This is a genomic window from Pseudomonas sp. FW306-02-D09B, from assembly GCF_058782685.1.
Genome location: NZ_JBYSXY010000002.1, coordinates 493,996 through 537,086, shown reverse-complemented (window position 1 = coordinate 537,086; position 43,091 = coordinate 493,996). Strand labels below are relative to the sequence as shown.

The following is a 43,091-nucleotide window of genomic DNA, read 5'->3' as shown; positions in this document are numbered from 1 at the left end:
TTTGTTTACCAAGGAGTTTTCCGTTTCGACTGCGCCGGAAGTGGGGCGAATTATAGACTTCCAGAATCTGCCGTCAAGGGTTAATTACGCTTTTGTTGCAGAAGGTGCATTTCTGGTCATCAAACGAGGGATTCGGCGCATTACAGAGGGTGCTCGCAGCATTAATAGCAGTGCGCCTATAGATGCATAGATCGCCCACTCCTTTAGATCCGCCCGAACTATCCAAAGCATATGCAGTAATCCAAGGCCAAGAATCACATAGACCAAGCGATGCAACTTTTTCCAACGGCCACCCAATCGTCGCTGACTATAACGATTGGATGTAACCGCCAGCGCCAGAAGACCAAGAAATCCCAGACTGCCGAAAATAATGTACGGCCGCTTGCTCAGCTCCACCCCCAACTGAGACCAATCTAGACCGAGAATGAAAACCAGATAGCCACTCAAATGCAGAACAACATAAGCGAAGCACCACAGCCCGAGCTGCCGCCGAATGGCAATCCACCCTGCCCATCCTGTCAGCTTTTGTACAGGCGTCATGCTCAAGGTGACCAATAGCAGGACCAGAGCCCCCAACCCCAGTCGATCCACCAGCACTTTTCCGGGATCCGGTCCCAAGGCAAAACTCCAGGCTTCATACAGCCAGAGCAATGGCCACACCGCCGCAACTATAAAGACGCTAATGCGCCACACTGGAAAACGCATCAGTAATTCTTCCGCAAATCGAGGCCTGTATAGAGAGAAGCGACTTCATCTGCATAGCCATTGAACATCTGCGTCTCACGCACATTAGGCTTGAACAACCCGCTCGGTAGGCGCCGCTCCCTGGCCTGAGTCCAACGCGGGTGATCAACCGTAGGGTTCACGTTCGCGTAAAAGCCATACTCATCGGATGCAATGCTCTGCCAAGTGGTTTTCGGTTGCTCGCTGACCAGACTGATACGTACGATGGATTTGACGCTCTTGAACCCGTACTTCCACGGCACCACCAAGCGTAAAGGCGCGCCATTCTGATTGGGCAGCTCGCGGCCGTACATGCCGACGGCAAGAATCGCCAACGGATTCATCGCCTCGTCCAGACGTAGCCCTTCTACATAAGGCCAGTCGATCAAGGCGAAACCAGAACGCTGCCCAGGCATGGTCTTGGGGTCCTGCAAGGTTTCAAAACGAATGTACTTTGCTTTGGATGTCGGCTCGACCTGGCGAAGTAACGCCGAGATGGGAAAACCGATCCAGGGAATCACCATCGACCAGGCTTCTACACAGCGCAGACGATAGATGCGCTCCTCCAACTGATACGGCTTCATGAAGTCCTCCAGCGCATAACGCCCTGGCTTACCCACCTCGCCATCGACAACCACAGACCACGGCTCGGTTTTCAGTGCGCCAGCATTTTGCGCTGGATCGCCCTTGTCGGTACCGAACTCATAGAAGTTGTTGTAGTGAGTCGCGTCCTTGAACGGCGTGATCGCCTCATCCTTGACGGTCACCGCCTCCCATTTGGTTGCAGGGAGCTTTTCGGAAAACCAGGAAGGCGCCTTGCCCGACTCGACATCCGCGTACCGAGCCGCGCTGTCAGCGCTGGCCCATCGTGGCAGGCCGCTGACCGCCATACCGGCGATCGCCCCACCAAGCACACTGCGACGAGAGAGATAGAGAGACTCAGGCGTGACGTCCGACTCATGAGAGTCGGACGACTTGGGAAACTTGAATAACATGGCAACTCCGCAGAATTGGAGGACAGATGCACCAATAGACTGCGGAGTATGGGGGAAATTACATCACTCGGCGTTTTTGTGCCGACGAAGATGCAACAGGTACTGCACCGGGCCAGAAGCTGCATAGGCGAGAAAAACCAGCAGCAGAATGCGTGGCGGATCGCTGAAGACCACTGCAAACACCAGCACCACCGCCAGGATCGCCACGAAAGGTACGCGACCTTTCAGGTCCAGTTCCTTGAAGCTGTTGTACTTGATGTTGCTCACCATCAACATCCCGGCGGCTGCAACCATCAGCGCAACCAGGAAGGACATCTTGGAGCCCTGAATCCCATAATCGCTGAATGCCCAGACAATACCTGCAACCACACCTGCCGCAGCCGGACTGGCCAGACCGATGAAGTAGCGCTTGTCTGCAGTGCCGACCTGGGTATTGAAGCGCGCCAGACGCAATGCCGCGCCTGCGACATAGATGAAGGCAACCATCCAGCCAACCTTGCCCATATCCCCCAGTGCCCAGCCGAATGCCAGCAACGCCGGCGCAACACCGAAGGCAACCATGTCCGACAGCGAGTCGTACTCGGCACCGAAGGCGCTTTGGGTATTGGTCATGCGGGCAACGCGGCCATCGAGGCCGTCGAGGACCATGGCGACAAAAATCGCGATCGCCGCAAAAGCAAAGTACTTGCTCGCGCTTGCAGCATCACCGGCACTCAAGGCGCTCTGGGCACTCATCGAGTTGATGATGGAATAGAACCCTGCGAACAGGTTCGCAGTGGTGAACAGATTCGGCAGAAGATAGATACCACGATGCCGGACTTTACGGCCTTCAGCGTCATGCCCTTCTTCGACATGCTCATCGATGGGTAGCAGGCTTTCGGCGTCAGAGGCCTGGTTTGGCTCTTCGGGACGTTCGCTCATGGACATTACCTTGCAACGGTGTGGAAAGTTTCGACAGGTGTCTGCGACAACGGTTCGGCCGCAAACGATGCAGCTTTATACCAGAACCGACCACTCAAACGAAAAAACGCGGCCTAAGCCGCGTTTTCTGTACAAGCTCGTGACTTAGTTTTTGGCTTTGTCGACGATTTTGTTGGCGCCGATCCACGGCATCATCGAGCGCAGTTGCTCGCCGATGATCTCGATGCCGTGTGCAGCGTTGTTACGACGCTTGGCGGTCATCGAAGGATAGCCGGTAGCACCTTCGCTGATGAACATCTTGGCGTATTCGCCGTCCTGAATACGTTTCAGGGCATTACGCATAGCCTGACGGGATTCAGCGTTGATGACTTCAGGGCCGGTAACGTACTCGCCGTACTCGGCGTTGTTGGAGATCGAGTAGTTCATGTTGGCGATACCGCCTTCGTACATGAGGTCAACGATCAGCTTCAGTTCGTGCAGGCATTCGAAGTAGGCCATTTCTGGCGCGTAGCCAGCTTCAACCAGGGTTTCGAAACCGGCTTTGACCAGTTCAACGGTACCGCCGCACAGAACGGCTTGCTCGCCGAACAGGTCGGTTTCGGTCTCGTCCTTGAAGGTGGTTTCGATGATGCCGGTACGGCCACCGCCAACGCCGGCAGCGTAGGACAGTGCTACGTTTTTGGCGTTGCCGGAAGCATCCTGATAGATAGCGATCAGGTCAGGGATACCGCCGCCTTTTACGAACTCGGAACGCACGGTGTGGCCCGGAGCCTTCGGCGCGATCATGATCACGTCGAGGTCAGCGCGCGGCACAACCTGGTTGTAGTGGATCGCGAAGCCGTGGGAGAAGGCCAGGGTGGCGCCTTTCTTGATGTTCGGCTCGATTTCGTTCTTGTACAGGGCAGACTGGAACTCGTCCGGGGTCAGGATCATGACCAGGTCGGCAGCGGCAACAGCAGAAGCAACGTCAGTCACTTTCAGGCCGTGAGCTTCGGCTTTGGCAACAGTGGCCGAACCTTTACGCAGACCGACAGTAACGTCAACGCCGGAGTCTTTCAGGTTGCACGCTTGAGCGTGGCCCTGGGAACCGTAACCGATGATGGCAACTTTCTTGCCCTGGATGATCGACAGGTCACAGTCTTTATCGTAGAAAACTTTCATGAATTTCCCCTATATATCCAGGCCGTTCAGGCCATTCGCTAATTTGGTTTAGATGCTGAGTACTTTGTCGCCACGGGCAATCCCGGTGACGCCACTGCGTACGGTTTCCAGAATCGAGGCAGTGCCGATCGACTGAATGAAACTGTCGAGCTTATCGCTGGTACCGGTCAATTGAACGGTATACACGCTGGCACTGACATCGACGATCTGTCCACGATAAATATCGGTAGTGCGTTTGATCTCGGCGCGCTGGGCGCCGGTGGCCTTGACCTTGACCAGCATCAGTTCGCGCTCGATGTGAGCGCTTTCCGACAGGTCGACCAGCTTGACCACTTCGATCAGCTTGTTCAGGTTCTTGGTGATCTGCTCGATGATTTCATCGTGGCCAACAGTGGTCAGCGTCAGACGCGACAGGGTCGGGTCTTCGGTAGGTGCCACAGTCAGGCTCTCGATGTTGTAGTTGCGCTGCGAGAACAGGCCGACTACACGAGACAGAGCGCCCGGTTCGTTTTCCAGAAGCAAGGAAATAATATGCCGCATGATTACGTACGCTCCGTCTTGCTCAGCCACATATCGCGCATGGAGCCGTCTTTGATCTGCATCGGATAGACGTGCTCGCTGGTGTCGACCGAAATATCGAGCACCACCAAGCGATCTTTCATGGCGAACGCTTCCTCCATCTTCGACTTCAAATCCTTCGAGTCGGTGATGCGCACGCCGACGTGACCATAGGCCTCTGCCAGCTTGACGAAGTCAGGCAGCGATTCCATGTAGGAGTGCGAGTGACGGCTGCCGTAACTCATGTCCTGCCACTGGCGAACCATACCCAGAACACCGTTGTTCAGGATGACGATTTTTACCGGCAAACCGTATTGCAGGCAGGTGGAAAGTTCCTGAATGTTCATCTGGATACTACCCTCGCCCGTCACGCAGGCGACGTCGGCATCCGGGAAGCTCAACTTGATGCCCATCGCCGCAGGGAAACCGAAGCCCATGGTGCCCAGGCCACCGGAGTTGATCCAGCGGTTCGGCTTATTGAACTTGTAGTACTGCGCCGCGAACATTTGGTGCTGACCCACGTCGGAGGTCACAAAGGCATCGCCCTTGGTCACTTCGCAGAGGGTTTCGATCACGGTTTGCGGCTTGATAACGCTACCGTCGCCCTTTTCATACGGGAACAGACCACGATCACCGCGCCACTCGTCAACTTGCTTCCACCAGCTGGCAACAGACTCCTTGTTCGGGGTCTCGCCGATTTCCTTGAGGATCGCGACCATTTCGGTCAGGACGCTCTCAACCGGGCCAACGATAGGCACGTCTGCCTTGATGGTCTTGGAAATCGAAGCCGGATCGATGTCGATGTGAATGATCTTGGCGTTCGGACAGAACTTGGCCGGGCCGTTGATCACGCGGTCATCGAAACGCGCGCCGACAGCGAGAATCACGTCAGCATGGTGCATGGCCAGGTTGGCGGTGTAGCTACCGTGCATGCCGAGCATGCCGATGAACTGACGGTCGGTGCCAGGGTAGCCACCCAGGCCCATCAGGGTATTGGTCACTGGCAAGTTGAGCATTTGCGCCAGTTCGGTCAGCGGCGCGGAGCCACCGCCGAGGATCACGCCGCCGCCCGAGTACAGCACGGGACGCTTGGCCGCCAGAAGCATTTCTGCTGCCTTGCGGATTTGCCCGGAGTGACCACGAACCGCCGGGCTGTAGGAACGCAGCTTGGCTTTTTTCGGGAAGACGTATTCGAATTTTTCGGCCGGGTTGGTCATGTCTTTCGGGATATCGACAACGACAGGACCGGGACGACCGGATTGCGCCAGGTAGAACGCTTTCTTCATGACTTCCGGGATTTCCGACGCGTGCTTGATCATGAAGCTATGTTTCACGATCGGCCGGGAGATACCGATCATGTCGGTTTCCTGGAACGCATCGGTGCCTACCATGGTGCTAGGCACCTGGCCGGAAATGATCACCATCGGAATGGAGTCCATGTAGGCCGTGGCAATACCGGTGATGGCGTTGGTTGCGCCCGGCCCGGAGGTCACCAGTACTACGCCGGCTTTACCGGTAGCACGGGCATAGCCGTCAGCCATATGGGTCGCAGCCTGTTCGTGACGAACCAGGATGTGGGTCACTTCCGGTTCTTTGAACAGGGCATCGTATACATGAAGGAGAGCACCACCCGGGTACCCGTAGATATATTTGACGCCTTCGTCACGCAAAAAGCGGACGAGCATCTCACCGCCAGATAAAAGCTCCACGTTGTTCACCTCTAAAACGCCAGAATACCGCCCACATAAGGGGACGGGTCTTAATAGGTTTACTTCTCGGCAGAGCATGAGCGACGGTGGTCGCCGACTACGTCAGCACTGACTGAGCAAGTATTGGGATCGTCCCAAGTGTTGCGGGGCTTTCCCACCCAGCGCGAGGTAACGCGTTGCGGGTGTAACAGGTCGGCGCGGATGTGCGCCTCATGATCTGCCGAGCGGGCCTGCTTCTGGCAGTCCCTCTACAGCGGACTTTGGATTCTTCTGTTTCGCCCTCTGCAAGTCAAGCCGTCAATGTGCTTTATTCGAACTAAGCGCATGAGAACGCAAGAAAAAACCTATAAACAGCAGGTGTGTTAGCTTCAATTGCGCAACCCACGACAAGGAAACGGCATGCGAACGTTGATCTTCACGGCCAGTCTGCTGATTGGCCTGAGCCCTTTGTGCATGGCCAGTCCGATCTACACATGGATTGATGGCCAGGGCGTTACCCATTTCGATGCACAGCCGCCTCAAGGGCAGGAAGCCACCACCGTAGTGAAACCCGCCCTGCCCGCTGGCAAACCGACCACCCCGCCGCGCAACAGCGCGACAGGCGATCAACAGGCCATCGATAGCACAGTGAAAAAGCAGGTCGCAGAGCAGCAAGCCCAGCTCAAGACGTTCTGCGAACAGGCACGAACGAACCTGGCTCAACTGCAGAACAATCCGAGGTTACGTGAGGAAGTCGACGGTGAGATGCGTCGCCTGACAGACCAACAGCGTCAGGAACGCACCACCGAAACACAAAAACAGATCAAGGATAACTGCCAGTAGTCAGGCACTGGCAGTTTCCGGCTTAGCGGGAGGCCGTGATGAGCTGATCGAACTCTTTGAGCAAGGCTTGCAACCGCCGATCCTTGCCCTGGACATTACGCGCAGCAAAGACCATCTCGGCCATTTCCTGAATGCCCGAGGCGTTCGGCAGCGGCAGGTTGTTCTCAAGGATGATCTTCATGCGCGGCAGGAAGATCCATTGCAGCCACTGCTCGAAATCCAGCATATCGACGGAAAATGGCTCGACGCTGGCCAGCGCTTCAGCGCTTGGCGGAACCTCGTCCCACCAGCCCTGAAGACGCAACTCACGCTCGATCAGCAGCAGCTGTTCGGCGATCTTCGGAAAACGGACATCCATCAGAGCGAAACCTTGGCCTTTTGACGAGCCTGCGCCGCGCCTGCGGAGTCGCCCTGTTTCTCACGCGCCTGGGCGATCAGTTCCCACAGGCTCGCCTGCAGATCCGGACGCCCATTGGCAAACGTCAAACCGCGGCGAGCGAACTGCTCGGCTTGCGCTGCATCACCTTGGGCCAAGCGCACCTGCGCCAGACGATAAAGCACTTGCGGCTCACGCGGAGCAACCCGTTGAGCACGCTCGAGGCTGGAAGACGCACCATTGAGATCGCCGCTCGCCTGTTGCTGCTGTGCGGTGGTCAGCAAGGCCAGTACCGGACCGTCAAGCTGCTCGTCGGCAGACAATCCGCCGCCGCTGCTCGCAGGAGGAATCCCGCTCGGCGTCGATGGCATGCTGTAGTTACCCTGATTGATTGGTGCCGACTGCATCGGTCCGCTGTCATACGTCCCCGGAGTAATCGGACCGGAACTGGTCGGGCCAGGACTGATCGGCTGCGTGCTGATTGGCGTCGACGTCGTCGCGCCACCGCCCGGGATCATTACCACCACGCCAGTGTCACCCTGCGGGATCGCCTGAGTCTGGGCTTGTGCCGGCCGTTTCACGGTGCTTTTACGGAAACCGCCATTGGCAGAAATCCGCTCACTGTTGGACACGGCCGTACCGGAGTCGACCACTGGAATCGAGCCGTGCTGCACATTGGAGCAACCGCTGAGCAAAGCCAGGGCTGTCACCGTAACCGCTGGAATAAACCACTTGTTCACTTGAATCCCTCTTTGCTTAATTCATCCAGCCCTTGACCCAATCCATCACCGATTCGCCTGACGCGGGGCCTGAACCACCGCACGCAGCGCCAGGAGGCGGTTCGCTGCCGCGAATATACGGCATCTGCACCGCGCCTGGGCAGCTGGCTTCAGAACCCTGCCCGGTGCGCGAATCGACCCAGGCTTGAACGATATTATCCGGCTGCGGCATATCCAGCGGCAACGGGTCGGCCTTGCGCATGAAACTGGTCCAGACTTGCAGCGCGCCCGTGGCACCGGTGAACGGCGTCTTGCCGTTGTCATCGCGCCCCAGCCAGACCACTGCCAGCAGATCCTGGCTGAAACCGGCGAACCAGCTGTCTCGCGAGTCGTTACTGGTACCGGTTTTACCCGCCAGCGTCAGCGTCTTGGGCAGCACGTTGTAAACCGAGCTACCGGTACCTTCACGCATCACGCGCTGCATGGCGCTCTGGATCAGGTAGATAGAAGCCGGATCGAAACGCTGCTGAATCTGGAACGGATAACGCTTGAGCGGCTGACCTTCGGCGGTCAGTACGCTGCGAATCCCGCGCATCGGCGTGTTGAAACCACCGTTGGCCAGCGTCTGGTACATGGTTGCCACTTCAATCGGCGTCATGCCACCCGCTCCCAGCAACATCGACGGGAAGGCCGGAAACTCGCGAGTGATGCCCAGACGCCCAAGGGTTTTCAGGACGTTCGGCACACCGACTTCCAAGCCCAGACGCGCAGTCGACAGGTTGTAGGAGTGTGCCAGCCCCTGGTACAGGAAAACCGTACCGTGGGAGCGACGATCATAGTTCTGCGGTTTCCAGACCTGACCATCTGCGCCTTTGACCGAGAAGGACTCATCAGACAGCCAACTGGTCAAGGTGTACTGGCTCGGCTTTTCAAGCGCGGTCAGGTATACCGCCGGCTTGATCAGGGAACCGATTGGCCGCACGGCATCCAGCGCCCGGTTGAAGCCGGCGAAGCTGGCCTGGCGACTACCGATCATCGCCTGGACTTCACCGGTTTCAGGATTGGTCACGACCATCGCCGCTTCAACGTCATCCGAACCTTTGCGACCGGCAAGGCGCTTGAAGGTATCGTTGACCGAGGCTTCGGCCTTCATCTGCAGGATCGGATCGAAACTGGTGAAGATCCGCAGACCTTCTTCGGTCAAGTCTTCGTCGCGGTAGTCTTCGCGCAGCTGACGCTTGACCAGATCGAGGAAGCCCGGGAACGAACTGTCGGCCAGACTGCCGCGCTTGGTCACACCCAGCGGCATTTTCTTCGCCGCAGCGACTTGCTCGGCAGTAGCGACACCTTGCTGTTCCAGCAGATCGAGTACCAGATTGCGTCGCTCAAGCGCGCGCTCCGGATAGCGACGCGGGTTGTAATAGGACGGCCCTTTGACCATACCTACCAGCAACGCGACTTGATGCAACTTGAGTTCGGACAGCGGCTGGCTGAAGAAGAACTGACTGGCCAGACCAAAACCGTGCACGGCGCGCTGACCGTCCTGACCGATGAACACTTCATTGAGGTAAGCCTCAAGAATGTCCGGCTTTTTGTAGTGCAACTCAAGCAGCATCGCCATCATCGCTTCGGTCAGCTTACGGCTCAGGCTGCGCTCGTTGGTCAGGTAGAAGTTCTTGACCAGTTGCTGCGTCAACGTACTACCGCCCTGACGCATTTGCCCGGCCGACGTGTTGACCCAAACAGCCCGCATGATCGATTTTGGCGACACACCGAAGTGGTGATAGAAGTCACGGTCTTCCACCGCCACCAGCGTATCGAGCAGATACGGTGGCACTTGATCGATCTTGATCAGGATGCGGTCTTCGAGGTTTTTCGGGTAAAGGCCACCGATCAACAGCGGCTCGAGGCGCACCACCGACAGTTTTGAACCGTTGGTCGACGACAGCTCGGCGACGTAATCGCCCGAGAAGCGCACACGTACCGGTTGAGCCTGCTCCAGGCCCTCATAGAACTGGAACCCACGGGTGTTCAAATCGACGGTATTGCCGTTGACCGATGCCGCGCCAGGTCCATTGGCCACACTTTCGCGGCGATAACCCAAGGCATCGAGCTCGGTGAGAAAGTCATCCTTGCTCAGTTTCTGTCCGACGAACAGTTCGAGCGGGCGCGCATAAACCTTGGCCGGAATGGTCCAGCGCTTGCCGGAGAACTTCTCCTGGACCACGGCATCAAGGTAAACCGCGAAGCCTGCCAGCACTACGAGGCCGACCAGACTGAGCTTGAGCGCCCAGCCTAACCAGGGGCGCAGGCCGCTAGAAGGAGGTTTTTTAGGGGTACGAGGGGATCGGGTACGAGTCATGGCGGCGGATTATACGCACTTTATTCCCGATCAACATGAGCCCAGCGAGGTTTGCGTTAACCCGGCTAGCCGCCATAATGTTGCCCTTGAATTTTTCCAGACTCTGAAGGATCACCTGTGAGCCAGTCCTTGATCGCTGCCCTGCAAAACCCGGCCCTCTACCCGCATCCTGTAGAGGGATTCCAGGTCATCGAGACGCACATCTCATGGGTGCTGCTCACTGGCCCCTATGCTTATAAAGTGAAGAAGCCGGTCAATTTCGGCTTCCTCGATTTCACCAGTCTCGAGTCACGCGAACATTTCTGCAGCGAAGAACTGCGCCTTAACCAGCGTCTGACCAACGATTTGTACCTTGAAGTGCTGCCGATCACCGGCAGCATTGAAGCGCCGCAATTGGGCGGCACCGGTCCAGTGCTCGATTACGCGCTGAAAATGCGCCAGTTCCCGCAATGCCAGTTGCTCAGTAACCTGCAGGCCAATGGCGAACTGACGACTGCGCACATCGACGAGATGGCCACGCAGATCGCCCGGTTCCACCTGAGCACCCCGAAGGTTCCGGCAGCTCATGAAGCCGGTACGCCTGAAAGCGTCATGGCACCGGTGCGGCAGAACTTCGAACAAATCCGCCCGTTCCTCAGCGAAAAAGCCGACCTGCTGCAACTCGACGCCCTGCAAGCCTGGGCCGAAAGCAGTTTCGAACGCCTGAAACCACTGCTGGTACAACGTAAGGCCGAAGGTTTCATCCGCGAATGCCACGGTGATATCCATTTGGGCAACGTCACCGTGATCGACGGCAACGTGGTGATTTTCGACTGCATCGAATTCAACGAGCCGTTCCGCTTCACCGACGTCTATGCCGACACCGGTTTCCTGGCGATGGACCTTGAAGACCGTGGCCTGAAAAGCCTGGCTCGGCGCTTCATGAGCCAATACCTGGAGCTGACCGGCGACTATCAGGGCCTTGAACTGCTGAACTTCTATAAAGCCTACCGCGCACTGGTTCGCGCCAAGGTCGCCCTGTTCAGCATGCCCGCCGAGGCCGATCCGGTGCAGCGCGCCACCACCCTGCGCCAGTACCGCAACTACGCCAACCTGGCGGAAAGTTACAGCACCATTCCATCGCGCTTCATGGCGATCACCCACGGTGTTTCTGCCGTAGGTAAAAGCCACGTAGCCATGCGCCTGGTAGAAGCACTGGGCGCGATTCGCCTGCGCTCCGACGTCGAGCGCAAGCGCCTGTTCGGCGAACAGCACGTACCGAACGACCTGCAAGCCGGTATCTACAGCGCCGACGCCAGTGCCAGCACCTATTCCCGCCTGCATGAAATCGCTGGCGTGATTCTGCGCGCCGGTTTCCCGGTGGTCATTGACGCGACTTACCTCAAGCGTGAACAACGCGATAACGCGGCAAAAATCGCCGAAGCGACCGGCGCGCCATTCCTGATCCTCGATTGCAACGCACCACAAGCCGTGATCGAGAGCTGGCTCGCACAGCGTCAGGCAGACAAAAACGATCCATCTGACGCCAATCTGGCTGTTATCGCAGCTCAACAAGCCAGCCGTGAGCCGCTGACTCCGGCAGAGATTCTCTGCAGCAAACGCGTTCAGACCAATGAAAGCGGGACCCTCGACACCGTGGTCGCGCAGATTCGCCAGCGTCTGCCGGGGCTGTAAGAAACTAAATTCAGGCGCGAAGCCCTAACCGGCTTCACGCCTGCAAAATAGTGGCACTATAATGGCGTCATAAAACCAACAGGTGACACCATGAGCCAGCCGAAAATTCTCGACACCCCGCTATATGCCCTGCTGCACAAAGACGACATCGAAGGCTTCAATCGCGAAAGGCCCAAGTCCGGGCCTATCGATATGGTGGGCGGCGACTTTCGTGGCCTCGACCTGCGCGAGCTGAACGCCGAAGGTATTGATTTCAGCGATGCCTATTTCCGCTCTGCCGACCTGCGCGGCATTGATTTTCGTGATGCTTCCCTCGAAGGCGCGAGCCTGGCCCACGCACAAATCTCCGGCGCTTACTTTCCCTCCGAGCTGAGCGCTGACGAAATTCTCATGTCGATGAATTTCGGCACTCGTCTGCGCTACCGCACCCGCTAACACCTGCCGTCACCTGAAGTCCGGCGCCCCCGCTACGCGCCGGACTGCTCCCAAGTCCTTTCCTGCCGCCGCTACCGCCCTTTCCAGAACTATCTGGTAGAACGCCTTAGAAGCTTTTGCGTTCAAACTGACCAAACAACCACGCTTTTCCTACTGACCGCTACACTCCTGTGAGGCTTGCCCACGCACTCTTCGGCTGTCGCAAGGAGGCTTGATGAATGATGAACTGCAACACCTGAAAAACCTTGGCAAGACATCGGCGCAATGGCTGCATGCCGTGGGCATCCACAGCGCCTCGGACTTGCGCCGCCTGGGCGCGGTAGATGCTTATCGTGCGGTACGCACTCGCGGGTTTCGCGCCTCGAAGGTGTTGTTGTATGCGATTGAGGGGGCGCTGATGGATGTGCACTGGAACGATATCCCCGCCGATCGCAAGGAAGCACTCAATAAACAGCTTGAAGCCATTTCGTCACGTCACAAGGTCTAAAGCCCAGCATTTACAGGCGATCCAAACAAGTGTTTAGCAAAAGAGCATAGAACTCGGAAAACAGCGATTGACTTAGAAATGAGAATCGTTATGATTATCGCAACTGATCGCGAGATCAGCTGATCTTCTGAAAGACCATTGGTTCGGACTCTCAGATTATCTCCTCATCAGGCTAATCACGGTTATTTGACCCGGCTCTTGCCGGGTCTTTTTTTGCCTGTCGAAAAGTGCTTCGCGAGATATGCCGACTGCTTGTTACTGACGCATTTGCGCGCAATAGTCCTGCACGGGTCGGACGGCCGTGTACCAGACGTAATCCGCCGATGCCGACGAGACCACAGCTCCCTTCTCCGCCAGCATCACCACCACGGGCGCCGAATGCTCACCAAGATCCTGCACATGCAGCGGTACGCCAATGTCCAGCCGTGCGTGATAAGCGCCAGCAAACAACAATGCCGGCGCGGGCGCTGCCAGCAGTTGTTCGGCCATTTGCCGATCACGTTGTTGCTGAACCGCCAGCATGGCCGGCATCCGGCTTTCGGGTAACAACCCGCAATGAGACTCACGGATTTGCGCCAGCAGCTCATTCCTGACCGCTGGCGCATTCGACCGGGTTCCGCTTACAGCCGGTGCTTGCTTGTACATACGCCGAACGTCAGTCGAGTCCAGATTCGCCGCCAATAACGGATAGGGCTGAGCCAGGGCAAAGCGCACAATCGGCCCATACAGATTCCAGTCCCAACCCGATTGCCAGGCCAACGCCGCCGGCAAATCGGCGGGCCAGCGAGCGGTGTCCAACGCATGGATTTCATCGACACGTGCCTGCTGGTCCGGCGTCAGCATTTCCAGCAGCACGCTGCCCTGAGTCCGGCGCTGGGACAGTGCCTGCAATAACCACAGCTGTGCGTGATGATGATCAGGATTGTCATGCAGCTCGCCAACGATCAGCCGTGGCGCCCCGGCCAACCGCTCGACCAGCGCTTGCGCGCTCAGACGCTGACCGCTATGCAGATCGCGAATCACCCCAGCCGGTTGATCCACGGCACTGGGTGCCATGTTTTGGCATGACACCAGTAACAACAGCGCCAGAATCAATATCCCACGCATGAGCTCACCTCAACGGGCGATGATCAGTGGATGCCCGCGCTCCGGGTGCGGCTGCACCAACACATCCAGCCCGAACACGGCTTTGAGCGGCTCCGGCCGCAGCACCTGCTGCGGTGTGTCCAATGCATGCGGACGGCCACTTTCGAGCAACAGAATGCGATCACAGTAACGCGCCGCCAGATTCAGGTCATGCAGAATCACCAGCACCGCCGCTCCGCGATCAGCAAATTCACGAATCGCCTGCAAGGTGGTGTGCTGATGCAGCGGATCGAGCATCGACGTCGGCTCGTCGAGCAGAAAGGTTTGCCCAGCCTCCCCCGGCCAAAGCTGCGCCAGCACCCGCGCCAGGTGCACACGCTGGCGCTCACCGCCGGACAGGGCGAGGTAACTGCGACCACTCAAATGCCCGACATCGGCGGCCTGCAAGGCAGCGGCGACAATCTCGTCATCGCGCACCCGGCCTGTTTGATGCGGTAAACGGCCCATGCCGACCACTTCCTCGACGCGGAACGCAAAATCCAGGGTCGAGGTCTGAGGCAATACCGCCAGGCGTTGCGCCCGTTGTGCACCATCCCATTGGCTTAGCTCGCGCTGATCGAGCCAGACACGACCATGATCAGGACGTAACTCGCCGCATAACGCGCCGAGCAAGGTACTTTTGCCCGCGCCGTTGGGGCCCAGCACTCCGAGGACTTCGCCCGGCTTGAGCTCAAGATCGATATCGGCCAGGACGATTTTCTTGCCGCGGCAGATCTGCAGGTTTTCCACTCGCAGCATCAGGCGCGACCTCGTAGCAGCAAATATAGAAAGAACGGTGCGCCGATAAACGCCGTAACGATGCCAATCGGCAATTCAGCCGGGGCCAACGCCAAGCGCGCCACCAGATCGGCAAACAACAACAGGCTGGCGCCTGCCAGGACTGAGGCCGGCAATAACACGCGATGATCGGGTCCCGCCAACAGTCGCACCAGATGTGGCACCACCAGCCCGACAAAACCGATCATCCCTGCCGCCGCAACAGCGGCACCGACGCCCAGCGCGGTGCAGAACACCAGCTCGCGCTTGAGCCCTTCGACGTTGATCCCCAAATGACTGGCCTCGGACTCACCGAGCAACAACGCATTCAACGCCTTGGCCCGGCGCGGCAACCACAGCGCTACCGCGGCGCTCACCAGCAACAATGGCCAGAGTCGCGCATAGCTGGCGCCATTCAGGCTGCCCAGGTTCCAGAAGGTCAGCGTACGCAAGGTCGCGTCGTCCGCCAGATAGGTGAACAAACCCACCGCCGAACTGGCCAGCGCCGTCAGGGCGATGCCTGCCAGCAACATGGTTGCCACGTTGGTCTGGCCGTTACGCCGACCAAGACGGTAAACCAGCGCCGTCACCCCGAGCCCACCCAGAAATGCACACAGCGATAACAGGTAAGGACCGATCGCCTCAGGCAAACCGCCAAACAGCGCGCCGCCAACAATCGCAATCGCCGCGCCCAAGGCTGCACCACTGGAAACGCCGACCAACCCCGGATCGGCCAGCGGATTGCGGAACAAACCCTGCATCGCCACGCCAGACAACGCCAGCACCCCGCCCACCGCCAGACCGAGCAAAGTACGCGGCAAGCGAATCTGCCCGAGGATCAGTTCAGCCTGCTCCAATCCCTCGGCAGGAACCGGCAGACCGATCATCCGCATTGCGGCGCGCAACGTATCGAGCAGCGGCAAGCTGACCGGGCCCAGGGCCAATGACAACCAGATCGCCAACAAACACAGCAAGCTCAGCCCGATGAACAACGAACGAGGTTTGACCAGAGTACTCATGGGGCGATGGTTGCCTTGGCCGATTCAGCGGGATAGAACCCGGCGGACAGCTTTACCAGGCTTTCCGGCAAGCGCGGCCCCAAGCCGCCAACCAACAGCGTCGGGTCCAGCTCGAACACCCGTCCGGCCTTGGCCGCCGGCGTCGACGCAAGAATCGGGTTTTCCTTGAACAACGCGGCACGCGCGGCGTTACCGGTCAGCGCCCGGTCGGCAAACACCAGCACGTCTGGCGTCAGACCCGCGAGGGACTCAACGGAAAAAGGCTTGTAACCGGTATGGGTCGCCAGGTTATGCCCACCCGCCTGTTGCAACAGCCAATCGGCTGCGGTGTCCTTACCGGCGATCAGCGGCTTGCCGCCAGCGTGCCCCAGCAACAGCAACACGCCCGGCGCTTTTTGTTTGGCCTGAGCCTGGCTGACCCAGGCTTTCTGCTGCTCAAGTTGCTGTTGATAACTCTGGAACAACGCCGTGGCCTGCGGCTCGCTACCGAGCAATTTACCCAGGTGCTGCAAGTTGCCTTGCAGGGTTGGCAAGTCGGGTTGTGCAGAGAACAACTCAACCTGCACCCCGGCACCGCGAATCTGCGACAACACCGGCGGTGGGCCCATTTCTTCGGTCCCAATGAGAAGCTGCGGACGCAAACTCAGGATGCCCTCTGCCGACAATTGCCGCTGATAACCGATACTCGGCAAGGCCTTGAGCGATTCGGGATGCTGGCTGGTGCTGTCGACGCCGACCAGTTTCGACTCGCCACCCAACGCACTCACCCACTCCGACAAAGCCCCGCCGGCACTGACCCAGCGTTGCGGCAATTCGGTCGCTTGAGCCCCATGATTGACCAAAAGTCCGACACAGAGCGCAATAGCGCTGGTACTCAGGCGCATAACAGGGTTTCCTTTGTGGAGTTTTCCCGCAGGATCAAGGCGTCGTCAGCTACGCAGCCGCCACGGGCGAAACACCCATTTGATAATTGTTTGCATTTGCACGTCAAGCGCAGACACATTTGCTAACCAGTGAGCGCGCACGCATCACCGCCAGAGGCCAGAGCCTTTGGCACTTGAGGATAGTCATGAAGTTTCTTTGCTCCAGCGCCGAGCTGGTCGATGCCAGCAGCCGTGGTTTCGAGATCGACGGCCAGAAGTTGTTTGCCGTGCGCCGTGAAGGCCGGGTCTACGTGTACGAAAATCGCTGCCCGCATCGCGGTGTCGGCCTGGAATGGCAGCCGGACCAGTTTCTCGACCCCAGCGCCAGCCTGATCCAGTGCGCCACTCACGGTGCATTGTTTCTGATCGAAAGCGGTGAATGCGTGGCCGGGCCCTGTGCCGGGCAGTCCCTCAGTGCCCTGGCATGCTGCGAAGACAGCCAGGGCATCTGGGTTCAACTTTAGGCGTCGAGCAACACCTCCAGTCGACGGTCAACACGTACCTCGTGCGAGGTCAGGCTCACACCGTACGCCAACACTTCAACCCCGGCCGCTTTCGCCTCACGCAAAGCGGCCGCGTAACCCGGATCGATCTCCTCGGCCGGTCGCACCGAGTCAATGCCGGTCAGATTGACGCAATACAACTGCACCGCACGAATACCGTCCCGCGCCAGGCACGCCAGCTCGCGCAAGTGCTTGGCACCGCGCTGAGTCACCGCGTCCGGAAATGCCGCGACCGCTGAGCCGTCGAAGCCCAACGTGACGCTTTTAACTTCGACGAAGGCCGGGCCGTTCGGGTAATCAAGGCGGAAATCGATGCGGCTGTTTTCCTGGCCATACGGCACTTCACGCTTGAGTCCGGTAAAGCCATTGAGCTCGCTGATCAAACCGCCACGCAGCGCCTCTTCAATCAAGGTATTGGCCCGCGCGGTATTTACGCAGGCCAGCCGCCCTTGCGGGGTTTCACTGATCTCCCAGGTGCCGGGCAACTTGCGTTTCGGATCATTGGAGCGGCTGAACCAGACCTGCCCGCCTTCGACCATGCAGTTGAACATCGAGCCGGTGTTGGGGCAGTGGATGGTCAGCAACTCGCCGCCAACGGTTTCGATATCGGCGAGAAAACGCTTGTAACGACGAATCAGCCGACCTTCTTCCAGAGGAGGATTGAAATGCATCAGCCTTGCCAACTCCGCAGGCCACGGGCAATCCGCTGAACCGCTTCCTGCAAACGCGGCAGGCTCTGGGTGTAGGCGAACCGCACGTGATGACCGGCCTGATACCGACCAAAATCCAGGCCCGGGGTGAAGGCAACGTGTTCGGTTTCCAGAAAATGCCGGCAGAAGGCAAACGCATCACCGCCAAAGGCACTGATGTCGGCATACAGATAGAAGGCGCCTTCCGGCTCCACAGCGATCCCGAAACCCAACTCGCGCAAGGCTGGCAACAGGAAGTCACGTCGGCGCCCGAACTCGGCCCGGCGCTCTTCGAGAATGCTGATGGTGTCCGGCTCGAAGCAGGCCAGCGCTGCGTGCTGGGCCATGCTCGGCGCGCTGATGTAAAGGTTCTGCGCAAGTTTTTCCAACTCGCCGACCGCAGCCTCCGGAGCGACCAGCCAACCAAGGCGCCAGCCGGTCATGCCGAAATACTTGGAGAAACTGTTCAGCACAAAAGCGCTGTCATCGACTTCCAGCACACTGGCAGCGTCGGTGCCGTAGGTCAGGCCGTGATAGATCTCGTCCACCACCAAATGGCCGTGGCGCTGTTTGATGGCGGCAGACAGCCCGGCCAGCTCATCGCGGGTCAGGATAGTCCCGGTCGGGTTGGCCGGTGAAGCGACCAGTGCGCCAACGCTGTCGTGGTCCCAGTAACGCTCGACCAGGCCTGGCGTCAGCTGATAGCGCACGTCCGGGCCGACCGGCACCAGTTGCGCCGCACCTTCCACCAGCCGCAGGAAATGCCGGTTGCACGGGTAACCCGGGTCGGCCAGCAGCCAGTGTTTACCGGGATCGACCAGCAAGGCGCTGGCCAGCAGTAACGCGCCAGAACCGCCCGGTGTGATCAGGATGCGCTGTGGGTCGATGTTCAACCCGTAACGTTGCTCGTAGAAGCCCGAAATGGCTTCTCGCAGCTCTGGAATGCCACGAGCCGCGGTGTAACGGGTTTTCCCCGCCGTCAGCGCCGCCTGGCCGGCCTTGATGATCGGCTCGGCGGTGGTGAAATCCGGTTCGCCGATTTCCAGGTGAATCACGTCGTGCCCGGCCGCTTGTAATTCATTGGCGCGCGCCAGCAATGCCATGACATGGAAAGGTTCGATAGCGCGGCTGCGCGCACTGTAGGGCTGAGCCATTAGCCTTCCTTCATCGGGGAAAAGAATTGATTCTACCCAAGCCCGGGAACGAGCGAGAACCTAAAGCAGTCACAACCGGAAGTTCACCCGTAAAAGAGCTGATACATAAGCCTCAGGATTGACTAAAATCAATATCTGATCAGGCCTCCAGACCCGCCAGACAAGGCTTTGCAAACATTTGCAAGCCTTACGGACCGCAGCCTCGACATCCGGGAGTAGCGCGCTCCGATTTGATCTGGTAAGTTCGCCCGCTTGCAGCCGCAGGGCCGGCAGGTGTCGGTGATGGAGCAATCCTGCGCAATGGATTACAAGAGTAGAGGCGGTCCATTTCATGCCCACCCAAGCAAAGCAGCAAAGCACTGAGCCAAAGATCAGCGGCTTCGAACCCTATATTGAAAGCAAGGGCGAGGAGTACATGGGCGAGCCCATGCGCAAACACTTCACCAAGATCCTGCAGAAATGGAAACAGGACTTGATGCAGGAAGTCGACCGCACTGTTGATCACATGAAGGACGAAGCGGCGAACTTCCCCGACCCGGCCGACCGTGCCAGTCAGGAAGAAGAGTTCAGCCTCGAACTGCGTGCCCGCGACCGCGAGCGCAAGCTGATCAAGAAAATCGACAAGACCCTGCAACTGATCGAAGACGAAGAATACGGCTGGTGCGAGTCTTGCGGCGTCGAGATCGGCGTCAAACGCCTGGAAGCACGCCCTACCGCTGACATGTGCGTCGACTGCAAGACCCTTGCAGAGATCAAGGAAAAGCAAGTCGGCAAGTAAGTGGCCGCTTGAACGAAGAACGGAGCGTGCGAACGCTCCGTTTTTGTTTCTGGTGCATCAACATCTGTAGGAGCAAAGCTTGCTCCTACAGAGTGCGATGGCGATATCAAGCCGTGCTCCTACAGAACCAGACAACGTAACATCGTGCCCATGACTGCCATCAAATCCCCCGCCTACATCGGGCGCTTCGCCCCCACCCCCAGCGGGCACCTGCACTTCGGCTCGCTGGTCGCGGCACTGGCCTCGTACCTTGACGCCCGCTCGGTTGGCGGCCGCTGGCTGTTGCGCATGGAAGACCTTGACCCGCCTCGAGAGGAGCCCGGCGCCCAAGCGGCGATCCTCAAGGCACTGGAAAGCTACGGTTTCGAATGGGACGGCGAAATGGTCCGCCAGAGCGACCGTCACGACGCCTACGCGCAGGTGTTGAATCAACTGTTCAACCATGGCCTGGCCTACGCCTGCACCTGCTCGCGGAAAAAACTGGCGCCTTATCACGGGATTTATCCAGGTCTGTGCCGCAACGCCGGTCATGCCAGCGAAGACGCCGCAATCCGCTTGCGCGTCCCGGAACTGGAATATCACTTCACCGACCACGTGCAAGGCGAATACCGCCAGCACCTGGGCCGTGAGGTCGGCGACTTCGTCATCCGTCGACGCGACGGGCTCTACGCTTATCAACTGGCAGTGGTGCTCGACGACGCCTGGCAAGGCATCACCGATATTGTCCGCGGTGCCGACTTGCTCGATTCCACCCCGCGCCAGCTGTACCTGCAAGAACTGCTCGGCCTGCCCCAACTGCGCTATCTGCACCTGCCGCTGATTACCCAGCCGGACGGCAACAAGCTCGGCAAGTCCTACCGCTCGCCGCCGTTGACCGAGGATCAGGCCACGCCCCTGTTGCTGCGCGCCCTACGCGCACTGGGACAAAAACCTGACCACGAACTCGATAACGCCAGCCCCAGGGAAGTGCTGAACTGGGGCATCAGGCACTGGGATGCGGCGTTAATCCCGCGCACACTGACACTGCCCGAAGCGCAATTACGCTGACTAAGCTTGCAGGTTGGCGCCCATCCGTTACCATCGCCGCACGTTTTCGGGCACGCGCACAATAAAGAGAGGCCGGGATGTACATCTATCGCTTGGTCCTGCTCCTGGTAGTGGGGATCTATCTGTTCTCCCCAGCCATCATGGACTGGTGGATCGACGCCACTGGCGCCTGGTATCGCCCGTATCTGCTGTGGCTGATTCTGATCGTCGTGACCTTCATCCTGCAGAGCCAAAAAGATGCCGATGAGCTTTAGCCTGACCCAGATGATCCTGATCAGTGCCGCCTACCTGGCAGTGCTGTTTGGTGTTGCCTGGATCAGTGAACGCGGAATGATCCCGCGAGCGATCATTCGCCACCCGCTGACCTACACCTTGTCATTGGGTGTCTACGCCAGCGCCTGGGCGTTTTATGGCACGGTTGGTTTGGCATATCAGTACGGCTACGGCTTTCTGTCCAGCTATCTAGGTGTATCCGGAGCGTTTCTGCTGGCGCCGGTGTTGCTGTACCCGATTCTGAAGATCACCCGCACCTATCAGCTGTCGTCTCTGGCCGACCTGTTTGCGTTTCGTTTCCGCAGCACCTGGGCCGGCGCGCTGACCACCATTTTCATGCTGATCGGCGTGCTGCCGTTGCTTGCATTGCAGATTCAGGCGGTCGCCGACTCGATTGGCATCCTCACCCGTGAGCCGGTGCAGCATCGGGTCGCCCTGAGTTTTTGTGCGCTGATCACCCTGTTCACGATCTTCTTCGGCTCGCGGCATATAGCGACCCGGGAGAAACACGAAGGCCTGGTGTTCGCGATTGCCTTTGAATCGGTGATCAAGCTGATCGCCATTGGCGGCGTTGGCCTCTACGCCTTGTACGGCGTGTTCGACGGCCCGCAACAACTGGAAGTCTGGTTGCTGCAAAACCAGACCGCCCTCGCCGCCCTGCACACGCCGCTGCAAGAAGGCCCATGGCGCACGCTGCTGCTGGTGTTCTTCGCCTCGGCGATCGTGATGCCGCACATGTACCACATGACCTTCACCGAAAACCTCAACCCGCGCTCGCTGGTCAGTGCGAGTTGGGGCTTGCCGCTGTTTCTCCTGCTGATGAGCCTGGCCGTACCGCTGATTCTCTGGGCCGGCCTCAAACTTGGCGCCACCACCAACCCGGAATACTTCACCCTCGGCGTCGGCATCGCCGCCAACAGCAAGGCTCTGGCACTGCTGGCCTACGTCGGTGGTTTGTCAGCTGCCAGCGGTCTGATCATCGTCACCACCCTGGCGCTGTCCGGGATGGCCCTGAACCACCTGGTGCTGCCGCTGTATCAGCCGCCTGCCGAAGGCAACATCTACCGTTGGCTGAAATGGACCCGCCGCGCCTTGATCGTCGCGATCATCATGGCCGGTTATGGTTTCTATCTGCTGCTGGGCGCCGAGCAGGACCTGGCCAACCTGGGCATCGTCGCATTCGTTGCCACCCTGCAGTTTTTGCCCGGCGTACTGTCCGTCCTGTATTGGCCGACCGCCAACCGTCGCGGCTTCATCGCCGGTTTGCTGGCGGGGATTCTGGTCTGGCTGGTGACCATGCTGTTGCCGCTGGTCGGCAACCTGCAGGGCTTCTATATCCCATTGCTGAACATGATCTACGTGCTCGACGACACCAGTTGGCACATGGCGGCGATTGCGTCGCTGGCGGCCAACGTGCTGATGTTCACGCTGATCTCGCTGTTCACCAACGCCAGTACCGAAGAAGCCAGCGCCGCCGAAGCCTGTGCCGTAGACAACGTGCGTCGCCCGCAACGCCGCGAACTGCACGCCGCGTCACCCCAGGAGTTCGCCACCCAACTGGCCAAACCGTTGGGCGCCAAAGCCGCGCAGAAAGAAGTCGAACAGGCCCTGCGCGACCTTTATCTGCCGTTCGACGAGCGTCGCCCGTACGCCTTGCGCCGACTGCGTGACCGAATCGAAGCCAACCTCTCCGGCCTGATGGGCCCGAGCGTTGCGCAAGACATGGTCGAAACCTTCCTGCCGTACAAGGCTGGTGGTGAAAACTACGTCACCGAAGACATTCACTTCATCGAAAGCCGCCTCGAGGACTATCACTCGCGCCTCACCGGCCTGGCCGCCGAACTCGATGCCCTGCGCCGCTATCACCGCCAGACCTTGCAAGAGTTGCCGATGGGTGTTTGCTCGCTGGCCAAGGATCAGGAAATCCTCATGTGGAACAAGGCCATGGAGGAGTTGACCGGGATCGCCGCGCAACGCGTGGTCGGTTCACGCCTGGGCACCCTCGGCGAGCCGTGGAAAGAACTGCTGCAAGGTTTCATCAATCTTCCCGACGAGCATTTGCACAAACAGCACCTGGCCCTGGACGGCCAGACGCGCTGGTTGAACCTGCACAAAGCGGCGATCGACGAACCGCTCGCGCCCGGTAACAGCGGTCTGGTATTGCTGGTCGAAGACCTGACTGAAACCCAGATGCTCGAAGACAAACTGGTGCACTCCGAACGTTTGGCGAGTATCGGGCGACTGGCGGCCGGCGTGGCCCACGAAATTGGCAACCCGATCACCGGCATCGCGTGTCTGGCGCAGAACCTGCGCGAAGAGCGTGAAGAAGACAGCGAACTGAAGGAAATCAGCGGGCAAATCCTCGAACAGACCAAACGCGTGTCACGCATCGTTCAGTCGCTGATGAGCTTCGCCCACGCCGGCAGCCACCAGCACAATGACGAACCGGTCTGTCTGGCCGAGGTGGCCCAGGATGCCATTGGTCTGCTCGCGCTGAACCGTCGCAACTTCGAAGTGCAGTTCTTCAACCTGTGCGATCCCGAGCATTGGGTCGATGGCGATCCGCAGCGGCTCGCCCAGGTATTGATCAACCTGCTGTCCAACGCCCGCGACGCATCGCCGGCCGGCAGTGCGGTTCGAGTAAAAAGTGAAGCCAACGAACACACGATCGACCTGATCGTGGAAGACGAAGGCAGTGGTATCCCGTCGAGCATCATGGACCGATTGTTCGAACCCTTCTTCACCACCAAGGATCCTGGCGAAGGCACCGGTCTGGGCCTTGCACTGGTCTATTCCATCGTTGAAGAGCATTATGGACAAATCACCATCGACAGCCCGGCTGACACACAAAGCCAACGCGGCACCCGTATCCGGGTGACCTTACCGCGTCATGTCGAAGCGACGTCCGCTGTGAACTGAGACCGTCGAGAGTATCGAATCAATGCCGCACATTTTGATCGTCGAAGACGAAACAATTATCCGCTCCGCCTTGCGCCGCCTGCTGGAACGTAACCAGTACCAGGTCAGCGAAGCCGGTTCAGTGCAGGAAGCACAAGAACGCTTCAGCATTCCCACGTTCGACCTGATTGTCAGTGACCTGCGCCTGCCTGGCGCACCGGGCACCGAGCTGATCAAGCTGGGCCAGGGCAAGCCGGTGCTGATCATGACGAGCTACGCCAGCCTGCGCTCGGCAGTCGACTCAATGAAGATGGGCGCGGTGGACTACATCGCCAAGCCTTTCGACCATGACGAGATGCTCCAGGCCGTCGCACGCATCCTGCGTGACCGGCAATCGGCGCAAAGCTCCGTGGGCGAACCTGCGGTCGGCAAAGCCAGCGGCTCGGCGAAGTCCGCTGTCGATAACAGCAATGGCGAAATCGGCATCATCGGCTCGTGCCCACCGATGCAGGATCTGTACGGCAAAATCCGTAAAGTGGCTCCCACCGATTCCAATGTATTGATTCAGGGCGAATCAGGCACCGGTAAAGAGCTGGTCGCCCGCGCCCTGCACAACCTGTCCAAACGCGCCAAGGCGCCGATGATTTCGGTGAACTGCGCAGCCATCCCGGAAAGCCTGATCGAGTCCGAGCTGTTCGGCCACGAGAAAGGCGCGTTTACCGGCGCCAGCGCCGGGCGCGCGGGCCTGGTTGAAGCCGCCGACGGCGGCACCTTGTTCCTTGATGAAATCGGCGAACTGCCACTTGAAGCCCAGGCGCGCCTGCTGCGCGTGCTGCAAGAAGGTGAAATCCGCCGCGTGGGCTCGGTGCAATCGCAGAAGGTCGACGTACGCCTGATCGCTGCGACTCACCGTGACCTGAAGAGCCTGGCCAAGATCGGCCAGTTCCGTGAAGACCTGTATTACCGTCTCCACGTTATCGCCCTGAAACTGCCGGCCCTGCGTGAGCGTGGCGCGGACGTCAACGAAATCGCCAATGCTTTCCTCGCCCGCCAGAGCGCGCGCGTGAATCGCACCGACCTGAAATTCGCTCCGGACGCCGAACAAGCCATTCGTCATTACTCCTGGCCGGGCAACGTGCGTGAACTGGAAAACGCTGTCGAGCGTGCCGTCATCCTGTGTGAGAGCCCGGAGATTTCTGCCGAGTTGCTGGGCATCGACATCGAGCTCAGCGATCTTGAAGATGACGAGTTCATCGGCCTGGCACCGCAACAGGGCAGCACCGGCAACACCAGCCACGAGCCCACCGAAGACCTGTCACTGGAAGACTACTTCCAGCACTTCGTCCTCGAACACCAGGATCACATGACCGAAACCGAATTGGCTCGCAAACTCGGCGTCAGCCGCAAATGCCTGTGGGAGCGTCGTCAGCGTCTGGGTATCCCACGACGCAAGACCGGCGCGACCAGCGAAAGCTGAACGTCACCTGTCGAGTGTGCGAGTAACACATGACCGTGTGAAAAAACTGTTACCGCAGCTTTTTCTCGTAACAGAAGCCGGGGCTTACGGTAACGAAGCCCCGGTTTTTTTTGGCCCTGAAAAAGGCGACCCAGGCACCTAACCCCTTGTTTTACTGGCCCCCGCAAAAGTTGGCACGGCACCTGCTATATGTTTGGTACAAGAACAATAACAAGCAATGCACAAGACAATAAAAATAAGACGAATCGACTCACGCACAACAAAAACAAGACGGCGAGAGGCGTAGCTAACTGATTCTTTTGGAGAGGCGTTGTATTTGGGGCTTGCCCCGCAACCAGGCCGAGAACAACAAAAACTGCCCTAAGGCAGAGCCTGAACTGGTTGGATCGCACAGATCATTGCAGCACAGCGACCAAAGCAATCCGTTTGCTCTTGGCTCCCGATTGGGAGGGTCATGAAGGAAACCTTCATGACAAGGGCGCGACACAAAAACAAGAAGCCCGAAACCAAAAATAAAAATAGAGCATGCAACTACTTCTTGGGGAGCTTCGGCTCCCCTTGTAGTTTCTGGCGTTTGGCCCTTGTAGCTTGTAGCAGCTGCCGAGCCCGCGAGGCTGCGTTCGGTGCGGGCCGCGTTCGGACGCAGCCGTCGTAGAATCTGAGATTGCGGTCTGTCAGGCAGTATGAGGTGTATGCATTTACGACGGCTCCGCCGCCGAACGCTGCCTCGCATAGCTCGACAGCTGCTACGCAGATCAGCGCAGCTTCCTACACCATCCCCCGACTAAATGCTAGAATCCCGGCCCATCATGCGGTCATTCTTCGTTTTGGCCGAACATTCCTTCAAACAGTGCATCCCATGCTGAAGAAGCTGTTCCAGTCATTCCGTTCTCCCTTGCGTCGTACGCAACACATTCGCAGCACGCCTGAAGTGCTCAACAGCAGCCAACACTCGCTGCAACGGGCTCAGTTCAGCCGTTATGCGGTGAACATCGTCGAACGCCTGCAGAGCGCCGGCTACCAGGCTTACCTGGTCGGTGGCTGTGTGCGCGACATGCTGCTCAACATCACACCCAAGGATTTCGACGTCGCCACCAGCGCCACACCGGAACAGGTTCGCGCCGAGTTTCGTAATGCGCGGATCATCGGGCGCCGATTCAAACTGGTGCACATCCATTTTGGTCGCGAAATCATTGAAGTCGCGACCTTCCGCGCCAATCACCCGCAAAACGACGAAGAGGAAGACAGCAACCAGTCCTCGCGTAACGAAAGCGGGCGCATTCTGCGCGACAACGTTTACGGCACGCTGGAGGAAGACGCGCAACGCCGTGACTTCACCATCAACGCCCTGTATTACGATCCGGTCAGCGAGCGCATTCTCGACTACGCCAACGGCGTACACGACATCCGCAATCACCTGATCCGCCTGATCGGCGACCCGACCCAGCGTTACCAGGAAGACCCGGTGCGGATGCTCCGTGCGGTGCGTTTCGCCGCCAAGCTGGACTTCGGCATCGAGAAACACAGCGCCTTGCCAATCCGCGGCCTGGCACCGATGCTGCGCGAGATCCCGTCGGCGCGCTTGTTCGAAGAAGTGTTGAAGCTGTTCCTTTCGGGTCATGCCGCGGACACCTTCGAGATGCTGGTCGATCTGCAATTGTTCGACCCACTGTTCCCGGCCAGCGCCGAAGCCCTGGAACACAACCCGACCTACACTCACACCCTGATCAGCGAAGCGCTGATCAACACCGACCTGCGGATCAAGCAGAACAAGCCGGTGACGCCAGCGTTCCTGTTCGCCGCCCTGCTCTGGCCAGCCTTGCCGGCCCGCGTACTGCGCTTGCAGGATCGTGGCATGCCGCCGATTCCGGCCATGCAGGAAGCTGCTCACGAACTGATCAGCGAGCAATGCCAGCGGATCGCGATTCCAAAGCGCTTCACCATGCCGATCCGCGAGATCTGGGACATGCAGGAGCGCCTGCCACGCCGCAGCGGCAAACGTGCCGACCTGTTGCTGGACAACCCGCGATTCCGTGCCGGTTACGACTTCCTGCTACTGCGTGAAAGCGCTGGCGAACAGACCAATGGCCTGGGCGAATGGTGGACGGACTATCAGGACGGCAACGAAAGCGAACGCCGCGACATGATCCGCGACCTCAGCGGCAAGGACGACGGTGCCAGCGGTGCGCCGCGTAAACGTCGCCGCAGCGGTGGCGCCAAGCGCAAACGTGCCGCTGGCGTACCGAGTGCGTCGGGCGAGTAAATCGATGGAACGCATTTACATTGGCATGGGCAGCAACCTCGCCGCCCCCGCGGAACAATTGCGCAGCGCCGTCGAAGCGCTCGCGCAGTTACCCCAGACAGCGCTGGTGGGAGTTTCGTCCTTCTATCAAAGCGACTCCCTGTTGCCGGGCCAGCCGCGTTATACCAACGCGGTGGCCGCGCTCGACAGCACGCTGACGCCGCTTGAGCTGCTCGATGCGCTGCAAGCCATCGAAATCGACCAGGGTCGCGAGCGTCATGAACGCTGGGGCCCGCGCACGCTGGATCTGGATATCCTGCTGTTCGGCGATCGACTGATCGACGAGCCCCGCCTCAAAGTCCCCCATTACCACATGCAGGCCCGAGCCTTTGTGCTGTACCCGCTGGCCGAGCTGGCGCCCGCTGATCTGCAATTGGCGGACGGCCGTTACCTGCGTGAGCTGCTCGCTGCATGTCCGTTCGTCGGACTGGAACGCCTCCCGCCGATTTGATACGCGGAACTATGTGGGAGCGGGCTTGCTCGCGAAGCTGACGACGCGATGCATCTGATGTACCGCGTCATCGTTCTTCGCGAGCAAGCCCGCTCCCACAGGTAACACCAACGGCGTAACATTGCGGTAACACATCCAATTGACTTCCCGAGTTCTCCTCACGACTATAGGCGTCCCGCTGCCGGCAACCCGGCACTACAGGGCGCAATCCAGGCTTTTAAAGCACGACACAAGACCGTGCGCCTGAGTAAATGAAGAATCACGCGCGTTACCCGCAGTAGTTTTCCAAGCGCCTGAATGAGGATTTCTTACATGCCAGCTATCACCTTGACCACATTGCAGAGCCTCAAGCAAAAGGGTGAAAAAATCACCATGCTGACCTGCTACGACGCTACCTTCGCCCACGCTTGCAATGAGGCGGGTGTTGAAGTGTTGCTGGTGGGCGACTCCCTTGGCATGGTGTTGCAAGGACACGACAGCACCCTGCCGGTGACCACCGCCGAAATGGCTTACCACGTCGCCGCGGTCAAGCGTGGCAACACCGATGCCTTGATCCTCGCGGACCTGCCGTTCATGGCCTACGCCACCATCGAACAAACGATGACCAACAGTGCCCAGTTGATGCAGGCCGGTGCACACATGGTCAAGGTCGAAGGCGCGCTGTGGCTGGCCGAGTCGATTCGTCTGCTGGCCGAACGCGGTATTCCGGTGTGCGCGCACATGGGGCTGACGCCACAGTCGGTGAACATTCTCGGCGGCTATAAAGTTCAGGGCCGCAATGAAAACCAGGCCCGGCAGATGCGTGCCGACGCGATTGCCCTGGAACAGGCCGGCGCGGCGATGCTGTTGCTCGAATGTGTACCGAGCGAGCTGGCCCACGAAATCACTCAAGCGGTGAAGATTCCGGTGATCGGCATCGGCGCCGGTAATGCCACCGACGGTCAGGTGCTGGTATTGCACGACATGCTCGGCCTGTCCCTCAGCGGCCGCGCGCCGAAGTTCGTGAAGAACTTCATGGCCGGCCAAGACAGCATTCACGCTGCCCTGAGCGCTTACGTCGCTGAAGTCAAAGCCGCAACCTTCCCTGGCGCCGAACACGGATTCTCTGCATGAACACTGTCAAAACCGTACGCGAACTACGTGCCGCCGTCGCCCGCGCTCGCGGCGAAGGCAAACGTATCGGCTTCGTACCGACCATGGGCAACCTGCACAGCGGTCACGTCGCACTGGTCACCAAAGCCGCCCAACGAGCGGACTTTGTAGTCGCGAGCATTTTCGTCAACCCGCTGCAATTTGGCGCAGGCGAAGACCTCGACAAGTATCCGCGGACCTTGGCCGCCGACCAGGAGAAACTGCTGCAAGCCGGCTGTCACCTGCTGTTCGCCCCAACCGTCGAGGAAATGTACCCGGACGGCATGGCCGGCCAGACCCGCGTCAGCGTTCCACTGCTGTCTGAAGGCCTGTGTGGCGCCAGCCGCCCCGGGCATTTCGAAGGCGTGGCGACGGTGGTCAGCAAGTTGTTCAACATGGTTCAGCCCGACCTCGCGGTCTTCGGTCAGAAAGACTTCCAGCAACTGGCGGTGATTCGCGCGCTGGTGCATGACCTGAACATGCCGATCCAGATCATTGGCGAACCCACCGTAAGAGCCGCCGACGGTCTGGCGCTGTCCTCACGCAATGGTTTCCTCAGTGAAGAACAGCGGGCCGTCGCGCCAATTGTGTATCGCACGCTGAGCGATATCGCCGAAGCCATCAAACAGGGCGAACGCGATTACCCGGCGCTCCTGGCCCGGAAGATCGAGCAGCTCCAGGCCGCCGGGTTGCGTCCTGACTACCTGGAAATCCGCCACGCACTGACCCTGCGCCCAGCGACCGTGGATGACCGTGACCTGGTGATCCTGGTGGCCGCTTTCCTGGGCACGACCCGGTTGATCGACAACCTGCACCTGAACCTCGACGCTCCGGTTTAAAGGGCAAGATCAAAAGATCGCAGCCGGCGGCAGCAACTACAGAATTATACGATTCCGTGTAGGAGCTGCCGCAGGCTGCGATCTTTTGCGGTGTATTGCCGGCCTCAAAAGCTTCGGGCAAACTGCCCGCCGTTCGGATCTGACCAAGGGAAACACTCATGCACGCCATCATGCTCAAAGCCAAGCTGCATCGCGCCGAAGTTACCCACGCAGTGCTCGACTACGAAGGCTCTTGCGCCATCGACGGCGAATGGCTGGACCTGTCCGGGATCCGTGAGTACGAACAGATCCAGATCTACAACGTCGACAACGGCGAACGCTTCACCACTTACGCCATCCGTGGCGAAGAAGGCTCGCGCATGATCTCGGTCAACGGCGCCGCCGCACACAAAGCCAAGGTCGGTGATCGGGTGATCATCTGCGCTTACGCTCATTACAGCGAAGCCGAACTGCTCAATTTCAAACCGCGCATGCTCTACATGGCTCCAGGCAACGAATTGAGCCATACCAGCAATGCCATCCCGGTTCAGGTCGCCTGAGCCCTCCCCCGTACTCCGAACACTGAAAGCCCGCCTGCCTGGCGACCTTAAGTGCCGGTACAAAATAGTACCGGCCACAGGTCAGACAAAGCCAAGACAGATCACACCGCGAGGTTTACTGTAATCGCCCTGCGCTATTAAATCGTTTATTCGCAGTTCAACCGGAGGGTGCCTGTCATCAAACAGGACATTCCGGATTTTTCAGTGTCCTAAAGGCAGTCCAAGTAAAAAGGAAACCCGCAGCGATGGCGTACTACCGCACTCCTCATGACGTTACCGCTCTGCCAGCCTGGCAGGCGCTGAATGATCACCGCCAAGCCATGCAGGATTTCAGCATGCGCGAAGCGTTCAATGCCGACCCGCAGCGTTTTACCCAGTTCACACTGAGCAGCTGTGGACTATTTCTTGATTACTCGAAAAACCTGATCAACACCGAAACCCGCAATCTGCTGGTGGGCCTGGCGAACGAAGTCGGCTTGCAAGACGCGATCAAGGCGTTGTTCAACGGCGAAATCGTCAATGCCTCCGAAGGCCGTCCGGCGTTGCATACGGCCCTGCGCCGCCCGGTGGGCGACAAGCTGTCGGTCAATGGCGTCAACGTCATGCCTGACGTGCACAAAGTGCTGAACCAGATCACCGAGCTGGTCGGGCGCATTCACGACGGCCTGTGGCGTGGTTACACCGAGAAGCCGATCACCGACGTGGTGAACATCGGCATCGGTGGTTCGTTCCTCGGCCCTGAACTGGTTTCCGAAGCGCTGTTGTCCTACGCCCAGAAAGGCGTGCGCTGCCATTACCTGGCGAACATCGACGGCAGCGAATTCCATGAGTTGTCGGCAAAGATTCGTGCCGAAACCACACTGTTCATCGTTTCCTCGAAATCCTTCAACACCCTCGAAACCCTGAAAAACGCCCAGGCCGCACGCGCCTGGTACCTGGCTCAGGGCGGCTCCGAAGCCGAGCTGTATCGACACTTCATCGCCGTTTCGAGCAACAACGCTGCGGCCGTGGCCTTCGGTATTCGCGAAGAAAACATCTTCCCGATGTGGGACTGGGTTGGCGGGCGTTACTCGCTGTGGTCAGCCATCGGCTTGCCGATTGCCCTGGCCATCGGCATGTCGAACTTCAAGGAACTGCTGTCTGGCGCCTACACCATGGACCAGCACTTCCAGAGCGCACCGTTCGAACAGAACATGCCGGTGCTGCTGGCATTGCTCGGTGTCTGGTATGGCAACTTCTGGGGCGCGCAAAGCCACGCGATCCTGCCGTATGACCACTACCTGCGCAACATCACCAAGCACTTGCAGCAACTGGACATGGAGTCCAACGGCAAGAGCGTACGTCAGGACGGCACACCGGTTTCCACCGATACCGGTCCGGTCATCTGGGGCGGCGTCGGTTGCAACGGTCAACACGCCTATCACCAGTTGCTGCACCAAGGCACCCAGCTGATTCCAGCCGACTTCATCGTGCCGATCGTCAGCTTCAACCCGGTTGCCGACCACCACCAGTGGCTGTACGCCAACTGCCTGTCGCAAAGCCAGGCGCTGATGCTCGGCAAGACCCACGCCGAGGCGGAAGCCGAGCTGCGTGAAAAAGGCGTGGCCGAAGACCAGGTGCAAAAACTCGCGCCGCACAAGGTGATCCCGGGCAACCGCCCGAGCAACACCCTGGTGGTCGAGCGCATCAGCCCGCGTCGTCTGGGCGCGCTGGTCGCGATGTACGAGCACAAGGTGTTCGTGCAGAGCGTGATCTGGGGCATCAACGCCTTCGACCAATGGGGCGTGGAGTTGGGCAAGGAGCTGGGCAAAGGCGTCTACAGCCGCCTGGTCGGCAGCGAAGAAACCCCGGCCGAAGACGCTTCGACCCAGGGCCTGATCAACTACTTCCGCGGTCGTCACCGCGGGTGATTTGACCCTCGCTCCCACAGGTCTGCACTGACCTTGTGGGAGCGGGCTTGCTCGCGAAAGCGGTGGGTCAGTCGCCATCAATGCTGAATGACAAACCGCATTCGCGAGCAAGCCCGCTCCCACACTGGGTCGGTGCAAGTCTTGAACCCATTCACTACTCGGCGCATCTTTATCACTTGTGCAATACAAGCATAAGGAACCGCCATGTTCGATATCAGCACGTTCCCCAAAGCCGATGCCGTCCGCCAGGCTGCGCAACTGAGTCAGGACGACTACCAGCGCCTGTACCGCCAATCCATCGAGCAACCCGACATTTTCTGGGCCGAACAGGCCAAGCGTTTTCTTGACTGGTCGACCCCCTGGCAAAGCGTTCAACACACGAATATCAAAACCGGCGCGGCACAATGGTTTGCCGGTGCTCAGCTCAACGTCAGCTATAACTGCATCGATCGCCACCTCGCCCAACGCGGCGAACAGACCGCGATCATCTGGGAAGGCGACGACCCGGCTGAATCGCTGCACATCACCTACCAAAAACTGCATCACTGCGTTTGCCGCCTGGCCAACGTGCTGAAAAGCCGTGGCGTAAAAAAAGGCGACCGGGTGTGCATCTACATGCCAATGATCCCTGAAGCCGCCTACGCAATGCTCGCCTGTGCACGCATCGGCGCCGTGCACTCGGTGGTCTTTGGCGGGTTTTCCCCCGATTCCCTGCGTGACCGGATCCTCGACGCGGACTGCCGCACCGTGATTACCGCCGATGAAGGGGTACGTGGCGGTAAATACGTACCGCTCAAACAGAACGTCGACAAAGCCCTGCTCAGTTGCCCGGCCGTCAGTACTGTCGTAGTGGTCGAACACACTCAGATCGAGGTCAATTGGGTCGAGGGCCGCGACCTCTGGTATCACCAGGCCCTACGCGACGTCAGCGACGACTGCCCGCCAGAACCCATGGACGCCGAAGACCCGTTGTTCATCCTTTACACTTCCGGCAGCACCGGTAAACCCAAAGGCGTGCTACACACCACTGGCGGCTATCTGCTGCAAGCAGCGATGACCTTCAAGTACGTGTTCGACTACCGCGACGGCGAAGTCTTCTGGTGCACCGCCGACGTCGGCTGGGTCACCGGCCACAGCTACATCGTCTACGGGCCACTGGCCAATGGCGCGACCACCCTGATCTTCGAGGGCGTGCCAAGCTACCCGAACAGCTCGCGGTTCTGGCAGGTCATCGACAAGCATCAGGTGAACATTTTCTACACCGCGCCAACCGCTTTGCGGGCCCTGATGCGCGAAGGACTGGAACCCTTGAAAGACAGCTCACGCGCCAGTTTGCGGCTGCTGGGCAGCGTTGGCGAGCCGATCAACCCGGAAGCCTGGGACTGGTATTTCAACGCGGTCGGCGAGCAGCGCTGCCCGATCGTCGACACCTGGTGGCAGACTGAAACCGGAGGCATCATGCTCAGCCCGCTGGTTAGCGCACAACGAATCAAACCCGGTTGCGCGACCCGGCCGATGTTCGGCGTGCAACCGGTATTGCTTGATGAACAAGGCAAGGAAATCAGCGGCGCCGGCAGCGGCGTGCTCGCCATAAAATCAAGCTGGCCAGGGCAAATCCGCAGTGTCTATGGCGACCCGCAACGCATGATCGATACCTATTTCAAACCCTATCCCGGCTACTACTTCACCGGCGACGGCGCACGGCGCGATGAAGACGGCGACTACTGGATCACCGGACGCATCGATGATGTGATCAACGTCTCTGGGCACCGCATCGGCACCGCCGAAGTCGAAAGCGCACTGGTGCTGCATGACAGCATCGCCGAGGCTGCGGTGGTCGGTTACCCCCACGACCTCAAGGGCCAGGGCATCTACGCCTTTGTCACGCCGATGAACGGCATCGAACCCAGCGACGCATTGAAGAAAGAACTGCTGGCCCACGTCAGCCAGGAAATCGGCAGTTTCGCCAGACCCGATCTGATTCAATGGGCGCCGGCCTTGCCGAAAACCCGTTCGGGCAAGATCATGCGGCGCATCCTGCGCAAGATTGCCTGCAATGAGCTCGACAGCCTCGGTGACACCTCGACCCTGGCCGACCCCAGCGTGGTCGCCGGGCTGATCGACAAGCGTCTGAACCAATGATCTGTTTACCCAAGCGCGGCCGTTGGCCGCGCACTTTTTAAATGCCATAGCCACCGAGTCGTCATGGAATTCATCCGTAGCCGTATCGAAACCCAGATCATGAGCCTGTCCGGCCTTTCGCTGGGCAAGCTCGACCTGGAAAACCCCAAGGGCGATCCCGGGCTCTTCGGCCCCGACTCGGTGAGCTGGCAAGTGCATGGCGACTTCAGCAGCATGCTCATCGGCGGCATCAGCGCCTTAATGCTGCAAGCCTTGCACCCGCTGGCACTGGCCGGGGTCTGGGACCACTCGAACTTCCGCGAAGACATGCTCGGTCGACTGCGCCGCACCGGGCAGTTCATCTCCGGTACCACCTTCGGTTCGCGTCAGGACGCCGAGTGGCTGATCGAGAAAGTGCGCACCATTCACCTGCAAGTGGTCGGCACCGCGCCCGATGGGCGCCCTTATGCCGCCAGCGATCCGGACCTGCTGACCTGGGTCCATGTGGCCGAGGTCAGCAATTTTCTCGCTGCGCATTTGCGCTACCGCAATCCGAATCTTTCGCCAGCCGATCAGGACCGTTACTACAGCGAGATCGCCTTGGTCGCCGAGCGTCTGGGCGCCCGCGATGTTCCGCGCTCACGGCGGGAAATCAGCGAATACCTTGAGCGAATTCGCCCACAACTGCTCTGCGATGAACGCAGCCGCGAAGTGCTGCGGTTGCTCCTCGCTGCACCGTCACCCAGCCGCCTGGCCAGGCCCTTCGGTGGGCTGATGATGCAAGCGGGCATCGACCTGCTGCCCGACTGGGCCAGTGACATGCTCGGTGTCCGCCAGAATCCGCTGCAACGCAAACTGATTCGCGCCAGCGTCAATCGCAGTGCCCCGATGCTGCGCTGGGCGGTGCGCAATGGTTCGGTGCAGCGGGCCAAACGGCGGATGGGAATCCCCAGCTGAATGCGTGGTGTTGCCGACCGAACGCCAAGTCCTCGCCAAACAATTACCCTGTGGCGAGGGAGCTTGCTCCCGTTGGAGCGCGAAGCGCTCCCAAATCCTTCAGCCGAGTTCTTTCAGACAGAGCACGGTCGAATGTTTTACGGGCGCTGCGCACCCGAGCGGGAGCAAGCTCCCTCGCCACAGGGGATCCATCGATCACAATCCTGTTAAACTCTCGCGCCAAATTCCCCAGCAAGGCGCGTCCATGTCTTCCTTGAATCAGGCGCTGCGCGCCGCCCTCGATCATCGCCAAGACTTGCTCGCCGAGCTCCACTCGCAAGGTACCGACTGCTATCGGCTGTTTCATGGCAGCCAGGAAGGTGCCGGCGGCCTGACCGTCGACCGTTACGGCCCGCAACTGCTGGTCCAGAGCTTTCACCAGTCGCTGGAACGCGATGACTTGCTCGCGTTGCACGAGGTCATCAATCAGCACCTCAACCTCAACACCCTGCTGGTCTATAACGACCGCTCGCGGGGTAACTCGCGCATTGATCGCGAAGACACGGTCTACCGCGCCGAAGAGGCCGCTCTTGTCGACATGGTCGGCCACGAATGGGGCCTGAACTACCGGGTCCGTGGTCGCCACGCCGGGCAAGACCCTCTGCTGTTTCTCGACCTGCGCAACGCCCGCGGCTGGGTCAAGGATCACAGCGCCGGCAAAAGCGTGCTGAACCTGTTCGCCTACACCTGCGGCGTCGGCCTTGCCGCGGCGGCTGGCGGTGCACGCGAGGTGTGCAATCTGGATTTCGCCGAGGGTAACCTGGCAGTCGGCCGTGAGAACGGCCTGCTCAACCCGCAATTGCCAACCATGCAGTTCGTACAGTCCGATTACTTTCCGGCCATCCGCCAACTCGCCGGCCTGCCGATCAGCCAGCGCCGTGGACAGAAACTGCCCAGTTATCCGCGCCTGGAACAGCGTCAGTACGACCTGGTCCTGCTCGATCCACCCGCCTGGGCCAAAAGTGCATTCGGCACCGTTGACCTGCTGCGCGACTACCAGAGTTTGCTCAAACCGGCGCTACTGGCCACCGCCGACGATGGTGTGCTGATCTGCTGCAACAACCTGGCAAAAGTCAGCATGGACGACTGGCGTGAGCAGGTGCTGCGCTGCGCAGAAAAGGCCGGACGCCCGGTACGCGACTGGAAAGTGCTGACACCTGGCAGCGACTTTCCGTCGATGGATCAGCAGCCGCCGCTGAAAACCCTGATCCTGCAATTCTGAGCTCTTTCGAAAAAACCTGACATTTGCTGTTCAAGGTGATTGCTTTGGAACCAGAATCGCATGCCATACTCCAAGCCACTCCCGATTCCGATAGTTGAAGCCGAACATGCCCAAAGGATTGATTCGCGCCATCGGCGCCTTGTTGATTGCCGTCGCCCTTTACAGCGTGTTGGGGTTTCTGATTTTACCGGGCATCGCCTTGCGGATCGCCAATCAACAATTGGCCAACTACGCGGCGGTGCCTGCGCACATTCAACGGATCGAACTCAATCCCTTCAGTCTTGAACTGACCGTGTGGGGCCTGAACATCGGCGAGCCGGGCAAGGAACAGCTTGCCTTCGAGCGCCTGTACGCCAACCTGCAAATCGATAGCCTCTGGACTCGTGCACTGCACTTGATCGATGTGCAACTGGACAAGCCGAAAACCGAGATTCTGTTCAACAAGGACGGCAGCCTGAACCTCACGCAACTGTTCAAGTTGCCAGCCAGTGAGCCGACGCCTGCGGACCCGAACGCCAAACCCTTCCCGCTGCGCATCGACCACATCAATCTGGCCAGTGGTTATGTGCACTTCCAGGACCTGCGCCCGAGCGAGCCGATCGAATTCCTGTACGACACGCTCAATCTGGAGTTGAACAACCTCAGTACCCTGCCCGACGACAACGCCGCCATGACCCTCGTCGCAGCTGGCCCGGCGGGTGGCCGGATCGACTGGACCGGCCACATCAGCCTGGTTCCCATCAGCTCCGAAGGCACACTGAAAGTCACCGACGGCAAAATGAAATCCTGGTGGCCTTACGTGCGTGACGCATTGCCGCTGGTGCTTGAAGACGGAACGCTGAACCTGAGTACCGATTACAAGTTCAACCTGACGCAGGGAACCGAACTGCTGCTGAACAACGCCTCGGTCAGCGTTGCTCCGTTCGCCATCAAGGCCCCGGATGGCCGGCCGCTGGTGCGCCTCGAACGTCTGGACGTCAGCGAGACCACGGTCGATCTGGTCAAGCAACAAGTGATCGTCGGCAAGATCCGCAGCCAGAAGCTCGAAACCTGGGCCGCCCGCGAAGCCGATGGCCAGCTCGACTGGCAGAAGCTCTTCGCCAGCCAACCGACCAAACCGGCCACAAAGCCCGAATCAACCAAGGCCCCGGCGGCGGCAGACTCGCCGCAACCAAAACCTGATCCAGCGGTGCCGAGCAAGCCCTGGCAAGTGCTGCTCAAGGATGTCGAGCTGCGCAACTATCAAGTGCACTTGGCCGACCGTCAGGCCCAGCCGGCAGTGGCACTGGAGCTCGGCCCGCTAAACGTCGACGTGAAGAATTTCGATAGCCTCAATGGTTCGCCGTTCTCCCTCAAGGTCGATACCGGCCTGGGCAAGCAGGGCAAGATTCTCGCGAATGGCGAGGTCAACCTCGCGCCGATCAGCGCCAAACTCAAGGTCCAGACCAAAGACATCGACTTGCGCGTCGCCCAGTCCTATATCAACCCGTTCATTCGTCTGGAGCTGCGTTCCGGGATGCTCGGCAGCGACCTGGCGGTTGACCTGAAAAGCACCGAGCCACTGGCGTTCAGCGTCACCGGCCGCGCTCAGGTAGATCAATTGCACACCCTGGACACTCTGAAAACCCGCGACTTCCTCAAGTGGCAGCAAGTGGTGGTCGAAGGCCTGAACTACCAACATGGCGACAGCCTGTCGATCGACAAGGTCAACCTGCAACAGCCGTATGTGCGCTTCATGATCAACGATGACCGCACCACCAACATCAATGACCTGTTGATCCCGCAATCGCCCGACAACGGCAGTAAAACCGCCACCGCGAAACCTGCTGCAAGCAAGGACAAGCCACTGGGTATCCACATCGGCGCGATTGCGATCAACGACGGCTCGGCGAACTTCGCCGACTTCAGCCTGACACCGAACTTCGCCACCGCCATTCAACAGCTCAACGGCCAGATCGGCACCATCGACAGCCGCCAGGTCAAACCTGCCGCCGTCGACATCAAGGGCAAAGTCGACCGCTACGCCCCGGTGACCATCAAGGGCAGCGTCACCCCGTTCGACCCGATGACCGCGCTGGATATCGCCACCAGTTTCAAACGCGTCGAACTGACCACCCTGACCCCCTACTCCGGCAAATTTGCCGGTTACCGGATCCGCAAGGGCCGGCTCAATCTCGACCTGCACTACCAGATCGTCAAAGGCCAGTTGAAAGCCGAAAACAAAGTGGTGGTGGAGCAACTGCAACTGGGCGAAAAAGTCGACAGCCCGGACGCCGTGAGCTTGCCGCTGAAACTGGCCATCGCCTTGCTCAAGGACAGCGATGGCAAAATTTCCATTGATCTGCCGATAACAGGCGATCTGAACAACCCGCAATTCAGCATCATGCCGATCATCTGGCAAACCCTGCGCAACCTGATCGTGCGCGCGGCCGAGGCCCCCTTCAAGCTCATTGGCGGGCTGGTCAACGGCAGTGGGGCCGAGGACCTGGGCAGCGTGTCGTTCGCACCCGGTTCAAGTGAGCTGAGCAAGAACGCCGAGTCGGCACTCGATACCCTGGCCAAAGCGCTCAAGGAACGTCCGGCCCTGCGCCTGGAAATCGAAGGCACCGCCGCTGAGAAGAGCGATGGCCCCTTGATTGCCGAACAGCGACTGGAACGTGAATACCAGTACAACTACTACAAAATGCTCCAGCGTCGCGGCGACAAAGTCCCTGCGCAAGCTTCGTTGCTGGCAGTCCCGGACAGCGAAAAAGGCCCGCTGCTCGAAGCCATTTACCGCACACGCCTGAAAACCCAGCCACCGGCCGAATGGACGCAACTGGGCAAAGCAGAGCGCACCGCCAAACTGCGTGAAGGCGTGATCAAGTTCTGGTCTTCAGACACCGCGCTGCTGCGCCAACTGGGTCAGGATCGCGCCAGCACCATCAAGGACTACCTGGTCGACAAAGCCCAGCTCGCCGATGACCGGGTGTATTTCGTTGACGCTAACCTGGGCGAAGCCGAAAGCGATGGCCGAGTCGTCACGCCCATGCACCTGGATGCGGAGTAAGCATGAATAGCCGATTGCTGATCAGCCTGGCACTGGCGTTCTTCGCCAGCCAGGTGCAAGCCCAGACCGATACCTTGCGCTGCGGCAGTCAGTTGATCAGCGTCGGCGATCGCACCAGTGAAGTGCTGCACAAATGTGGCGAGCCGGTTGCACGTGATGCGTTGGGCTACAAACGCAGCGCCAATCGCCGGGAAGAAGTCCCGGTTGAGGAATGGACCTACGGTCCGAACAGCGGCATGTACCAATACCTGCGCTTTGAAGGCAACCGCCTCGTACGGATCACCAGCAAACGCGGAAGCTGAAGTTACGACTATCCAATGTGGGAGCGGGCTTGCTCGCGAAGGCGGACTGACATTCAACATTGATGCTGAATGTTATGGCCCCTTCGCGAGCAAGCCCGCTCCCACATTGGTTCTACAGCGCTCTCAAGATTCCCTTAAACCCTGGTTCTTACTGGGCCAACAGGCCATCCGCCGATACGGCTTTGACGCCTTTGATTTTCTTGGTGATAGCGACGGCCATTTCTTTCTGAGACTGGGTAATGGCTACTTTCGACGATAGAGAAACGACGCCTTTGTTGGTTTCGACTTTGATGTCGGTGCCAGGAATCCCCTTCTCGGTGACCAGATCGCTTTTCACTTTAGTGGTGATCCAGGTATCGGAAGTGGCTTCCTCGGCCTTGGTCATTTCACCGGCAGCCACCACCATCGGCGACTGTGTGGCTTGAGTGGTCTGCGCAAATGCAGCGTTGGCCATGGTCAGGGTCAGAGCGGTTGCAGCGGCGGCAGCGATAGCGAACGTCTTCATACGAGTAACTCCTGTTCTTCCAGAAAGTCTGCTGCATGCCTTCTCAGCAGGGTTAACAGAGACAGTGCGAAGGCCGTGCCAACTAGAGACAGCTAAATAAACCAATAAAAATCAATGCGTTATAAAAAAACCAAATAACTGGAGTCATGCAAAATGCATGACCCGGGCGTTGTTGACATGCAAGTTGCGGGTTTTATCGAATTACCGCGATGCCATCGAGCGGTCGAGAAAATGCCTCGCGTCCGTAGAGGCGAGGCATTGAGGCTTCGATACAGGATCAGACGCCAGTGCAACCCTTGGGCGCGTAGTCCTGCAATACAGTGGTCGCGCAAGACCAGCCACCGGCCAGTGTCCGCGAGAGCGTGATGGTTTTGCTGAGGACAGGCCCTGGCGCATTGAGAATCGTGCAAGCAATGGTACCCACACCCGTGGATGCAGTACCCGATGCCGTGATAGTGCAGTTACCGGTAGTTGCCGTGCCACCGATCAGCGCCAGTGTCGGGTCGGTGCCCTGATTGATAATGTCTTCAAACGGCACCTTCAGTGCTGAAATTTCCGCCAGCCCCGCGGTGACCTTCGCCCGCGCCTGATACTTGGAATACAGCGGCAATGCGAACGTCGCCAGAATGCCGATGATCGCCACCACGATCAGCAGCTCGATGAGGGTAAAACCTTTTTGATTATTCATAGAACAGGCTCCATGCATGAGGCGAAATCTCATGTCCTGAACCAGTCAAAGCACAGCACATGCCAACCCCTGCGCCCCCGGCTTACAGGGTGTCAGATCGGCAAAAGCCCGGCACATACCCCGAAGAACCGCACTATCTGACACTTTTTGTCACCTCAAGAGCGCTGGTGAGGTTCCATCCGTTGACTAGGCTATAAGTCTTGAACGGTCTGTGCCTGGTAATCGAATGAATGACATCGCCCTCAGCGGTCTGGCCAAGCAATTGGTTCTGGCCGAACTGCTCACTGACAAAAGCGCGCAACAGGCGTATCAGCAAGCTCAACGCAATCGCGTTTCCCTGGTCAGCTATCTGGTACAGAACAAAATGGTGAGCAGTCGCCAGGTTGGGGAAATTGCCTCAGAGCATTTCGGCGTCGCCTTCCTCGACCTCAACTGTCTCGACAAAGACTCCCAGCCCAAAGACCTGGTCAGTGAAAAGCTGATTCGCCAGCACCACGCCCTGCCACTCTGGCGGCGCGGCAACAAACTGTTCGTGGGCATTTCCGACCCGAGCAATCAGCAGGCGATCAACGATATCCAGTTCAGCACCGGGCTCACCACCGAAGCGATCCTGGTCGAAGACGACAAGCTCAGCGACGCCATCGAGAAATTCTTCGACAGCCACAGCACGGGCCTGGAAGACATGGCCGATATCGACCTCGGGGACCCGGACATCGAAGCCGTCGACGACCAGCGCCAGGACGCTGTCACCGGCCAGGACTCCGACGATGCCCCGGTGGTGCGCTTCGTCAACAAGATGCTGCTGGACGCGATCAAGGGCGGCTCCTCGGACCTGCATTTCGAGCCCTACGAAAAAATCTATCGGGTGCGGGTACGGACCGACGGCATGCTGCGCGAAGTCGCCAGACCGCCGACTCAATTGGCCAACCGCATCGCTGCCCGTCTCAAGGTGATGGCCAGCCTGGACATTTCGGAACGTCGAAAACCCCAGGACGGGCGGCTCAAGATGCACCTGTCGAAAAGCAAATCCATCGATTTTCGGGTCAACACCCTGCCAACGTTGTGGGGCGAAAAAGTCGTGATCCGGATTCTCGACCCCTCCAGTGCACAGATGGGCATCGACGCGCTGGGTTACGAGCCCGATCAAAAAGACCTGTATATGGCGGCGCTCAAGCAACCTCAAGGGCTGATTCTGGTCACCGGACCGACCGGCTCGGGGAAAACCGTGTCGCTGTACACCGGGTTGAATATCCTCAACACCGTCGACATCAACATCTCCACCGCCGAAGACCCGGTGGAAATCAACATGGAAGGCATCAACCAGGTCAACGTCAATCCCAGGCAGGGCCTGGACTTCGCTCAGGCGTTGCGCTCATTTCTGCGCCAGGACCCGGACGTGATCATGGTCGGCGAGATCCGCGATCTGGAAAC

The 43,091-nt window shown here is 59.2% G+C and carries 39 protein-coding genes (1 of these 39 running past the window's edge); 22 read left to right on the top strand and 17 right to left on the bottom strand.

From position 1 onward, the window contains the following. Positions 1–84 precede the first annotated feature (84 nt). The 6 genes from msrQ to AC3WK5_RS06665 form a co-directional block, all read right to left on the bottom strand. Positions 85–705, bottom strand: coding sequence for a protein-methionine-sulfoxide reductase heme-binding subunit MsrQ (gene msrQ / locus AC3WK5_RS06690; RefSeq protein WP_103320093.1), 621 nt, complete (start codon positions 703–705; stop codon positions 85–87). Beyond that, positions 705–1,718: a protein-methionine-sulfoxide reductase catalytic subunit MsrP gene (gene msrP / locus AC3WK5_RS06685; RefSeq protein WP_103320095.1), complete on the bottom strand. Its 1,014-nt coding sequence runs from the start codon at positions 1,716–1,718 to the stop codon at positions 705–707. Before msrP ends, msrQ begins: the two co-directional genes overlap by 1 nt. 63 nt (positions 1,719–1,781) lie before the next feature. Next, positions 1,782–2,639 carry a CDP-diacylglycerol--serine O-phosphatidyltransferase gene (gene pssA / locus AC3WK5_RS06680; RefSeq protein WP_054595577.1) on the bottom strand — a complete coding sequence of 286 codons (858 nt, stop codon included), beginning with the start codon at positions 2,637–2,639 and terminating at the stop codon, positions 1,782–1,784. Between the two features lie 144 nt (positions 2,640–2,783). Next, positions 2,784–3,800, bottom strand: coding sequence for a ketol-acid reductoisomerase (ilvC, locus tag AC3WK5_RS06675; protein ID WP_003185459.1), 1,017 nt, complete (start codon positions 3,798–3,800; stop codon positions 2,784–2,786). A gap of 48 nt (positions 3,801–3,848) precedes the next feature. Beyond that, positions 3,849–4,340: an acetolactate synthase small subunit gene (ilvN, locus tag AC3WK5_RS06670; RefSeq protein ID WP_003205610.1), complete on the bottom strand. Its 492-nt coding sequence runs from the start codon at positions 4,338–4,340 to the stop codon at positions 3,849–3,851. Positions 4,341–4,342: 2 nt separating this feature from the next. Beyond that, on the bottom strand, positions 4,343–6,067 hold the full coding sequence (locus AC3WK5_RS06665) for an acetolactate synthase 3 large subunit (RefSeq protein ID WP_103320126.1): 1,725 nt from the start codon (positions 6,065–6,067) through the stop codon (positions 4,343–4,345). A gap of 399 nt (positions 6,068–6,466) precedes the next feature. Here AC3WK5_RS06665 and AC3WK5_RS06660 point away from each other — a divergent pair, with 399 nt between their 5' ends. Further along, complete coding sequence (locus tag AC3WK5_RS06660) at positions 6,467–6,889, top strand: DUF4124 domain-containing protein (protein ID WP_103320097.1); 423 nt, start codon at positions 6,467–6,469, stop codon at positions 6,887–6,889. Positions 6,890–6,911: 22 nt separating this feature from the next. Here the strand turns inward: AC3WK5_RS06660 and AC3WK5_RS06655 are convergent, their stop codons facing one another. Genes AC3WK5_RS06655 through mrcB form a run of 3 tightly spaced genes read right to left on the bottom strand, consistent with a single transcriptional unit; the run spans position 6,912 to position 10,346 of the window. Next, the gene (locus tag AC3WK5_RS06655; RefSeq protein ID WP_103320099.1) at positions 6,912–7,247 is read right to left on the bottom strand and encodes a YqcC family protein; all 336 of its coding nucleotides are present in this window, start codon (positions 7,245–7,247) and stop codon (positions 6,912–6,914) included. Continuing rightward, positions 7,247–8,005, bottom strand: a complete 759-nt coding sequence (locus AC3WK5_RS06650; protein WP_054595574.1) for a tetratricopeptide repeat protein — start codon at positions 8,003–8,005, stop codon at positions 7,247–7,249. Before AC3WK5_RS06650 ends, AC3WK5_RS06655 begins: the two co-directional genes overlap by 1 nt. A 16-nt stretch (positions 8,006–8,021) precedes the next feature. After that, positions 8,022–10,346 carry a penicillin-binding protein 1B gene (mrcB, locus tag AC3WK5_RS06645; RefSeq protein WP_103320101.1) on the bottom strand — a complete coding sequence of 775 codons (2,325 nt, stop codon included), beginning with the start codon at positions 10,344–10,346 and terminating at the stop codon, positions 8,022–8,024. A gap of 117 nt (positions 10,347–10,463) precedes the next feature. Here mrcB and AC3WK5_RS06640 point away from each other — a divergent pair, with 117 nt between their 5' ends. From AC3WK5_RS06640 to AC3WK5_RS06630, 3 genes are all read left to right on the top strand, one after another. Next, on the top strand, positions 10,464–12,020 hold the full coding sequence (locus AC3WK5_RS06640) for a bifunctional aminoglycoside phosphotransferase/ATP-binding protein (RefSeq protein ID WP_103320103.1): 1,557 nt from the start codon (positions 10,464–10,466) through the stop codon (positions 12,018–12,020). 90 nt (positions 12,021–12,110) lie between these two features. Then, positions 12,111–12,455 carry a pentapeptide repeat-containing protein gene (locus AC3WK5_RS06635; protein ID WP_103320105.1) on the top strand — a complete coding sequence of 115 codons (345 nt, stop codon included), beginning with the start codon at positions 12,111–12,113 and terminating at the stop codon, positions 12,453–12,455. A 214-nt stretch (positions 12,456–12,669) separates the two neighbouring features. Further along, entirely contained in the window at positions 12,670–12,942 is a 273-nt protein-coding gene (locus AC3WK5_RS06630) for a TfoX/Sxy family protein (RefSeq protein ID WP_019691679.1), read from the top strand. Positions 12,943–13,197: 255 nt separating this feature from the next. Here AC3WK5_RS06630 and AC3WK5_RS06625 read toward each other — a convergent pair whose 3' ends face one another. Genes AC3WK5_RS06625 through AC3WK5_RS06610 form a run of 4 tightly spaced genes read right to left on the bottom strand, consistent with a single transcriptional unit; the run spans position 13,198 to position 16,747 of the window. Continuing rightward, the gene (locus tag AC3WK5_RS06625) at positions 13,198–14,049 is read right to left on the bottom strand and encodes a ChaN family lipoprotein (RefSeq protein ID WP_103320107.1); all 852 of its coding nucleotides are present in this window, start codon (positions 14,047–14,049) and stop codon (positions 13,198–13,200) included. 9 nt (positions 14,050–14,058) lie between these two features. After that, the gene (locus AC3WK5_RS06620; protein WP_103320109.1) at positions 14,059–14,826 is read right to left on the bottom strand and encodes a heme ABC transporter ATP-binding protein; all 768 of its coding nucleotides are present in this window, start codon (positions 14,824–14,826) and stop codon (positions 14,059–14,061) included. Further along, positions 14,826–15,809: a FecCD family ABC transporter permease gene (locus AC3WK5_RS06615; RefSeq protein WP_177474912.1), complete on the bottom strand. Its 984-nt coding sequence runs from the start codon at positions 15,807–15,809 to the stop codon at positions 14,826–14,828. Before AC3WK5_RS06615 ends, AC3WK5_RS06620 begins: the two co-directional genes overlap by 1 nt. 50 nt (positions 15,810–15,859) lie before the next feature. Beyond that, positions 15,860–16,747: a heme/hemin ABC transporter substrate-binding protein gene (locus AC3WK5_RS06610; RefSeq protein WP_103320113.1), complete on the bottom strand. Its 888-nt coding sequence runs from the start codon at positions 16,745–16,747 to the stop codon at positions 15,860–15,862. Positions 16,748–16,932: 185 nt separating this feature from the next. Between AC3WK5_RS06610 and AC3WK5_RS06605 the strand changes: the two genes are divergently transcribed. Beyond that, positions 16,933–17,250: a Rieske (2Fe-2S) protein gene (locus AC3WK5_RS06605; protein ID WP_103320114.1), complete on the top strand. Its 318-nt coding sequence runs from the start codon at positions 16,933–16,935 to the stop codon at positions 17,248–17,250. On the opposite strand, the gene sfsA is transcribed toward AC3WK5_RS06605, so the two are convergent. Together sfsA and AC3WK5_RS06595 are read right to left on the bottom strand one after the other, a co-directional pair. Then, a complete protein-coding gene (sfsA, locus tag AC3WK5_RS06600; protein WP_103320116.1) occupies positions 17,247–17,960 on the bottom strand; it encodes a DNA/RNA nuclease SfsA in 714 nt (237 codons plus the stop codon). The two genes, AC3WK5_RS06605 and sfsA, sit on opposite strands and share 4 nt — an antisense overlap. Beyond that, positions 17,960–19,132 (bottom strand): pyridoxal phosphate-dependent aminotransferase, encoded by a 1,173-nt coding sequence (locus tag AC3WK5_RS06595; protein ID WP_103320118.1) that lies wholly within the window; start codon positions 19,130–19,132, stop codon positions 17,960–17,962. Before AC3WK5_RS06595 ends, sfsA begins: the two co-directional genes overlap by 1 nt. A 331-nt stretch (positions 19,133–19,463) precedes the next feature. On the opposite strand from AC3WK5_RS06595, the gene dksA reads away from it, so the two are divergent. The 16 genes from dksA (at position 19,464) to AC3WK5_RS06515 (ending at position 40,467) form a co-directional block, all read left to right on the top strand. Next, positions 19,464–19,910: an RNA polymerase-binding protein DksA gene (dksA, locus tag AC3WK5_RS06590; RefSeq protein WP_054595563.1), complete on the top strand. Its 447-nt coding sequence runs from the start codon at positions 19,464–19,466 to the stop codon at positions 19,908–19,910. A 150-nt stretch (positions 19,911–20,060) separates the two neighbouring features. Continuing rightward, complete coding sequence (gene gluQRS / locus AC3WK5_RS06585; protein ID WP_103320119.1) at positions 20,061–20,957, top strand: tRNA glutamyl-Q(34) synthetase GluQRS; 897 nt, start codon at positions 20,061–20,063, stop codon at positions 20,955–20,957. Positions 20,958–21,034: 77 nt separating this feature from the next. Beyond that, positions 21,035–21,211: a hypothetical protein gene (locus tag AC3WK5_RS06580; RefSeq protein WP_003176118.1), complete on the top strand. Its 177-nt coding sequence runs from the start codon at positions 21,035–21,037 to the stop codon at positions 21,209–21,211. Then, entirely contained in the window at positions 21,195–24,149 is a 2,955-nt protein-coding gene (locus AC3WK5_RS06575; RefSeq protein WP_162491270.1) for a sensor histidine kinase, read from the top strand. Before AC3WK5_RS06580 ends, AC3WK5_RS06575 begins: the two co-directional genes overlap by 17 nt. A 22-nt stretch (positions 24,150–24,171) precedes the next feature. Further along, positions 24,172–25,605 carry a sigma-54-dependent transcriptional regulator gene (locus AC3WK5_RS06570; protein WP_054595560.1) on the top strand — a complete coding sequence of 478 codons (1,434 nt, stop codon included), beginning with the start codon at positions 24,172–24,174 and terminating at the stop codon, positions 25,603–25,605. 859 nt (positions 25,606–26,464) lie between these two features. Beyond that, the gene (locus AC3WK5_RS06565) at positions 26,465–27,868 is read left to right on the top strand and encodes a polynucleotide adenylyltransferase PcnB (protein ID WP_103320123.1); all 1,404 of its coding nucleotides are present in this window, start codon (positions 26,465–26,467) and stop codon (positions 27,866–27,868) included. 4 nt (positions 27,869–27,872) lie between these two features. Beyond that, positions 27,873–28,358 carry a 2-amino-4-hydroxy-6-hydroxymethyldihydropteridine diphosphokinase gene (folK, locus tag AC3WK5_RS06560; protein ID WP_103320124.1) on the top strand — a complete coding sequence of 162 codons (486 nt, stop codon included), beginning with the start codon at positions 27,873–27,875 and terminating at the stop codon, positions 28,356–28,358. Between the two features lie 312 nt (positions 28,359–28,670). After that, on the top strand, positions 28,671–29,471 hold the full coding sequence (gene panB / locus AC3WK5_RS06555; RefSeq protein ID WP_103320162.1) for a 3-methyl-2-oxobutanoate hydroxymethyltransferase: 801 nt from the start codon (positions 28,671–28,673) through the stop codon (positions 29,469–29,471). Further along, positions 29,468–30,328 carry a pantoate--beta-alanine ligase gene (gene panC, locus AC3WK5_RS06550; protein WP_054595556.1) on the top strand — a complete coding sequence of 287 codons (861 nt, stop codon included), beginning with the start codon at positions 29,468–29,470 and terminating at the stop codon, positions 30,326–30,328. Before panB ends, panC begins: the two co-directional genes overlap by 4 nt. Positions 30,329–30,486: 158 nt before the next feature. Further along, the gene (panD, locus tag AC3WK5_RS06545) at positions 30,487–30,867 is read left to right on the top strand and encodes an aspartate 1-decarboxylase (protein ID WP_003228271.1); all 381 of its coding nucleotides are present in this window, start codon (positions 30,487–30,489) and stop codon (positions 30,865–30,867) included. Between the two features lie 245 nt (positions 30,868–31,112). Further along, positions 31,113–32,777, top strand: coding sequence for a glucose-6-phosphate isomerase (pgi, locus tag AC3WK5_RS06540; RefSeq protein ID WP_103320164.1), 1,665 nt, complete (start codon positions 31,113–31,115; stop codon positions 32,775–32,777). Positions 32,778–32,981: 204 nt separating this feature from the next. Then, positions 32,982–34,919, top strand: coding sequence for an acetate--CoA ligase (gene acs, locus AC3WK5_RS06535; RefSeq protein WP_103320167.1), 1,938 nt, complete (start codon positions 32,982–32,984; stop codon positions 34,917–34,919). Between the two features lie 63 nt (positions 34,920–34,982). Further along, on the top strand, positions 34,983–35,855 hold the full coding sequence (locus AC3WK5_RS06530; protein ID WP_103320169.1) for an oxygenase MpaB family protein: 873 nt from the start codon (positions 34,983–34,985) through the stop codon (positions 35,853–35,855). A 244-nt stretch (positions 35,856–36,099) separates the two neighbouring features. Next, a complete protein-coding gene (locus AC3WK5_RS06525) occupies positions 36,100–37,116 on the top strand; it encodes a class I SAM-dependent rRNA methyltransferase (RefSeq protein ID WP_103320171.1) in 1,017 nt (338 codons plus the stop codon). Between the two features lie 106 nt (positions 37,117–37,222). Continuing rightward, positions 37,223–40,165 carry a DUF748 domain-containing protein gene (locus AC3WK5_RS06520; RefSeq protein ID WP_103320173.1) on the top strand — a complete coding sequence of 981 codons (2,943 nt, stop codon included), beginning with the start codon at positions 37,223–37,225 and terminating at the stop codon, positions 40,163–40,165. A gap of 2 nt (positions 40,166–40,167) precedes the next feature. After that, positions 40,168–40,467, top strand: coding sequence for a DUF2845 domain-containing protein (locus AC3WK5_RS06515; protein WP_103320175.1), 300 nt, complete (start codon positions 40,168–40,170; stop codon positions 40,465–40,467). Between the two features lie 148 nt (positions 40,468–40,615). On the opposite strand, the gene AC3WK5_RS06510 is transcribed toward AC3WK5_RS06515, so the two are convergent. Together AC3WK5_RS06510 and AC3WK5_RS06505 are read right to left on the bottom strand one after the other, a co-directional pair. Next, positions 40,616–40,972, bottom strand: coding sequence for a BON domain-containing protein (locus tag AC3WK5_RS06510; RefSeq protein WP_103320177.1), 357 nt, complete (start codon positions 40,970–40,972; stop codon positions 40,616–40,618). Between the two features lie 277 nt (positions 40,973–41,249). Beyond that, entirely contained in the window at positions 41,250–41,660 is a 411-nt protein-coding gene (locus tag AC3WK5_RS06505) for a pilin (RefSeq protein ID WP_103320179.1), read from the bottom strand. Between the two features lie 226 nt (positions 41,661–41,886). On the opposite strand from AC3WK5_RS06505, the gene pilB reads away from it, so the two are divergent. Then, positions 41,887–43,091 carry the 5' portion of a type IV-A pilus assembly ATPase PilB gene (gene pilB, locus AC3WK5_RS06500; protein ID WP_103320181.1) on the top strand. It continues 496 nt past the right edge of the window, so only the first 1,205 of its 1,701 coding nucleotides appear in the window; its start codon is at positions 41,887–41,889; its stop codon lies beyond the right edge, outside the window.

Excerpts from the sequence above, each read along its gene's own strand:
- msrQ (WP_103320093.1), bottom strand. The coding sequence starts at position 705 with ATGCGTTTTCCAGTGTGGCGCATTAGCGTCTTTATAGTTGCGGCGGTG.
- msrP (WP_103320095.1), bottom strand. The coding sequence starts at position 1,718 with ATGTTATTCAAGTTTCCCAAGTCGTCCGACTCTCATGAGTCGGACGTC.
- pssA (WP_054595577.1), bottom strand. The coding sequence starts at position 2,639 with ATGAGCGAACGTCCCGAAGAGCCAAACCAGGCCTCTGACGCCGAAAGC.
- ilvC (WP_003185459.1), bottom strand. The coding sequence starts at position 3,800 with ATGAAAGTTTTCTACGATAAAGACTGTGACCTGTCGATCATCCAGGGC.
- ilvN (WP_003205610.1), bottom strand. The coding sequence starts at position 4,340 with ATGCGGCATATTATTTCCTTGCTTCTGGAAAACGAACCGGGCGCTCTG.
- AC3WK5_RS06660 (WP_103320097.1), top strand. The coding sequence starts at position 6,467 with ATGCGAACGTTGATCTTCACGGCCAGTCTGCTGATTGGCCTGAGCCCT.
- AC3WK5_RS06655 (WP_103320099.1), bottom strand. The coding sequence starts at position 7,247 with ATGGATGTCCGTTTTCCGAAGATCGCCGAACAGCTGCTGCTGATCGAG.
- mrcB (WP_103320101.1), bottom strand. The coding sequence starts at position 10,346 with ATGACTCGTACCCGATCCCCTCGTACCCCTAAAAAACCTCCTTCTAGC.
- AC3WK5_RS06635 (WP_103320105.1), top strand. The coding sequence starts at position 12,111 with ATGAGCCAGCCGAAAATTCTCGACACCCCGCTATATGCCCTGCTGCAC.
- AC3WK5_RS06630 (WP_019691679.1), top strand. The coding sequence starts at position 12,670 with ATGAATGATGAACTGCAACACCTGAAAAACCTTGGCAAGACATCGGCG.
- AC3WK5_RS06625 (WP_103320107.1), bottom strand. The coding sequence starts at position 14,049 with ATGCGTGGGATATTGATTCTGGCGCTGTTGTTACTGGTGTCATGCCAA.
- AC3WK5_RS06620 (WP_103320109.1), bottom strand. The coding sequence starts at position 14,826 with ATGCTGCGAGTGGAAAACCTGCAGATCTGCCGCGGCAAGAAAATCGTC.
- AC3WK5_RS06610 (WP_103320113.1), bottom strand. The coding sequence starts at position 16,747 with ATGCGCCTGAGTACCAGCGCTATTGCGCTCTGTGTCGGACTTTTGGTC.
- AC3WK5_RS06605 (WP_103320114.1), top strand. The coding sequence starts at position 16,933 with ATGAAGTTTCTTTGCTCCAGCGCCGAGCTGGTCGATGCCAGCAGCCGT.
- sfsA (WP_103320116.1), bottom strand. The coding sequence starts at position 17,960 with ATGCATTTCAATCCTCCTCTGGAAGAAGGTCGGCTGATTCGTCGTTAC.
- AC3WK5_RS06595 (WP_103320118.1), bottom strand. The coding sequence starts at position 19,132 with ATGGCTCAGCCCTACAGTGCGCGCAGCCGCGCTATCGAACCTTTCCAT.
- dksA (WP_054595563.1), top strand. The coding sequence starts at position 19,464 with ATGCCCACCCAAGCAAAGCAGCAAAGCACTGAGCCAAAGATCAGCGGC.
- gluQRS (WP_103320119.1), top strand. The coding sequence starts at position 20,061 with ATGACTGCCATCAAATCCCCCGCCTACATCGGGCGCTTCGCCCCCACC.
- AC3WK5_RS06580 (WP_003176118.1), top strand. The coding sequence starts at position 21,035 with ATGTACATCTATCGCTTGGTCCTGCTCCTGGTAGTGGGGATCTATCTG.
- AC3WK5_RS06575 (WP_162491270.1), top strand. The coding sequence starts at position 21,195 with ATGCCGATGAGCTTTAGCCTGACCCAGATGATCCTGATCAGTGCCGCC.
- AC3WK5_RS06570 (WP_054595560.1), top strand. The coding sequence starts at position 24,172 with ATGCCGCACATTTTGATCGTCGAAGACGAAACAATTATCCGCTCCGCC.
- AC3WK5_RS06565 (WP_103320123.1), top strand. The coding sequence starts at position 26,465 with ATGCTGAAGAAGCTGTTCCAGTCATTCCGTTCTCCCTTGCGTCGTACG.
- folK (WP_103320124.1), top strand. The coding sequence starts at position 27,873 with ATGGAACGCATTTACATTGGCATGGGCAGCAACCTCGCCGCCCCCGCG.
- panB (WP_103320162.1), top strand. The coding sequence starts at position 28,671 with ATGCCAGCTATCACCTTGACCACATTGCAGAGCCTCAAGCAAAAGGGT.
- panC (WP_054595556.1), top strand. The coding sequence starts at position 29,468 with ATGAACACTGTCAAAACCGTACGCGAACTACGTGCCGCCGTCGCCCGC.
- panD (WP_003228271.1), top strand. The coding sequence starts at position 30,487 with ATGCACGCCATCATGCTCAAAGCCAAGCTGCATCGCGCCGAAGTTACC.
- pgi (WP_103320164.1), top strand. The coding sequence starts at position 31,113 with ATGGCGTACTACCGCACTCCTCATGACGTTACCGCTCTGCCAGCCTGG.
- acs (WP_103320167.1), top strand. The coding sequence starts at position 32,982 with ATGTTCGATATCAGCACGTTCCCCAAAGCCGATGCCGTCCGCCAGGCT.
- AC3WK5_RS06530 (WP_103320169.1), top strand. The coding sequence starts at position 34,983 with ATGGAATTCATCCGTAGCCGTATCGAAACCCAGATCATGAGCCTGTCC.
- AC3WK5_RS06525 (WP_103320171.1), top strand. The coding sequence starts at position 36,100 with ATGTCTTCCTTGAATCAGGCGCTGCGCGCCGCCCTCGATCATCGCCAA.
- AC3WK5_RS06520 (WP_103320173.1), top strand. The coding sequence starts at position 37,223 with ATGCCCAAAGGATTGATTCGCGCCATCGGCGCCTTGTTGATTGCCGTC.
- AC3WK5_RS06515 (WP_103320175.1), top strand. The coding sequence starts at position 40,168 with ATGAATAGCCGATTGCTGATCAGCCTGGCACTGGCGTTCTTCGCCAGC.
- AC3WK5_RS06510 (WP_103320177.1), bottom strand. The coding sequence starts at position 40,972 with ATGAAGACGTTCGCTATCGCTGCCGCCGCTGCAACCGCTCTGACCCTG.
- AC3WK5_RS06505 (WP_103320179.1), bottom strand. The coding sequence starts at position 41,660 with ATGAATAATCAAAAAGGTTTTACCCTCATCGAGCTGCTGATCGTGGTG.